Below are 56,904 nucleotides of genomic sequence, written 5' to 3' on the forward strand. Positions count from 1 at the left end.
GCTTAGTTGATGCAGTAGATCTATCGCAGGAATCAATTCATTGGGCAACCGAACGGGCAAAAGAAAAAAATGTAAATTTAAATTTTATTTATAACAATATCTTTGACTTACAAATTGAAGAGGGTACATACGATATTGTGTATGATTCAGGATGCTTTCATCATATTGCTCCACACAGAAGAATGAGTTATATAAATTTGGTGAAAAAGGCTTTAAAACCAGGTGGTTATTTTGCAATCACTTGTTTTGTTCAAGGTGGAGAATTAGGTGGAGCAGACATAACAGATTGGGAAGTATACAAACTGCAAAGTCTTAAAGGTGGATTAGGTTTTACAGATAAAAAACTTAGAGCCATCTTTAAAGACTTTTCTGAAGTAGAAATACGTAGAATGAAAGAGATAAAACAATCGAATAAAGTATTTGGTGTCTCTGGACTTTGGACAGCCTTATTCACGAAAAATTCCACTGAATAGTAAAAAATGTTTTCTAAAGAATTTATATCCGTTATTTAAAAATTCGCATTTTACAATGTCCACAAAAGAGTGTTATGGGGTATAATTAATATAATCTTTCAGATGAGGTGAAGAAGATGACCTTCCGTATGGTTCGAAGTAACTAGTTTTCGGGCTGGAAAAAACGCGTACCAGCCATCAAGGGAGAAGTCTGTCCTTTTTCGGAAATGAAAACTATACGTCGCGGTAGTTACCGTTATAATCAAACGAGGGTACGGGATTGTTTGATTAACAAGTCTCAGAACCTTAGTTTTTACACTCTTTTGGAAGGTGGATATACAATATGAATGAATTAGATTACAAAAGCCGATTTCCATAGTTTAGGAGAACGGCTTTTTTCGTGGGGTACCTGGTGCTATCTAATTAAGAGATTCGGAATCCAAAAAGCAAAATAATTTCGTTTTGTGGGCATTTTAAAATCTGAGGTTGATGGGCATTGGCGTTACCCCGTAACGAGCGGGAAAATCCTCTTAATGTTTCTATAAAGTAGAGAAGAAGGAGATTGACTATGATTACAAAGGTAATGGAAAAAAGTGAATGGGAAGTAGCAAAAGCAAAAGGAAACATAATGGAACCTTCACTGATGCAAGAAGGGTTTATTCATTGTTCTTTTTTAGAACAATCTCTTCAAGTGGCAGAAAAGCATTTTAGTACTGAAATGGAGTTAGTATTACTTGTAATTAATCCGTCGTTAGTTGAGGCGGAGATAAAATATGAATTGGCTTCTAATGGTCAAAACTATCCACATATATACGGAACCGTAAATGCTAATGCTGTTGTGAAAGTAGTAGAACTTCAGAAAGAAAATGGCGGCTATGTTTTACCAGTAGAGTTGGAACAAAAATAGTAGAATGCATTTGTTAACCTCATAAAAGGATTTTTGATTCGTATTATCGAAATACTGAAAGGGATAAAAACGAAATCGAGAAGAGGCGTACAAATGGAGGAAGTAATCAAGAAAATAAAGGAGATAAAATCAGGTCAAGTAGGTATAGTTGCTTATTCGGCAGAAAGCCAAAATATTGTCGCTTTATATAATGATGATATATTGGTTCCACTAGCGTCTGCCGCAAAGGTTGCAATTGGATTTGCTGTAGCTAAAATGGTTGAAGAGAATCAAGTTCGCTGGAGTGATGAAATCGAAAATATCGAATTTAATCCGAAAGAAGATAGTAAAGAAATATACCCACATTTACAAAGAAGAACCGTATTAACACTCAAAGATGCTGTAGAAGTAATGATTGCATGTCATGACAATTGTATTGCACAATCTGTTGTCAACTTTTGCGGTGGATGGGAAGAAGTAAATAGGAGAATTCAATGTTCTTTTTCAAAGATTTATATTACGAAAGACCCAAGGGATATGAAAAATGTTGGGAAATTAAAACAAGTTCTTAAACTTTTAATTCGTATATTCCAAGGATATGAATTGAATCCGGTGCTATGGGAACCAATTATAAATGGAATGGTGAGACAACAAGGACAATATGAAGGAATACCAGGGTACCACTTAGCCCATATGACAGGTGGGTTACCTACAGCTGTTATAAATATCGGTATACTAGGAACGTTTTATGAAAAACCATTGCTTTATGTGATTGGCGGAATGAAGTTACCAAATCGTTATGAAAATCAAGAAGCTGATATGAAAATAAAAGAAACATTGCAATGTTTGTATAAAGAGCATACAGAATGCTATATATAGTGATGAGAAAGGAGAATAGACTTGAAAATTATACAACAAAATAACTCAAAAGATAGCGAATATATTAAAAATAAAGTAATCCAATACAATATGTCTGTACTATCAGATGAAGTAAAAAGCCCATTAGAACATGTAAGTTTTCTATTAAAAGACGATGTTGGCAAAATATTTGGGGGCATAACAGGCACAATATATTTCTATCACCTTCATATTGATTTTTTATGGGTGGATGAGTCAGTACGTCATGAAGGATATGGTAGTCAACTATTAAATGAAATCGAAGAAATTGCCAAAGAGAAAAACTGTAGACTTATATTACTTGATTCATTTAGTTTTCAAGCACCTGAATTTTACAAGAAACATGGTTACAGAGAGTTTGGCGTAGTGGAAGATCATCCTAAAGGGTATAGTCAGCATTTTTTAGAGAAACGTTTATAAGGATAATATAATAATGTTATGTAAATTAATTTTCGGGATATATAATCATGCATTGTAACCAGTTAAGCAATTAAGAGGAGAAAAAGAAATGGAATCAACACGTACATACTGTCTTTCAAAAAAGCAACTGAAACTAACTCTTCTTTGCGGACAAGAGTGATGGAAAGTACATAATATAGTCAATATGATGAAGACCAATAGGAGACAGACCATGAAAGAGAACGAATTGTATGTTTATCACATTGTTACTAGGAAAAAAATGATTCTTGGGCAGATAATTAACTTTGACAAGAACAAAAACAATACCTTATATCGCTTCTTTTTTGAGAGAGAACAATTGAATTCTAAAGGCGAAGACTGTATTCAGATTGTACAAGATCATTATACAAATGAAGGCTTGAACATGAATAAAGAAAATGCCGAGGTAGCTATAAAGTATGTAGACCAAACAATCAGAGCTATTAGAGAAGTAATAGTAGAAATGGTTAGACTACAAGAATATCCTGAATATCCTGAATATCCTTCAAGATTGTCTTGCTTATACGCTGCGAAAAGCTATGAAGATGCTTTGAAATGGAAAGAATTATTTGATTCTTATAATCGGAAAGTTTTGCAGATTGTTAAACTTCGAGTTATTGGGAATTCTTTTGAGGGGGATGGAAACCTTTTACCAAAGGAAGATGGTGTTCCTTTCTCTCGAAAAATTGAACAAGCTAAAGAATATTGGAAGGGTAATGTAAAAAACGAGCTTCCAGAGCTTTTGATTAACGGAAAAATTGAAGTGGTAGAAATTATTGATGATTTCTCAGCTTAAATTCTAGGAAAGTTGTATATATCGGCTTTCCTAGAAAAATTATATAAAATCCACTCTATTCGTTAACAGAGGCAATAAATAAAATGATAGATTGGTCGTATAATTTAGTTCTGCAAGCTTTCTCAAAAAAGAAGTGGAAAGAGATTTTGGAAGAGGGATAAACGATGTCTTATCCATTCGATTGCATTACCAATTTTATTTTTGTTGAAACTGAAGTTTCTCCAGCAGATGTAATTTTAATTCCTGGTGCTAATCATCCTCAACTCATGGAAAAAGCTGCTTCGTTGTATAAACAGGGCTTAGCACCATATATACTTCCATCTGGCGGATATAAACCACACGTCGGAACTACTGAATGGGATTTTTTAAGAAATATTGGCATTGCAAATGGAGTGCCTGAAGAAGCGATTTTAAAAGAAGATCAAGCACAACATACTTTGGAAAATGCACGTTTATCGTTGGAAGTTTTACAAAATACAGGTATAGACCCTAAAAAAGTTATCATTGTCTGTAAAGCGGGGCACTCGCGCCGGGCATTATTATGCTATCAAGCCGCGTTTCCAAAAGAAACTGAGTTCTTCGTCTCATCTGTAATCGACAGGTATGGAATAACTAAGGAAAATTGGTTTACGACTGAGATTGGAATCAGTCGTATCATGGCTGAAGTTGAGAAAATCGGTAAATACTTTGGTCCTCATATTCCTAATTGGGTGAAATAGCACGTGAATTTTATCCGTTTTACTATAAACAAGAGAATGAAAGGAAGAGAAACATTATGTCAAAGCTACTACATGAATTATCTAAACTGGATAGTGAAGTCCTACGTCCTGAAGTATTAGACCATTTAAAAGTTACTTCAGGTAAAATGGTTGCTTGTGATCCTCTTATTTTTAATAAAAATCACTTCGAACAAACAATTCAGCCAGGCACATATCCAATTGTTGCTTGGTTGAACGAGGAAGATGGTGTAATTGCTTGTGCTGAATTGAAAGTATCAGAAGCAAAAGTGACAGAATGGAAGATGGCAATAAAGCCAGGACAGAATGTAAGTGAACTAAAGGAAGGATATATTTTTGGGTATCCAGTTGATACGGGACTAGGGTGTTTTGCAGATGTGGAAGCAATTGATAAGTTAGAAGAAATAGAAAATAGATTACAACAAGAGCTAGGAGAAGAATTCATTAGTTTGTATGATGATTTGATAGACGACGTACTAACAGAACATGATGATGAGTGGGGAAATTGTGTAGTATGTGAGGAAACAGGAAGTAATATTATTATGTTCCGATCAGGTTATGGTGATGGTTTTTATCCTTCCTATTGGGGATTTGATGAGAATGGGAAAATTGTTTCGCTTGTTACTGATTTTCAAGTGTTATATGAGGAATAAATGAATGATGATATAAGAACCAATGATGTGACTAGTGAAGTGGAGAGTGCATGGAAATCAGAAAGGCACATTTAGATGATGTACATGATTTAACTTCATTTAACTTCATTAATGGGACACCTTGGCTATCCAACAACTATAGAAAAAATGAAAGTAAGACTTCAAAATATTTTTTCTCACCCAGATTACTATACGTTGGTAGCAGAAGAGAATGAGCGTGTTATTGGAATGATTGGCTTATGTACAGGCATACTTTACACTGAAGATGGAATATACGCTCGCATTATTGCATTAGTAGTAGATGAAGAGTTTCGAAATCAAGGAATAGGAAAAAGTTTAATAGAAGCAGCAGAGAAATGGGCGATGGAACAAGGGATAGATTCGATTTGCTTAAATAGTGGGAATCGTGAGGAAAGACACCATGCGCACCAATTTTATAAATGTATGGGATATGTTGAAAAAAGTACAGGGTTTGTAAAACGTTTTGTGTAATAAGAAAGGACTTCATAATGAGTTATAAACGAAATAGGTTGCTGTATGCAATCTTGACAATAATAGTAGTTATTTTAGGATTGGCATCAAGGAAATTTGCTTATGCTTTACCTAATCTATTAAATGCATATTTAGGGGATGCACTGTGGGCTCTCATGATTTTTATTGGATTTGGATTCCTTTTTCATAAAATGAAGACTAAAAAGATCGCGTTTTTAAGTTTACTATTTTGTTATGGTATTGAAATCAGTCAATTATATCATGCGGATTGGATAGATAATATTCGTGCAACGACTTTAGGGGGACTTGTATTAGGGTATGGTTTTTTGTGGAGTGATATATTAGCTTATACAATTGGAGTTGGAATGGGTATGCTTTGTGAATTAATGTTTCGAAAAGTATAAAAGGCTTCGGATTTCATAAAGGGGTATATGTACAATGGAACACATATTAGATATTACAAATTTTTGGTTTCAAGACGAGCAAGTAACAGCAGAAGCAATCCAACCGAAAGTAACGAAGATTATAAGGAATAAGCAAAATTATATATTAAAAGAAAAAGGTTCGATAAAGCAGTTGTTGGCTGAAACAAATGTATTAAATCAACTTGCACAAAAAGGAATTAGAATACAAAGGCTTTTGAAGACGAGAGGCAACGAAAGCTATATTTTACAAGATGATAAATATTATTGTATGAATGAGTATGTAGAGGGAAATGTTGTAGAAGTAAAACGCGTTGAAAATCTTAAAGTGTTAAGTAATACTATTGGAAGTGAAGTTGCTAAGTTACATCAGGCACTTTGTTCCACAAATCATGTAGACGAATTTGTAGAACGTAATTTGTACAATGTAATTTATGATTGGGCCACACCTATTTTGAAAAGCAGTGAGCAAGTTCATCCTGAGCTCATTCAAACTATGAACCAGCTGAAAAAAGACTTTAAAGACTCCATTACGCTGTTACCAAGGCAACTCATTCATCGAGATATGCATTTATCTAACTTAATCTTTAAGGAAGATGAGTTTCAAGGATTTATAGATTTTGAACTTGTAGAAATAAATGTGAGAGTGTTTGATTTGTGCTACTGTTTCACTAGTATTTTAAGTGAAGTATTTTGTGATGAACAATTAAGAAGTGACTGGTTATATATTGTTCGAAATATTTTTGAGGGATACCATAAACAGAATCCTTTATCAGAAGCAGAAATTCAGGCGATTTGGTATGTAATGCTAGGTATTCAAGTCATCTTCATTACTTATTTTGTTCAATCAGCAGAATTATTAAAGTCAAATGAAGAAATGTTCTTTTGGATTTTAACAAATAAAGAGGCGATTGAAGAAACAATAAAGGGAGTAGAGATAGTTTAAGAGACGACAATGTATAGATGAAAGAATTGATAGAGTATATTATAAATGAATCGTTTTAAAATCCCCTTTATATAGTGCAGAAAGGGGATTTTACTTTATTATTTACTAACTTCTTTAATCGATAAATCCTTTGTCATAAGAATATGCGGAATACCGTCTTCCATAAATACGTCTGAAGAAGTATGATAGCCTAGTTTGTTATAAAACCCTTCTGCATGTGTTTGCCCATGTAATTTAACTTTGGATATTTCTTTTTCTCTAGCAATCTCTTCTAATGTTTGAATAATTACTTTGCCTAAACCATGTTTTCGATAAGGTTGTAATATGCAGATTCTTTCTAGTTTACCAATGTTATCGACGAATCTTATGCGTCCAGTCCCTACAGGTATTTCATTAAAATAAACTAAAATATGATGACATACATCATTTAATTTATCGAATGTATCAAATTCATCTTCCAGAGGAACACCTTGTTCTTTGACAAACACTTCTTTTCGAATTTGAAAGGCAGTTTCTAAGTCAGTTATTTTTTTTATTTGTTTTGATTTCAACTTATTCAGTCCTTTCTTATATGATGGGAATATAAAGATACTGTTTTATATCGAGAAGCCCATTTTTGGTTTTTTTCCTGTCTTTGGACCTGACTCAATATCGATAATAATACACCACTTGAAACTCTTTTTCGAATTGTATGCACTTGCTTCATCTAATTTTGAATGACGTTGTAAGCCTAGTTTTAATTTTATTGCTATGAAAATTACATATTTGGACATATTAGCGATTGAATTAATTTTATCATATATGAATTCGGAGAATGAGCAGAGGGCGGTAAGAAACCGCATTAGGACAAAAGACCAATGGAATTCATATAGACGATCAACGGTGTATTAGTGTCGTGGTCTTTATAAAACAAGCATAGAGGACATAATGTCTCATATGTTGCATATATTGCAATGAAAACAGTACAAGAACATTTTGTTCCTTGGTTAGCTTCACCAACTGATATGTTAGCAGAAGATTGGGAGGTTGTTGAATAATGGATAATACGGTAACTCAACAGGATATTGATAATATTTTAGAGAAAACTCAATGGACAGTAGAAGAATTTCATGGCAAATGTACAGTCGTAGTTGCGAAATTGCCAAATGGATTTATTTTAACTGAATCCAGCGCATGTGTTGCCCCTGCTGATTATGATATGGATATTGGTATGGAATGCTGTAAAGAACGAATTGTAAATAAGATTTGGGAATTAGAAGAATATAGATTGCAATGTGAATTAGCTAAATTAGTTAAGTAAGTCGCTATTAGTGAAGTGATCTCAAAAAGTTAGACAGGTTACTTCATTAGTCAAAACTAAAGGGCATGGGCTTCGTATTGTACCGGGCTCATGCCCTTTAGTTTTGTCATAATACTTTTATTCCTTTTTCAGTTGCAATAATCGCTTTATTTACCATATTAATAAATAAACCAGTTTCAATTACACCAGTTACTATTTTTACCTGCTGATGAGTTTCGATTGGGTTCGTTATTTGGTTTGGAAAAACACAATCTAAGATCATATTGCCATTGTCTGTTATAAATGGTTGATTATTTTGGGTACGTAAAATCGTCTGGCAACCAAAGGATTGAATTCGTTTTGCAGTTTGCTCCCAAGCGAACGGTACGATTTCAATAGGAAGAGGAAAGGTACCTAAATCTTTTACAAGTTTTGATTCATCAGCGATTATAATGAGTTTTTGGGAAGAAGTGGCGACTATTTTTTCACGTAGAAGAGCGCCGCCGCCCCCCTTAATTAAATGTAGATTGGGGTTAATCTCGTCTGCACCATCAATCGTGAGATCAAGGTAATCAACGTCACTTAAAGGAATTAAAGGGATAGAAAGCTGCACTGCTAATTTCTGAGTTTCTATTGATGTTGGTACAGCTTGAATCGTTAAACCTTCGCTGATTAGCTGCCCTAATTTTTGTATTGTCCAATATACAGTAGAACCAGTACCAAGGCCGATTTTCATCCCGTCTTTTACAAAATCAGCAGCATATTCACCAGCTAAGCGTTTTAAATCCGTCATTCTGTTGCCTTTTCATTCTACAGGCCGTGGCCCAGCATCTAATCCGGAATTTTCAACTGTTAATATGGGACGAACGGTGAGATCAGTATGTACATGCATTTGACATGATAATCGCAAATGATCTTCAATGCCTTTTTCAGTAATAGCATTCTTCTCAACATGTGTAGGTTCACAAAAATCTCCAGCTATGATTTCGACACGGCAAGTGGTACAACGTGCTTTTCCACCGCAGCGGTGAAGAATATGGATACCATTATCTACAAGTGCTAGTGCTAATTTCGTTCCTTCTTTGACATCAAATGTTCCGCTGCCTACAACGGTTAATTTTGGCATATTGTTGCCTCCTCATGTAAAATTCTACATAACATATTTATGACCCCACATTTACAAACATAAACATTAAATTTTTTTATGTGCCCCGTAACTTTTTGATTTGTTCAATCGTTAATTAAGTAAGCGCTGAAAAGGAGTGGTTATTTTGTGCACAAAAGTAACTCGAATTTCAAGAAATCATATCGATATGAATCATTCAAATATAAACTTTATCATTGAAAATTATGTAGAGTTAAAAAGGTACTGTACGTTTTTAACAAAAAACAAATGGGATGGGGAAGACCTTGCCCAAGAAACAGTTTGTAAAGTACTTCAAAAATATGTAGGTGCAGAACATAAAGAGGTTTGTATTACGCTTCTATATAAAATTGCTCGAAATCAATGGCTAGATCAAATGAAAGCAAAATCAGCTAAGAAGAAATTAGAGCAGGAGATTACATTTGAAGAACCACATGAAAAAATTGCTGATTTGCATGAGATGGCGGAGAAAGTCTTGTCTTTATTAAATGTACAGCAATCCGTTATCTTCTTGTTAAAAGATGTTTTTCAATACAGCTTATCAGATATTGCGGAAATATGTTCAATCTCAGAAGGCGCAGTGAAGGCTTCGTTGTTTCGTAGTAGAAATAGATTGAAAACGGTAAGTGAAGAAGAGGAGATTGAATTAGCCGGGCAGGATGATGACGTTGAAGTAATTGTAACAGCTATTCGTGAACAAAAACCACAATTGTTAACAAAACTTCTTCCGACAATACAGTTTGAACACGTACCATCTAAGGAGCCTGTACTATTATTCAATACAAAAACACCTTCTTCTTACGGTTATATGCTATGTGCAGCTTAAAAAGTAGATGGAGGGATTATGATGAATGCAATTCCGTATGTTGTAGAACAAACAAAATTAGGAGAACGCTCCTATGATATATATTCAAGGTTGTTAAAAGACCGTATTGTCATGATTGGATCAGAAATTAATGATCAAGTAGCAAGCAGTGTAGTGGCACAGTTATTATTTTTAGAAGCAGAAGATGCGGAGAAGGATATTTTTCTTTATATCAATAGTCCAGGAGGCTCAACTACAGCGGGATTTGCGATATTAGATACAATGAATTTGATTAAACCTGATGTTCAAACGCTTTGTATGGGATTCGCAGCTTCATTTGGAGCGCTATTATTACTCGCTGGAGCGAAAGGGAAAAGATTTGCGCTTCCAAATAGTGAAATTATGATTCATCAGCCGCTTGGCGGAGTGAAAGGGCAAGCGACAGAGATCGAAATAACTGCAAAACGAATATTAAAGTTAAAACATGATATTAATAAAATTATATCAGATCGAACAGGTCAACCAGTTGAAAAGGTAGCTCTTGATACAGAAAGAGACTACTTTATGACTGCGGAAGAAGCTAAAATATATGGTATTGTCGATGCTGTTATTGAAAAAAAATAACTTAAAATAGGCCAGAGAACATTAGGCTCCCTGGCCTATTTTTGCGTAATAAATTAATCGTTTATCCACTCATTTACTAACGCCTGATTCTTTTTAATCCATTTTCGAGCCGCCTCTTCGGGATCCTTTGTTTTATTTAACATAACCATCAATGTACCAAGTTGTTCATCATTCATTTTCCATCTATCGAAATATTTCACAATCTCTGGATAATCTTTTTCAAAACCTTTTCGTACAGAGTAATAAATGTCGTCTTTTTCACCATATACTTTCTTAGGGTCTTTTAAATATTTTAAATCAAATTCTGAAAAGCTCCAGTGTGGATTCCAAAGCGTTACAGCGATGGGTTTCTTTTGTGTATATGCTTTTTTTAGCTCACTCATCATCGCTGCTTCTGAAGATTGGACAAGTTTTAGCTTTATATCATATTCTTTCATTGCTTTATCTGTTAAATTCATAAGGCTACTGCCAGGCTCAATTCCGACAATCTTATTATCCAATTCATCCTTATGGGTATTTAAATCCTCGATACTGTTAATGTCTTTCATATAAGAAGGAACGACTAATCCAAGTCCAGTTCCCTCATACCATTTCGATTTTAAGACAATGTCATTTTTATATCGGTCATTTAAGGGCTTATCGGTTACGGGAAGCCATACTTCTAAGTTTGCATCAACATCGCCGCGAGCGACGCCAGTCCAAATGGCTGCTTTTTCTAAATACATGAGTTCAACTTTATATCCTTTTTCTTCTAATAAAACTTTCCACATATTTGCAGCCGCAATATTTTCCTTCCAACTTGTTACACCAAGTTTAATTTTTCCTTTTGTATTTGCATTTGTGGCATTACAAGAGGTAATAATCATACTGATAAATAACAAAATGCTTATAAGCCATATTTTCTGTTTCATCGAGTCCTCCCGTTTCGTAAATAGAGATTTTTCATTCCGTTTTGTATCACGTTGTTTGTAGGAATAAATCTATAAGTGAACCTTCTTATTATGAACGGAAACAAGAATTTTAAAAAAAGCCTCTTTATGTAATATTTCTGTTTAAAATCGTTACACTATGTGAATAGATAGGCAGAAAAGGAGTCATTATATGGAAAATACAAAAGTACGTGTTGAAAACGTAACAAAAGTATTTGGAAAAAACCCTCAAAGAGCAGTCGCCTTATTAAAGGAGGGAAAAAGTAAATCAGAAATATTAAAAGAAACGGGAATGAACGTTGGGGTGAAAAAAGCAACATTTGAAGTGTATACAGGAGAAATTTTTGTCATTATGGGACTATCTGGGAGCGGGAAATCAACTCTTGTTCGAATGCTCAATCAGCTTATAAAGCCAACAGCAGGCCACATATACATAGATGGGGAAGATATCGCAACAATGGGGAAAGAGGCACTTAGGAAAGTACGAAGAACAAAGATGAGTATGGTCTTCCAAAAATTTGCGTTATTTCCTCATCGTACCGTGATACAAAATGTTGCCTATGGATTAGAAATACAAGGAGTACCAGTAGAAGAAAGAGAAGCGAAAGCTTTGGAGTCACTTAAATTAGTTGGATTGAATCATCATAAAGATAGCTTCCCAGGACAATTAAGCGGTGGTATGCAGCAGCGCGTTGGAATTGCAAGAGCTCTTACGAATGATCCAGATGTTTTACTTATGGATGAGTCATTTAGCGCATTAGACCCACTTATCCGTAAAGAAATGCAAGATGAACTGTTAGAGCTACAAGATAAGATGGAAAAAACGATTATTTTTATTACACATGATTTAGATGAAGCACTTCGAATTGGGGATCGTATCGCATTAATGAAAGACGGAGAAATTGTGCAAATTGGAACGCCAGAAGAAATCATGATAAGCCCAGCTAATGAATTCGTAGAGAAATTCGTTGCGGATGTGAATTTAGGAAAAGTGATTACGGCTGAATCTATTTTAAAAAGACCAGAAACATTATTGATTGACCGCGGCCCTCGAGTGGCCCTGCAAATTATGAGAAATGCAGGGGTATCTACCGTATATGTTGTAAATAAAAAACACGAGTTTTTAGGGATATTAACAGCGGATGATGCGAGTAAAGCTGTTCAAAAGCAGTGGCCAATTGCTGACTTGTTACTAAAAGATATTCCGCACGTATATTTAGATACATTACTAGAGGAAACGTATGCGAAAATGGCGGAAATGAAGCTTCCATTACCAGTCATTGATGAAAAGAAAAGGTTAAGAGGCATCATAAAACGAGAAAGTGTCATTCAAGCCCTTGCAGGAAATATTGAGGAAGAGGTGAATGACGATGAATAGTATTCCGCGTATTCCTTTAGGTGAATGGGTCGATGCATTTGTTACGAGTTTATATGCGCATTTTGAAGGATTGTTTAGAGGATTTTCATACATCATTGGTGGTTTCGTTGATTTACTTACAAATTTCTTAACATTAATTCCAGCATTTTTAATGATTATAATCGTATGTTTTCTCGTTTGGTATACAACAAGGAAAATATCTTTAGTGGTATTTGCGTTAATCGGCTTATTATTTATTCTAAACATTAACTACTGGGGACAAACGATGCAAACATTAGCGCTTGTTCTTACATCAGTCATTATTTCCATCATTGTTGGAATCCCAATCGGCATTTTAGCATCTCAAAATGAGCGATTTTCAAAAATATTGAGGCCAACATTAGATTTTATGCAAACAATGCCAGCATTTGTATACTTAATTCCAGCGATTACATTCTTTGGAGTAGGTGTTGTTCCTGGTATTATCGCATCTGTTATTTTTGCGATGCCACCAACGATTCGTTTTACTGATTTAGGGATTAGGCAAGTACCAGAAGATTTAATTGAAGCTGCAAATGCATTTGGTTCAACTTCATCGCAAAAGTTATTTAAAGTTCAGTTACCTCTTGCAACGGGAACTATAATGGCTGGTGTAAACCAAAGTATCATGCTCTCTTTATCGATGGTTGTTACAGCTTCGCTTGTAGGTGCACCAGGACTTGGGGTAGATGTATATCGTTCTGTAACACAGGTTAACATTGGAATGGGGTTTGAGGCTGGACTAGCTATTGTAGTCATTGCGATTGTATTAGATCGGATTACGCAAGGATTTCATAAGAAAAGAAGAGTGTAAATAGAAATGAAACACGCATCGTAAGTGAGGCTACTTATTATGATGCGTGTTTTTTATTTGAATGAAATAAGGTTACATACGCACAATTACTGAACCTCCAGCTGGTGCACACACTTGATTTTGTTGTTGTTCCATCGCTTTTATTAATTGATTATTTTCTTCAATCAATGAGATCAATTTTGCTAATTGATGTTCCAGGTTCGCTATACGTTGCATCATGTAATGAAAATCATTAGGGATTGGTGGTGTAGTTCGTACGGCGTTGTTTGAATAAGAGGTTGGTGGGTAATTCATGTGAGAATTCCAATGTGGATGTATATGATTTGTTCCTCCTTCAAGAAAAGATTTCTTTTTCTATAATAAATGCCCATCTCTGTTTAAAGGTGACTCGATGAAAAAGAATTACAAAGGTTTATACTGTTAAATTGAAATAACAGGAATATATAATGAGTTTATTTCTGAATAGTCTGAACGGAAGGGTGTTTTATGGTATTATAATGGTAAATCCAAGGGATAGAGGGATGCATATGTCGACACAAAGTCACTTTGAAGCACACTGTTTTATATGTCAGAAACATAAAGGGGAGATTAAGGTGCTAGGCGGGGCAATCTATGAAGATGAACTCGTATATGTGGGGCATGTTCATTGGGAAGAAGAGGAAACGTATCTCGGATATGTAATGATTGATATAAAAAGACATGCACCAGGATTAGCTGAATTAACAGAAGAAGAAGCGAAAGCTTTTGGTTTAATTACGAGTAGAGTAAGCCGTGCATTAAAAGAATGCGAGGGTGCAGAACATATTTATGCTTTCGTTTCCGGTAATGGAGTCAATCATATGCACATGCATATAATTCCTCGTTATCCAAATACACCGAAGGAATTTTGGTCACCAACTAAGATCCCCAATTGGAAAGGTGCACCTTATGGACAAGCAGAACAAATCCAAAAACTATGCGAAAGAATACGAACGTATATGGTGAATGAGTATGCATACAACAAATAATACACAATATTCATGGGTTGGTAGTGATGAAATGTGTTTAGGCGAAATTTCAGTTAAACAGTATGGTAATATAGTGCTTGGCAGATATGGTGGAAATACGAGTGCAGGCGCAAAGAAGAATGAAGATGGCGCTTTCGTTTGGTCAAATGGAGATTGGGAATTTGCGATGATATTAGATGGACACAATAGTGCAGAAAGTGTCGCCTTAGTAGTAAATACAATCCAAAATGACTATGAAAATATAAAAGTTTTATTAGAAGAACCAATTGAAATAGCATTCCGTTCTGTTGAAAATCATATCCTTACACTTTTTCAATCTAATTCGTTTCAACAGGCGTGTCAGCAAGTAAAGGGTGAAACAGCATGCTTAATTTGTGTGCGAAAAGAAAATTATATTTGGTGGTTTTCTATAGGAGATTGCCTCGTTTATGTATTTCATGAAGAGTTACATAAGCTAGGACAGTATATGCTGAACCAACGTCATTTTTATGAATGGATTGGGAATGTGAATACATTTTCTTTACCTGTTCCATGTTATTCTTCAGGTGCTCGAGAGCTACGTACAGGAAGAAATAGAATCGTAATGGTAACAGATGGCGTACTAGAATACGGAGAACGTCGTTATGAAAATCCAATTCATTTATATAAAGATATATATGAAAATAAAGTGAAACTAACAGAATGTATTCAAAATGTACTAGAGCATGTTCATCACCAACTTGGTCGAGATAGTGCAACGATAATTAGTTGGGATTATGATAATCGTGTATATGCTACTTATCCAAGCGATCAGCCGGAGAAAATACGATCTTCAAATTAGTAAAATAGGGGGTAGGAAATGAAAAGGCCCTTATTGCGCGCGGAAGCTATTATCATAGATGAGGAGCATTCTAAAATTCTTGTTCAATGTAATGAAGAAGAGACATTTTATCGTTTTCCAGGTGGATCGATTGAGTATGGAGAATCGGCATATGAAGCGGATTATACGGGAGTTACTTGAGGAATATGATTTACAAGTTCGAGTAGCAGAATTAGCGATTGTAAATGAACACATATTTGAAGTTGATGGAGAATCACACCATCAATGTACGTTGTTTCATTAGTGTAAACCTGTAAAGTCTATAAGTGAAGTGTTATTTCATAAAGAACATAAGAATATTATTCTTATATGGAAAAGTATACAAGAGTTAAAAGATAAACCGACTTATCCTGAGGGGATTGTTTCTTTGATAGAACAAAAGGGCGATAATATTGCGCATTTACTTACTCAAAAAGTATATTCCTAATTAATATGTGTAACATTGGATTTTTAAGGATGGGGGGATGAACAATTTTCACAATAGTGATTGTGTTGATTCTATGGATTTTCGTGCTATATCTTTTAGAAAAGCTTGTGAGAAAGAAATTAAATATACCAAAACAAAGTGGCTGGCTTTGTTTGTATTTATACTTCAGAGTATATAAAGGGTGTATATATATTATTTGTATTTTTAGGTACGCAACAGCTTTTTCGGGCGTATATGGAATGGAAATATGATAAAAAATCAAAAAAATATGTAATTTCTCTATTGGGAGTATTTTGTTTAATGATTACATTTAATGTAATGATATATTTATTCCAACCTGTTGGTTAAAAGAGCTAGATAATAAGAGTCGTTATCCCAATTTCAATGTGTATAACGACTCTTATTTATCAGTAGTCTTTTTACATTACATCTTCTTAAAACTCCTCAAAACAAGAAACTCCCATACTCTCCACGGAAGAATTTTTTTAGCAACGATCATCAATTTTACACCTTTCCCAATTGGGTATCGTAATGTTGCGTTTTTTGCTTCAGCAATCGCTACAATCTTTCTTGCAACATCTACTGGATTGCCAAATGTATCACTGCCATTATTAATATGATTTTGTATTTTATCCATATACGCTTTATAAGGAGAGGTTGATTCTGAATAATTTTCGGCAAGTTCTTTCCCAACTTCCCATATGTTTGTGTTATAGGAACCGGGTTCGATTAATGAAACGTCTATTCCATATGGTTTTACCTCTAGGCGAAGGGATTCACTCCAACCTTCTAATGCGTATTTTGAAGAAACATAGGGGGATAAACCTGGGAATCCAACTTGGCCACTAATACTACTTACATTAATAATTTTCCCACTTTTTTGTTTTCGCATATAAGGTAATACAATTTGAGTTATGGATATTGCTCCAAATACATTCGTCTCAAATTGTCTACGATATTCTTCTACCGGAATTTCCTCTATAAATCCACCACTCGCATAGCCTGCGTTATTGACGAGAATGTCTACTTGGTTTAATTCTTTTAAAAACAATTGGAATGCATGTATAGATTTTTGATCTGTTACATCTAATTGATGAATTTTGATATTTTGTTGTAAGTGTAATGCAGCAGCTTGAGATAATAATTCCGTTTGTTTATTAAGATTACGCATTGTAGCGATGACGAAATAGTCCTTTTTCGCAAGCTCGAGGGCAGTTAAAAATCCAAATCCACTGGATGCACCTGTAATAATCACGATTTTACTCATTTTCCGCTCACTTTCTTTTTTCTTACATCATAACGATGTACATGTAGAAAATCTATTATTCTCGTAAATCAAATAGCATACTAACTAGCATTCTATATTAATGCAAATTATATCTTTTAAACAAGTATTTTTGAAAAAGAGAAAAAAACTATCATTTCAAGAGTTTTAAATTGGCGCGGTACTTGCGATATAAAAGGTGAACAAGAAAATAGGAGGGCTGGACATGTTAAAAACAACTGAAAGTAAAGGGAATGAAATGACAAAAGAACAAGCCCGTTGGGGAATTTCCATTTACCGCAAATGGAAAAGCACTTATTTTAGGAGAACAAATTGGGAAAGTGAAAGTAATAGTTGAGCCGAAGTATCAAGAAATCATTGGAATTTCGATTGTCGGGCCTCGTGCGACAGAACTCTGATTGGACAAGGAACTGTTATGCTTCATACAGAAGTAACAGCTGATATAATGCGAGATTTTATCGCAGCGTATCCGACATTATCGGAAGCGATTCATGAAGCAGTGTTACAGGCCGATAGGGCATGCTGTGCATGCGTGAATAGTATGGTTGAAAAAGAACGAGTTTTATATAAAACTTGTTCTTTTTTATTGTACGACCGAATTCTAAAACAATTTGACATTGATATGTAAGGATCCTTTATTTGTAAGTAAAAAAACGGTTTGGACTGAAAAATCAGAGTTGTCAGTCACTTGTTGAGTGTTATATAATAAGAACGTATATTCTGTCGGTTGGACGCAAAGCTCTCCGTTAAATATATTACCTCTATAAAAAGTTCTTAACTTATTATGTTAAAAACTTTAGTGGTTGTAAATCAGCCTTTAAAGCATATTTTAAGTTGAATGAAGAAATGAAATAGAAAACCTTTATTTAAAATAAGGAGGATTTCTTATGATATGCCACATTAAAGATACACAAATATATTATAAAATAATTGGCGAGGGAAAACCTGTAATTATCTTACATGGATGTTCTGTCGATCATAGGCTCATGATGGGATGTATGGAGTCAGTGTTTCATAAACATGCAGGTTATAAGCGCATTTATATTGATTTACCAGGTATGGGAAAATCGACTGCCCCTAATTGGATAAATAGTTCTGATATTTTATTAGATGTCTTGACTTTATTTATCGAAAAAATTATTCCTGATGAAAATTTTCTACTTGTAGGAGAATCATATGGCGGATATTTGTCTAAAGCAATACTTTCAAAAATGCCTCAGCGAATTGATGGTTTATTGCTGATATGCCCTGTTATAATTGCGAATCATAAAGCAAGAACAGTCCCAAAATATAATAGGATTATAAGTGATGATGAATTTTTAAATAAACTTTCATCGGATGAAAGAAACGAGTTTTGTGAGTTAGCAGTGATAGCAAATGAATATACTTACAATCGATATAAAAAAGAAATCAAATCAGGTCTTACAGTAGCCAATACAGAGTTTGTGGAAACGCTTCAAAGAAATTATACGTTATCATTCAATACAAATGGACAAAAATACGAAAAACCAGTTCTTTTACTCGCTGGCAGGCAAGATATAGTTGTAGGATATCAAGATTTATTGGAGACTATTGAAGAGTATCCACGAGCAACATTTGCTGTTTTAGATATGGCCGGTCACAACTTACAAATTGAACAACCTGAGTTATTCCAGAGTCTAGTAGAAGAATGGATGATACGAACAGAGAATATCAGTTTTAATGATTCATATGAAAAGCAACAGAAGATTCGTTAAATCAAAAGGGGCATCTTTATAATGATGTTTTGAAACGATTTAATTGAAACGAATGTGGAGGTTATTTGGTTAAAATTGCAGTAAATTACTAAGATCTTTACCTGTCTTATTCTTCTAAATCAACTTAATATCAAAGGAGTATATTATGATTATTAACAAACAAGAATTTTATGTAAATGGGATTAATTATACTGTTAGATCTGCAATGGATAAAGATGCAAATGATTTGTCTAAATTAAGATTACAAATTGATGGAGAAACTGAAAATCTGGACAGAGAAGAAGGGGAGGGATTCATAGATACAACGAGATTTGAAGAAATCATCAAAACGGACACTGAAAGTCCAAGAAACTTATTTTTAGTCGCGGTAGTGAACGATCGGATTGTTGGGTTTTCAAGATGTGAGGGAGTGTATTTAAAGAGATTCTCTCATAAAGTAGAATTTGGAGTATGCGTATTAAAAGAGTTTTGGGGATATAGGATTGGGAAAAATCTTTTAAAAGAGTCTATATCTTGGGCTGACGCTAATAGCATTAAAAAAATGACTTTGAATGTTTTAGAAACAAATGATAAAGCGATTAAATTGTATGAAAAACTTGGTTTTGAAATTGAAGGTATATTAAAAAATGACAAAAGACTTGCGGATGGTAAATACTATAACACTATTATTATGGGGAGATTTAATGGATAATAATTAACCTTTCGTGAAAAAATACAGCGGAATGGGATGATTGAGGCACTTCAAAAAACAAAGGGAAATGTATCACTTGCGGCAAAACTGTTAGATGTCCCGCGTAGTACTTTTTATAAACGGATGCAGCGATTTCAGCTATAAAAGAAGCAGGCTTCTATCAATCTGCTTCTTTTATATGTAAGTGCACGTTCTGTCGGAATATGCGCTTACCGGGGAAATAGTAGATCAAAAAATTTCTATAAAGAAGGGAAATCTTTTAAACTGGTCAACGCGATAAAGTCTACTACTTTACAATTTAAGGGCAGTTTTCTTTAAGAAATTTGGAAATCATATGGTATTCATTCCATACCCTCCTTCTACCGATGTCGATTAAGTGCCAAGTATCTTTCGTAAGATTTCTATTATCTTGTAATGGAAGAACATCAATAGTCATGTCATTTGTAGCAAACGCAGTTGCTATAAGCAAAAATCTTTTCATAAAAAAAGTTTTCCCTGCTAATAAAATATTTTTATGTACGCTTGTGTTACATAGGTGAAGCATTGCGTTTTTGATAACATCGTTAGCTGTATTCGCTTCTCCTGTTATTGGAATAACTAGTTCTTGAGGAATTCCTGATTTAACTAGGATTTCTTTATGAAAGGTAAATTCATTTGCATTTAAAAATGGATTATGTACACTGGGAATCATAATTGTTTTAAAGCCTTCCTCATGAAATAATGTGATGATTTGTTCATTTAATTCTGTGTAATGACCGGGATGATAGAGAACAACATCTGGATTTCGAAATTCATATTGTCTTTCTATAAAGGTCATTTTACTTAGGAGAGTAGTAAATTGATCGTTCATAACATATATACCTCTTTCAAAAGAATGGATTATTTTTGTGTTATTCGGTATATATGAAGCTTTTTCCTTTTTCTTTATAACAGGAATGTTGCTAGTTTCAATTAAGTAGAAATAATAGAGAATCTGTCAAAATCTGCGCTTACCAGGGAAATAGTAGAATGCTTAGAACAACATTTCCTAAGGAAGATGTAAGTATTTCATATAAGGGGAGTTGTAAGTGAAGTACATAGAAGCCGGAATCGGAAATAAATGGTTGGTTCGAACAGAAATAGAACGAGAAGATGGAACAGAGTTTGAGCAAAAGGGAGTTGTGAAACCTATTTATTTTGAATCATGCTATTTACGAGTTTGGTTTAGAAAAACTTGTTTGATTTTTGATTCAAAAGAAGGGTTTAAAAAGATGAGAAAAAATCGAAATGAGTATAAGTTTATTTTGGGGATTGTGAGTAAAGTACAATAATATAAGCATACAGAAAATCTGTAAGGAGAATGGCATATGGCGATTTCTACATACTACAAACAAATCCGTGAAAAAGTAGGGTCTGATCTTATTTTCATGCCGAGCGTAGCGGCAATTATTAAAAATGAGCAAGGGGAAATCTTATTTCAATATCCCGGTGGGGAATTTTGGAGTTTACCTGCAGGAGCAATTGAACCTGGTGAAACTCCAGAAGAAGCAGTTGTTTGTGAGGTGTGGGAAGAAACCGGTTTACGAGTACAAGTGAAAGAAATAAAAGGGATTTTTGGAGGGAAAGACTTCCGTCATACATATTCAAATGGAGATCAAGTGGAATATATCGTTGTTGTGTTTGAATGTGAGGGAGTTGGAGGAGAGTTGAGAGCGATAGATGAGGAATCGTTAAAACTTCAATACTTTTCATCACAGGAAAGACCAAAGCTAGCATTGCCATATCCAGAAGAAATATTCCTATAAACGATTAAATAGCACACTTTCTTCATAGAGACGAGAGTGTGCTATTCATTTTTATATAAGCCCGCTGTATACAGCTCTGTTAATGTACAAACAACCTCCTCTAGATTTACATCGATCTCATTTCGGACAATCTCCCACTGAAACGCTTCATTCATATAAAACCAACTGCGTGCCACAATTGCTTTATTTAATTCTTTTCTAGCTAATCTATTATTTTGAGAATAGGTAATATCTTGTATAATTCGGCTAATAAAACGTTCTCGAATGTCATTCCACTTTTGTCGAACTTCTTTTGACACACCGATAGCCTCTTCAACGACTTGTAATATATTTCTTTCTTCTTCAGCTAATTGTAAAAAAGCTCGCACTTGATTTTCAATCATACTGTGAGCTTCTTTTTTTGTTTTAGGAAAAAAGGAACGTTCAGCGATTTTGTAAAAACGATTCATAACATCTTCCATAAGGACTATGAGGAGCTCATCTTTATTTTTAAAATAAACATATGCCGTACCATAACCAGTTTCAGCATGTTTAATAATTTGAGAGATTGTTGTTTTGTGAAATCCGTTTTCTAAAAAAACATTGCGGGCAGATTTTAATAATTTATTTCTCGTTTCTATAGATCGCTGTTGTCTTGTTGAAAGAAGATCTTTTCCCAAACTGGACACTCCTTTATACTGAAATATCTGAAAATATAATTTTATTCTAGTTGAATCGAATACAAAAAGTCAACTGACATAATATCATTGACGTTATGTCAGTCTTGATGTTATATTTCGATTAGTTAGAATAAAAAGAAAATTAAGAGAAGGTGAAAGAATGTATCGAGAGCCATTTGAACCATCTTACGACTATGCAATGGAATGTGATAAATACGATGAACTTGCTGATTTTCAAAAAGAATTTTATAAGAAAGCAGATACAATATATTTAGATGGTAATTCATTAGGATTACTTTCAAAAAGAGCAGAAAAATCTTTACTTACTATGCTAGATTCATGGAAAGAGTATGGTATTGACGGGTGGACAGAAGGAGAATATCCTTGGTTTTTTCTCTCTGAACAATTAGGTGAATTAACTGCTCCTCTTGTTGGTGCTTTACCTGAAGAGGTAATTGTAACCGGTTCCACGACGACGAATATTCATCAAGTGATTGCGACATTTTATGAACCGAAAGGAATTCGTACAAAGATTCTTGCGGATGAATTAACGTTCCCATCAGATATTTATGCTTTGCAAAGTCAAATCCGTTTAAAAGGACTAGATCCAGATGAACATCTTGTACGAGTGAAGAGCAGGGATAGTAGAACGCTGCAAGAGGAAGATATTATTGATGCGATGACTGATGATATTGCGTTAATTTTATTGCCTGCAGTGCTATATCGAAGTGGACAAATTCTTGATATGAAGCGATTAACAGCTGAAGCGCACAAGCGTGGTATCTATATTGGTTTTGATTTATGCCATTCCATCGGTTCAATTCCGCATGACTTTAAAGGGTGGGGTGTTGATTTCGCAGTATGGTGTAATTATAAATATTTAAATGCAGGACCTGGTGGGGTTGCTGGATTATATGTAAACAAAAAACATTTCAATCGTCTTCCAGGGCTTTCTGGTTGGTTTAGTTCAAGAAAAGATAAGCAATTTGATATGGAACATACATTAACAGCAGCTGAGCATGCCGGGGCATATCAAATTGGCACACCTCATGTGTTAAGTACAGCGCCACTTATTGGTTCACTTGAGATTTTCAAAGAAGCTGGCATTGAAAGATTGCGAGGAAAATCATTACACATTACTCGTTATATGCTAAATTTAATCAACCATGAACTGAAGGGGATGGGATTTACAATTGGAAATCCATTAGAGGATGATAAACGCGGAGGGCATATATATTTAGAGCATCCAGAAGCTGCACGTATATGTAAAGCTTTAAAAGCAAATGGAGTTATTCCTGATTTTCGTGCACCAAATGGGGTTCGCCTTGCGCCAGTTGCTTTATATAACACGTACGCAGAAGTGTGGAAATCTGTGCAAATCTTGAAGAAAATCATGAAAGATGAAGAATATAAAAAGTTTGAAAATAAGCGAGAGGTTGTGGCATAAGCGATGAAGGAATCTGATTGGATTGATATTTCACAACCATTAAATAATGATATTGCGACATGGCCAGGAGATACGCCATTTTCATACGAAGTATCATGGGCAAAAGAACAAAGTGGATCTGTTAATGTTGGAAAATTAACGATGAGTATTCATACGGGTACGCATATTGATGCGCCATTTCATTTTGATAATAACGGAAAAAGGGTACTAGATTTAGATGTTAATGTCTATGTTGGTAAAGCTCGAATTATAGATGTATCAGGTATCGAAAGTATTGGCGCAAAAGAATTAGAAAAATTCCCTTTAGATGGGGTAGAGAGGTTATTACTTCGGACTTCTTCGCATGGGAATGCACAGGAATTCCCGCAAGTAATTCCGTATTTACGTGCTGATATTGCACCATTTCTTTCGGAAAAAGGCATTCGATTAATTGGAGTGGATGTACCTTCTGTAGATCCGCTAGATGATAAAGAATTAGCGGCGCATCACCAATTATTTAAATATGGTATTCATATTTTAGAAAATGTTGTATTAGACCATGTACAAGACGGAGATTATGAACTGATTGCCCTGCCACTTGCATTGACAGATGCGGATGGGAGTCCCGTTCGAGCTGTAATAAGACCACTATAAGAGCAAGCAGATGATGCATAGAAGGGGTGTTCATTTTTATGAAAGAAAATGAAAAAGTAATTATGGAAAAGGGAATTCATACGGATTTTAAAGAAAATATGACATACGGAGAGTACTTACAATTAGATAGTTTGCTAGGAAGTCAAAAAAGGTTATCTGATCATCATGATGAAATGTTGTTTATTGTCATTCATCAAGCGAGTGAACTTTGGATGAAGTTGATTTTACATGAGCTTAGTGCAGCGATTGAATCTATTCAAAATGATAGGCTGGCTCCAGCTTTTAAAATGCTTGCGCGCGTTTCAAAAATTCAATCGCAAATTATTCAATCTTGGGATATTCTTGCAACGCTCACACCATCTGAATATATTGAATTTCGTGATTCACTCGGCCAAGCATCAGGATTCCAGTCTTATCAATATCGTATGATTGAGTATGCGCTTGGTTATAAAACACCTCATGCATTAAAAATTTATGAAAAAGATCCAGAGTTACATGCTCGTTTGCATAAAGCGCTTCATTCACCAAGTCTTTACGATGTTGCAATTCAGGCACTTGTAAAAGAAGGATTCCCAATCAATCCAAATGTTTTAAATCGTGATATTACACAACCTTATGAAGAAGATGCGACAGTTGAAGCTGCATGGTTAGAGGTGTATGCTGATGTGAAGAAATATTGGGATTTATATCAACTGGCAGAAAAATTAATCGATATTGAAGATTGGCTCCAGCAGTGGCGCTTCCGTCATATGAAAACAGTAGAGCGAATTATTGGACATAAAATGGGAACAGGTGGATCATCTGGTGTTTCTTATTTAAAACGTGTTCTTGATCAACGCTTTTTCCCAGAACTTTGGAATGTGCGGACGAAGTTATAAAGTAAAGATTATATAATTGTTAGTACATCACTTATTGAAGCGTGGTGTACTTTTTTCTTTGTAATTATGTGTAAAAAAGATATCTAATAACACGGTAATTCACATTATAAATCGCATACCTAATAACAAACAAAAACGCCCCATATATCATTCTGAGCGTTGATTTATTATTTCGCTTATTCAGTTAAAGGACCCGTTGGTTTAGTAAACTATTTTCATTTCAGGCAATATTGTTTTTAACTCCATTAAGTCATTTATTACCAAATCAGCCTGAGCAAGTTCATCTTCTTGTGCAAAATCAAAATTACATCCAATTGCAATTAAACCATTATCTTTAGCTGCATTTATATCAGATAGACGGTCTCCAACTACCGCTGCCTTTTTTATGTCATATTTTTTTATAATTGTTTTAACTAAATCTCCTTTATCGAGTGTTCGTATTTGTTGAATACTAAATGTTTCAGTAACCCAATTATCCAAATTATAATAACTCACAATTGCTTGTAAATATTCCGTTAAACCATTACTCGCTATGTAAATTGAACAATTATTTTCTTTTAAATAACGGAAAACTTCCTTTACATTAGGATATAAAGCACCTTTCCCACTTCTTATGTTTTCAACTAATCTTTCCAGAAAATAAGCATCCGTTTGTTCTCTTACTTCATTGGAATGATTAGGTAACAAAGCTTCCCAAACTTTTGGTAAAGGTACACCCATAATTTCACGGTATTTATCAATGGGGGTTACTGTATCCCATAAATTTAGTGACCGTAAATGGTTAAAAGTATCATTAAGTGATAATTCTAGAATTTTTTCTGTTTGAAATAGAGTTCCATCCATATCAAAAATCAGTGATTGTAACATTACTTTCTCTCCCTTTTTACCATTGCTGAATAACTTCTAAAGTTTAACATAAAGACAGAATAACTTAACCAATCCCTATTCAACTAATCTGACTCATCAGTTTAAGTACAAATTCTCACAATCTTTATATACATTTTAACATAAATTTACAATGACCTTTCTCTTTTTTTCAAAAGAGTTTAGAAATAACATAGCATTTAACAATAAAATTAACACCATAATTCAAACAATGACAATGACTATTGTCACGCTGTTATTTGGTATGCTATTTTGTACTTATTTTCCTTGGAAATATTGTTACATCAATGAAAAAGCATACCAATTCGTATGTTAATTGATATGCTAATTCGTATGTTATTAAGTGTTTTTCCACGAAAACGAAACTACTTAGTATGAGTGACCATGTCTTATATCTATAGTATATGTTTGCCACACGTGAAATTGGATATTTTTTTAGAAAGTACATAGAAATAGAAATATTTATTTGATTTGAGTAGAATAGTAAAAACAGACAAGAACAGTATACATTTGGAGGAATACATATTGGATTTTTACAAGTTGGAAAATCAATTTATGAAAAAGAAAGTGAATGCATTTCTCGTATATCAACAAGGTGAGTTAACAACAAAATATTATAAAACAAAAGAATGCGCACACAATTTATATAAAATTAATTCTATCACGAAAAGTATCGTATCAATTTTAATCGGTATAGCAATAGATAAAGGCTACATAAATGATATACATACGCCTATAGCAAAATGGATTCCCAATGTACCGAAAGAAAAGAAGGAATTAACCATTTATCACTTGTTAACAATGACAACTGGTGAAGAGTGGAAGGAGTTTGGAAATGGAGTTGTATTTCCAAATGATTTCGTGGAATCAGATAATTGGATAAATTATATTTTGCAGAAGCCGTTAATGGAAGAGATAGGGGCAAAAATGAATTATAATTCAGGCTCTTCACATCTGTTAAGTTATATACTACAAGTTGCTACTGGAAAGACAACGGAGCAGTTTGCAAAGGAATATTTATTTAATCCTTTACAAATTACCGAATATGAGTGGCAACAAGATCCTCAAGGTATTTATGTTGGTGGATTCGGCATGAAAATGAAAGCAGAGGATTTGCTAAAAATAGGATTATTATGTCTACAAAATGGATTCTGGAGTGGAGAAAAGATTGTATCCTCAAGTTGGATTGAACAATCGAGTAAGGCTGTTTTTTTAACATATGAACATGTTGGAGCATATGGTTATCACTGGTGGGTATTAGACAATAGCAGATTTCACATACCGTATTGTATATATTTTGCTATGGGATATGGAGGGCAATACATTATCATCATTCCGAAATTAGAACTTGTAGCCATTATAAGTAGTCAAATGCCTAAGCGTGGGTTAGTACCATTAAAATTATTTATAGAGCATGTACAAGAGTTTTCATAAACTCTTGTTTTTTATGTGGATGTAAAGTTAAATGGTAATAAAAAGGACTGTTTTCGTATTGTAGGAGGTTACTTATATACGATGAAGAAAGGGGGAAATCCATGAACAACGAGAAGATAATAGTTGGATATAGGTTCTTTTTAAGTGTTTTAGCGTTTAGTGCAATTATCACTCAATTTGTTACAAGAGCACAGATTAAACCATTTAATCCAATTAACTTTTTTAGCTTCTTTACCATTGAAAGTAATATTTTGGTCGCGATCATTCTTGCTTTAAGTTGTTTTGCGACAGCAACATTCGGACGTTCGGAACAATTCGGGGTTCTTCGAGGAGCAGCAACAGTATACATATTTACAACGGGATTAATCTATTTTTTATTACTGAGAGGATTAGAGGAATCGCTTCAAACACCAATACCATGGGTTAACACGGTCCTCCATTATATCATGCCAATTGCGATGATTTTAGATTGGGTTTTAAATCCTCCAACGAAAGAATTGAAATGGAAACATGCAGTAAACTGGCTATTATTTCCGTTATTATACGTTATTTATAGTTTAATACGTGGATCTTTTATTGATTGGTATCCATATCCATTTTTAGATCCTAGGATTAATGGTTATAGTGGTGTCATTTTATATAGTGTGGGTATTGCACTAGCAATTGGATTGATATGTGTACTTGTTAAGATACTTGGTAATATTAGTGCTAAAAGAACGCACTCTAAGTTTTGAGTGAAAGAATAAATAAAAATATGAAAGTTGTAATGATGTAACTAAAAAGAAATGGTTCATTTGCTGGTTGAGATTTACATCGTTAGAAGGATAAAATTCTACTCATTATGAGTAGAATTTTATTTTTGTTTATTAGTTTGTAATATTTTTGTATTATAAAATTACAATGAAAAGGAGATGAAATATGACAAAAATAAAAATTATGTGTAGTCTACTCGTTCTATTGCTACTATTAACATCTTGTGACATATCAGATAAAGAAATTGAGAAAAAAGCACAGGCTTATGTAAAGTCTCAGTATGGTATTTCTGTTAAACTAAATCAAGTTGAAACACATGGGGACGGAAAGAATTTATTTGGTCCAGAAACGAGAACTGCTTATGTAAAACAAGTAGAAAAACCAAATCTGGAATTTCAACTTAAGGTTGATGGCCAAATTTCTCCTAAAGTAACTAATGATAATTATAAACTAAAAAAAGAAGCAAATAACTTACTAGAGAAATATAAAAAACATAATGCTAAGTTGTTAAATAACAATATATTTTCATTTGATCAAATGGAAACGGGTAATGTCGTTTTTGATAAAAAAATTGTTGAGGAAGCAACTAAGAAAAATTCGAATCATTATTTTACAGCGGTGTTTAAAAGTAACGTTTTTTTAGATTTAAACAACCCTTCACATATGGAAGAATTAGCGCAAATTGCGAGGAATATCCAAAGCTTTAATAGAACAATTGAACAGAGTAAGTGTAGAATTGAAGACATGAACATTATTTTGCCAGATGCTGATGAGAAATTGATACAGAATCTTATAGTAGATTATGTATTAACAGCTGAAGGAGCGAAAAAAGCTCTTGAGAAAAGAGATGCTTATGTGAAAATTTTACAGATTGTAAAGTGAAAGTTAAATAGTAATAAAAAAGAGGGAATCGAGATGATTTCCTCTTTTTTAATCCCGCTATTCGCTGACAATAAGATTCTAATGTCAAGAATCAAAGAAACAACAGAAGATAAGTGGGGAAATAAAAGCCTGTAAAAGCTTGGTTAGTTGAACATTATCTACTGCTCTTTTGAAATGTAATCTTCAAAAACTTCTCCGTTCTTGTATCAAACTCTACATCAACAAAAACACCATATTCCTTTCCATCTTCACGCAGCCATAATTTGAATTTTTCTGTTGTTATATTCACTGCCTTCGGTTTTCTTCCAATATGAAGGTAATCAATAATTTGCGCTTTTGGATAGTTTTCTTTCGTTTTTTCTACCGCAAGTTTACCCCATTTTGCATATGGTGGTTGTGCGTGAACAACTGATGGATGAGTATATGTATTGCAATATGCTGTAACAAATACAATTCCTAATACAAAACATGCAAAAATACGCTTCATAATAAACTCCTTTTAGCCGTTTTTCTTATTGTGTACATGCAGTCTAAATCATATAAGTTTGGATTTTTTTGTCTTCTTTACATAAAAGCGTTTTATTTACAAAACATAACCATGAAATCATCACTGCAAATAAGGAGGGAAATATATGCGTCATACAGTTATTTTTAAAATACTGATTTTGTTTGTATTAATCGGTATATCTGTAATTGTAAGTAGCGGGCAGACAAGAAATGTCCAAGCCTTTTCTAATCAGGTGATTCAAAGAGGTGCCTCTGGAGAAGATGTCATTGAACTACAGTCTCGATTGAAATATAACGGATTTTATACGGGAAAAGTAGATGGTGTATTTGGTTGGGGTACATATTGGGCACTAAGGAATTTTCAACAAAAGTTCGGTTTACCTGTAGATGGCTTAGCGGGGGATAAGACGAAGCAGATGCTTGTAAAAGCAACAAAGTATGAGAAATCAACTGCTAATAAAGGGAACACGGGTGGACAAAGTAATAAGCCAGCCCAAAATAAAGGTACAAATGTGCCAAATGGTTATTCACAAAATGATATTCAATTAATGGCGAACGCAGTTTATGGTGAATCCCGTGGTGAACCATATTTAGGGCAAGTTGCAGTTGCGGCAGTCATTTTGAATCGTGTGACAAGTGCATCATTCCCGAATACAGTATCTGGAGTGATTTTTGAACCACGTGCATTTACAGCAGTTGCTGATGGACAAATTTATTTAACGCCAAATGAAACGGCGAAAAAAGCTGTATTAGATGCTATTAATGGTTGGGATCCTACTGGAAATGCACTGTATTATTTCAATCCAGACACTGCAACGAGTAAATGGATTTGGAGTCGACCACAAATTAAAAAAATCGGCAAACATATTTTCTGTAAATAGAGCGGAGGTGAAGAAATGTTAAGAGGTATCGTAATTGTATTGTTAACAATCGGCGTAGTTGGAACAGGGTATTGGGGTTATAAAGAACACCAAGAAAAAAATGCGGTGTTAATTCGAGCAGAAAACAGCTATCAGCGTGCGTTTCATGATTTAGCGTATGAGGTTGATTTATTACACGATAAAATCGGAACAACACTGGCAATGAATTCACGTACATCTTTATCACCGGCATTAGCGGATGTGTGGCGTTTAACATCGGAAGCTCGTTCTGATGTAGGACAACTACCTTTAACATTAATGCCGTTTAATAAAACCGAGGAATTTTTAGCAAATATTGGTGATTTTAGTTATCGCACTGCCATTCGTGATTTAGAGAAAGAACCTTTAAACGATCAAGAATATAAAGCGCTTCAAACTCTATATTCAAATGCTGGCAACATTCAAGATGAGCTTCGAAAAGTACAGCATCTCGTTTTGAAAAATAATTTACGTTGGATGGATGTAGAACTTGCGCTTGCGTCAAATAAAGATCCAGCGGATAACACGATTATTGACGGGCTTAAGACGGTTGAGAAAAATGTAACATCCTATTCTTCAAATAATTTCGGTCCAACTTTCACAAGCATGCAAAAGGCGAAAAAAGGCGGCTTTGAAGCAAAAGGTAAAGCGATTTCAAAAGATGAAGCGGCAAAAATAGCAAAATCATTTTTAAATTTAAAAGGCAATGAAAAAGTAGAAGTTGAGAAAAGCGGAAAAGGTGCTAAAGAATCATTTTATAGTGTGAAAATTCAAGATCCTGAAACAAAGAATGAATTTTATATGGATATTACCGAAAAAGGTGGATATCCAATATGGGTAATGAATAACCGTGAAATTAAGGAACAAAAAATTAGCTTAAATGACGCAGGAAGTAAAGGATTAACTTTCTTAAAGGACCATAAGTTTACCAATATGGAGCTCTTTGATAGTTCACAATACGATAATATTGGTGTGTTTACGTACGTTGTGAATGAGAATAATGTGCGTATTTATCCAGAAGCAATTCAAATGAAAATTGCTTTAGATGATGGATCAATTGTTGGTTTTTCAGCAAAAGAATATTTAGCATCACATCAAAAACGCACCATTCCAACTGCAAAATTAACGGCTGCTGATGCAAGAAAGAAAATCAATCCAGATGTAAAAGTAATGGAAGAACGCAAGGCGGTTGTTGTAAATGATGTGCATAAAGAAGTATTGTGCTATGAATTTGTCGGGACATTAGGAAAAGATACGTACCAAATTTTTATTAATGCAAATGACGGAACTGAAGAAAAAGTGAAAAAGATGCAGGCTGTCGAAAAGATTTATGATTAAACATCAATGATAAAGTGGTGAAAATGATGAAAATCCTTATATATATGCTTATGATTTGTTTTGCTATCACAGGGTGTAGTGTAGGAAAAAAAGAGAATGCTCATGAAAAACCAGAACAAAAAAATGTATCTATGCGAAATGTTAGCTATACAAAAGATAAAACAAAACCGAATGAAAAAGTGGCAGATCATTTAGCTTCTTTAGCTTCTAGTATACCAGGTGTAAAAGATGCGACCGCAGTCGTTATTGGAAAATATGCTGTTGTTGGCATTGATGTAAAGGCAAAACTGGATCGAACTCGTGTAGAATCAATCAAGTATTCTGTCGCTGAAAGCTTAAAACATGATCCAAATGGTGCAAATGCAGTTGTTGTAGCGGATGTTGATACGTATGAACGATTAAAGCGAATGGGGAATCAAATTAAGCACGGAAAAGCTGGCGAAGGAATTCTTGATGAACTTGCTGCAATTGTTGGACGTGTTATGCCACAAGTACCAAATGATATGATTGAAAATAAAGAAACGAATCCGATTAAAGAAAACGACAAACAGTTACCAAAAGATGAAGAGAATGAATTAAGAAAAGAACAAGAAGATCAATCAAATAATCATCTTAAAAGATAACAAAAACATCTCGTGCTATATGGCGCGAGATGTTTTTGTTAATTATTAATATTCAGTTTATCAAAAAGGGAATATATGGTTTAATAATAATTAGGAAGTTACGACAGATCCACCGTGTATAAAACTATATAAAACCATCTGAAAATGATGAATAAAAAACATAACAAAGAAGGAGGTTTATCCTGGTTTCTCTGCGATATATTACATTTAGATATGCTTGGGTATCGTTTTTAAACCAGAGATAGTTGTAATGATGAAAAATAAATGCGCACTCATAGTTTGTGGTCTTAGTCTGTGTGTGATTTTTGGTATGACAGCGTGTGATAAAAAGAAAGAAATAAAGAAACAAACAACAACTTCTTCAACTGTCACAGAAAAAAAGAAGAGAGAAACAATTGATATGAATATTTTCTCACAAATAAATGAAGGAATGACATATAACGAAGTAAAAGAATTAATAGGATTTGAAGGGGATTTACTTATAAATCAAGGTAATGAAAATTCATCAAACTATAAACAAACTTTTGCCTGGAAAGGAAATCCACCACAATCCTTTGCTGAGATTACCTTTTCAGATGGAAAAGTACGTTCTAAGTCACAGCAAGGTTTAAGTTAGTAATTAGAAGAAAAGGGGAAATAAAAATGAATTTGCAAACAGAAGATATTCAGCTTATTCCATATGATGAAAAATATAAAGAAATTATAGACGCATTTATTTTACCTAGTGAACAAATTCAATTTACAGCAAAACCAAGTGACTTGCTTGAAAAAGCTAAAAAAGACACAACTCGAAATGTTGTTGTTATTTTAGCGAATCATACACCAGTAGGAATTTTCGCATTACAATCAGGAACGAGGGTAGCAGAATACACAGATAATCCCAATGATTTACTTTTAGTTGCCTTTTCTATCAATTACGAGAAACAAGGAAAAGGGTATGCCAAAAAAGGATTAGCATTATTACATGACTTTGTAGCATCCTATTTTTCAGATAAAAATGAAATTGTACTAGCTGTAAATGAAAAAAATATTCCTGCTCAAAAGCTGTATTTAAAAGTAGGATTTGAAGATAGAGGTCAAAGAAGAATGGGCCCAATTGGAAGGCAGCTTGTTTTATATTTACCATCTTGATAATTCACCAAGTATACGTGCGACCGAATGTAGATGGTCTCCAAAAGGAAAAGAGGCGCTGCGTAGTGTGGTAATATCAATGATAGCTATTTTGCGTAATAACTGTTATGAAATTGATTATAAACATTACCGGCTTATTGATGAACTGGACCAACATTAGAACAAGTTTGTAAAAAATATGAAGAAGAAAGAGAAGGCATTCCTATGTAAGGGAATGACTTCTCCTATTATGTATACCTTTATTGATATCGCTTCGAAACAACGAATTCTATAAGTAGAATAACAATGAATGAAGAACAAAGCGCTATAAATAAAGGGAGATTTTGAATATTATCAAGCGAATATAAGGTAGAAAATCCTTCTGACCAAATCAATAAAATAAACATAATAACGACTAATACAAAATATCCAATTTTGAAACTTTTATATGTAATTTGTTGTCCCATTTCATCTTGACTTTCTTATGACACGCCGTTTGGATCTCCCCATGTCATATGATTTATTAAATAACTAATTATTAAAGAAGCTCCAAAAATAGTCCCTCCGAGAATGGCTCCTTCGGTCGTATATTTGTATGCGCCATGTATGAGTATTCCAAGTAATGATAGTATAATAACTACGAAAATAAACTTATTCTGATTCATCGTATTCACCTCTTTATAAGTGTAAAAAACTCTTTACACTTAATAGTATAAAAATGACAGGGAGTAATGTCAAATACATTTTACATAAATAGATAAATTTATGAAAATTAATTATTTATTTCTCAGTTTAGAAATAAACATTAAAAAACAGAAAGGAAAAAGATTTCTATTTGGTTTGAATGTTAAAGTTATTATTTGCATATATTTGGAAGGGATGTCAGATTAAATTGGGGGGTAAATATGTCCATACTTTTAAAAGCGGGTGCAGACGCTGGAAATAACGGTTTAAAGTTAATGGTGAAAGGCCAAAATCCGATTTATATTCCAAGTATATATTCACTGTATATTGGGGAACCGACAGGCTTATTAGACGAAGAGGATGTACCGATATCTGAAGTGGAAAATCATATAGATGTGACGATTAATTCATCTTCACTCATGTTGAATAATGTACGTTACATTGTTGGGCAAAAGGTTATCAATGATCAGTTAAAAGGGACAGAAGTAGAGAAGAAGTCTGATAAATCTACAGATGAATTAATGGTTCTAACGATTTTATCAGGTTTAGCAATTAGTGCCATGCGTCATAGTCCGAAATTAGATCATATTAATATTCGTTACGATTTATCAGTTGCTCTTCCAATGCAAACTATTACGCAAGAAATCGCAGCAGAAAACGCTAAACGTTATATGGGAAATCATAAAATTATTTTTCATTATCCAAATGGAAGAGATGTAACGATAAATATATCCATTGAGTACTGTAAATGTTTACCAGAAGGGGCGTCTGGGACCTGGGGGATTGTGTACGATGAGGAAGGTAATATTTTAAAACATAAAGTTGCAAGTGAAAAAGATGCTATTACAGAGATTGATTTTGTGGATAAAACATTATTATCTTTTGATATTGGTGCGGGTACAACTGAGGAAGTTGTTTCATTTGGAGTGAATTTTAGACCGCAATTAAGTAAAGGATTGTCCTATGGAGTTAAAGAAACTTTATTGCAGATTATTACAAGATGGAATCGGAAGAATCCGACAAAAACAATAGATAGTATTACAGAGTTTAATCAAATTTATTTAAATGAGAAACACCCAAGGCATGCAATGCTAGTAGAAGAGTCACAACAGGCATTTCTAGGATTAGCTGCACGAGTTGCAACGGATATTATTAATAAAATTGATGATATGAAAGATGATCCGTATGTATTTATCTATGGTGGGGGCGCTGTCATCATTAAAAACAGTTTGAAACTTATTTTAAAACAAAAAGGTCGTTTAAAAAATGTAATATTTGTAGATAACCCTCTATTTACAAATGCACGTGGATTATTAGTTTACACATGTTCACCACGGTATAGAGAACATAAACAAAAAGAATTGGGATTTACGAATTTAACAATTAGTTAGTTGGTGTGAGTATGGGGCGCAAGCGGTATAAGCGTGGTGATCGGGTAAAAATCCATTTAAATAAATCTGTATCTTCTGAAATGATCGCATGGATTAATAAGCAATCTGATGTAACAAAATTTTTTTTATACGGTGCCCAGCAATTGTTTAAACAAGTAGGCGATATTGATGTATCTAAAACTTTACCTAGCAGCCATGTTTTTTCCATGTATATTGAACCTACTTCTATGTTTAAATTTGAAGTAAATCCTCTTAGAAAAGTGTCAATGGAAAAGAAAGGACCTGCCGAATGTGTAGAAAATAAATCTTGGGAATTTATTGATCAAATAGATTGTCCCTTCTTTTAAAACATATAAAAGTATATCTAAAGCCTACCACTGTAAATATGATTAAGTGGTAGGCTTTTTTTGCCCATTAATCATGCGAAATTCAAGCCGAAAGTACGGAATATTTTGAAGGTAAATGGATGTTTATTAAAATAAAAAAATAAGGAGGGAGAATTTTGAAAGCGATTCTTCATAACAAAGGTCATGATACTTTTTTTCCTTGTCTAATATACTCTATTCGATTCATTTCTTTACCTGCGATTTCTTATGATTAAACTGATAAGTTGGACACCCTTTAACCTGTGTTTTTATTCGGAATACGCCACCAGCATATGGATAAACTTCTAATTGATCTTGGTTCATTCTTGTCCTGGCAGTAGTAATATATAATTCTGTTAAGTCAGGTCCTCCAAATGTACAGGAAGTTACATTGAGTGCCGGAACAGGAACTGTTAGAATTTTTTCGCCAGTCATTGGATTCCATCTTGTGATTTTAGCACCGCCCCAATGTGCAATCCACAAACTGCCTTCCTCATCAATTGTCATTCCATCAGGTAATCCTTCACTATTAGGAATAATAATGATATCTATTGGGTTACTAATTGTTCCAGTGTGTATATCATAATCAAAACGAGTGACTTTTTTAGTAGGTGTGTCAATGAAATAAAGATACCGCTGGTCGGGTGACCAGGCTAAACCATTGGATGTATTTACATGTTCTAATTGCTTTTTTACACTAAAATCAGTATCCAAGAAATATAAAGAACCAGCTGCGCTGACTCCATATAAATCGGTAGTGCCAGCCCAAAAGCGACCAGCGGGATCGCACTTTCCATCGTTAAAGCGATTTTCTGGCAGGTGAGACTCCGGGTTATGAATAAGTTTTAATTCCTCTGTTTCAAGATTAAGAGAATGGAAACCACGCTCCATTGCTAATATAACTCCGCCAGATGCATCTTGAACGACACATCCAATTTGTTGGTCTAATGAAATTTTACGATTTATATTTGTAATAGGGTTATAAATGCATACCTTTTTCCCTAAAATATCAACCCAGTATAATATTTGCTTTTCTTCATCCCAACAAGGGCCTTCTCCTAAGTTTGCTTTAGCATCGATAACTAATTCTAATTTTCCTAACAATGTATTTTCTCCTTTCTATAAAGATAACCTATATATATTCGATGAAAATGGTAGCAAACCCTTTAATTTGGAGAAATTTGACAACGATAACATTATAAATTATTATATGGAAAATAACTTATAACAAAAATGGCAATGAAGAGAAGAGTAGTTAAGAATGATTGCATACAGAGAACTCCGGTAGCTGAGAAGGAGGGGTAAAAATCTTAATGAAAAAAGACTTGGAGCTGTGCATAGAACTAACTTGTTTAGGGATAATGCGACGGGTTCTCCCGTTATAGAGATAGGGTATAAGCAAATGATTGCCGTACCTGAAGAGATTAATATGGTGACATATTAATAAACTGAGGTGGTACCACGAAGTGAACAACTCTCGTCCTCAAGATGGATAATCTTGGGGGTGGGAGTTTTTTTGTTTTGAAAAGGAAGTGGAAGAGTAAATAAAAAATTAATAAGAGGTGAATTATATGCACTGGGCATATCAAATCGCGCATGAACTTATTCAAAAACATCCAAATAAAGAGACGTTTGTATGTGCATCCGGAATTAGTCCTTCGGGGTCTGTTCATATAGGTAATTTTCGAGAAATAATAACGACCTATTTTGTTGTAAGAGCACTTCAAGATTTAGGAAAAAAGACACGATTTATATTTTCATGGGATGACTACGACCGATTTGGAAAGGTTCCGAAAAACGTTGATTCATCATTTGAGAAATATATTGGTATGCCATATTGTGATATTCCAGATCCATATGGTTGCCATAAATCGTATGCAGAGCATTTTGAAAAAGAATTTGAAAAATCATTAGAAACTTTTGGTATTGATGTGGAGTTTATTTATCAACATGAAGAATATAGAACTGGGAGATATAATCAACATATACTTCAAGCATTAAAAAGAAGAAAAGAAATCTACGACGTATTAATGAAATTCAAAACGAGTGAATCATCTGAAGATGAGCGGGAGATTTTTTATCCCATTACGCTATATTGTGAGCAATGCGGGAAAGATTCAACAAAAACAACAAATTTTGATGAAACATCGGAAACAATCCGATATGAGTGTGAATGTGGGAGTCATAATGTATTATCAGTAATGCAAACGAGTCACATGAAATTAAATTGGAAAATTGATTGGCCGATGAGATGGATGATAGAAGATGTGATTTTTGAACCGGGTGGGAGAGATCATTCGGCCGAAACAGGTAGTTATAATGTTTCAAAGGAGATAGCTAGTGAAATTTTCAATTATGAGGCACCGAATTATGTTGCCTATGATTTCATTGGAATAAAAGGTAATAATCAAAAAATGTCAAGTTCTGCTGGGAATATCATTACTCCAAGTGAATTATTAAATGTGTATTTGCCAGAAGTCATTCTATTTATGTTTTCAAAATATAAACCAAATGCAGCATTTCATATTGGTATGGATGAGGATGTGATTCGGAATTATACTGAGTATGAAAGATATAAAGAAGGTTATCAAAATAATAAGTTAAATAATGAAGAGTTGCGTGATGTAATTAGGCTTTCCGGCGTTAGTGATGAAAATGCCAGCTTACCAAAATTTAATCAAGTAGCAGGCGTCTTGCCATTAGTGAACTTTGATACTCATATTTTACAAGAGATATTAGCGAAAGTGGATGCAGATTATAGCTTGATTGACATTATGAAAATAAGTAATCGTGTGGAATACTGGATTCGAAATTTACAACCGCAAAAAATGATTGAAGTAAATAAAGAAAAGAATTGGGAGTTTTACGAAACATTGGAAGAGGTACAGAAAAGGTGGATTTTAGAAGTTTGTGAAATAGTTCCTACAAATGCGGATAGTCCAAAGATAATGGAACAGATATATGAAATTTGTCATAATGAAAGTAAAAAGATAATGAAAGAGAATCAAAAATTACTTTTTAGAATCATTTATAGACTTGTTATCAATCAGCCAAGTGGTCCACGGATACCGTTACTTATATCTGTAATAGGTGCCGAGAAAATAGTGTCCTTATTGGATTTTTGTAACTAAGTAGAGTAGAATACTAACTCAAACACAAATTATATTATCAAGCTGTGTTTGAGGTGATTAATAGTATAACTAAGAATTCAAGGACTTGTATATGCGCGTCCTTGAATTCTTAAGGTTGTAACTAATAGAATGTGGTGAATTTTATAAAGTTATTATCGCGTATACATTTTCGGGCATTCATCCCCGATTGGTTCATAAAAACAATGGCTTTTAAATTGCCCTGCAAATGGTTGATTATACCATTCCGGTGGACAAGCACCAGTCGGCCGGAAATACCAAAGGGACCATCTTGCTGGCCAGCGCCATTCACCTTGTAACACACGTCTTGCAATTTCTTTTTCTGAGTCACGAGCACGTTGATAAAAATATCCGTATTGTACAGCTTCAAATCCACCTGGAGTTTGATATACCGCATCACTTACGGTACGTAATTGTTTAAAGTCTAAGCAGTCACAAAAAACGCGGTTTACTACAACGCAGCCGACAAGCTGTTCGCCTTGTCTACCTTCACCTTCAGCCTCAGCACGGATTAAGCGTGCTAATAAATCGACATCGCTTTCATTATAAGGAATAAGAGCCATATTAGTTCCTCCCTTGTAGAGGTGGTATAGTAAAGGTTATGTAGGAAAATGAGTGTGGTGCTTTTACAAATGTGTTTTAAGAATAGTTGGCTTATAAAAGTGTTTGATTATTTTCTGTCTGTGTTGAATAAGAAAAGCATTGTTTCTTTCGCTGTGTTAACTTTAGTAAAAAATGTTGTCTTAACAAGGAGGGGATATGCAAGTGTAAAGTTTTTATTATTAGTCTGATTATAAATCACCATAGCATACTCCAAGTTCTAAGGTTTTATTTTATTAATTTCCCTATACAAACTACCCCGTTGGATCGATTCCCATTCATTGTTGTATATTCCACTTTCTCATATGCCAGCTGTTTAAAATCCTTCATCCAGCACTTTACTTGTTCTTCATTATGATGGCGTAAAATGGCTCCGTCAGGTAATTCAAATACACCGTATATATCATATTTTTGATAAAATTGATCGTATCGCTTTAAATTACGATTGTCCTGATTTAATAGAAAGTCATTAATATAAATTATTCCATTAGGTTTTAAGACTCTCTTAATTTCATGTAAAATGGCTCTTTGTTCTTCGTCACTATGAATACAAGTTAGTACTGCGAATAAAAGTACAGAGTCAAAATAATTATCAGGAAATGCTAGGTTTTTATTTTCAATGACACTAAAATGAATCCCCATATCGTCTAATTTTGCTCTTTTAATCATTTCTTCTGAGAAGTCAACGCCATAAAGATTGGTAAACTGTGTTTTTCTTAACTCACGCAATGTTCTTCCATATCCACATCCATAGTCTAAGATAGTCGCTTCTTGTTTTACATGTGTTTGAAACAAATCAAATCGAAAGGGAGTTGTAAATTGTTTTTCATGTGCAACCTCGTTCCAATATTGTTTTTGCTGTTTCATTAGTTAACTCATTCCTTTCTTATAGTTTACATTTGATTATAGAATTTGCATTAAGGAAAAAATAGACTTCCAAAATACTGAATTTTTTGATATAAGAAATTTGAATAAAAAAGAAATAATATTTAAATTAACTTATAACAAACTTTTATTTTAACAGGGAGGAAAGGTGTAGAAGAAGCATCCCTTTTACTATACCGCATCTTACATCATATCCATCCTTTTTCATCAGCGATACGAATGGCTTGAAATCTTGATTCAGCTTCAAGCTTTTGAATGGAAGATGATAAATAATTTCTAACAGTTCCGTTTGTTAAATACAATGTTTTACCAATTTCTCCCGTTGTCATCCCGTTTTTAACCATACGGAGTATCTCTACTTCACGGGCAGTTAGTGGATTATCTTCTTTTAAAAACAGCGTAGCAGTTAGGTCTGCACTTACTACACGTTCACCAATCATTACTTTATGAATCGCTTCAATAAGAAATTCAATTGGTTCGTCCTTTAGTAAATATGCGTCTACTTTTGCGTCCATCGCTTTTTGCAAGTATCCTGGACGAGCAAAAGTTGTAACTATCATTATTTTACAGGAATGTCCCATTGTTCTTAATTTTTCTGCGATTTCAAGTCCAGTGATGTCGGGGATTTCGATATCGAGAAGACACACATCGGGTTGTTGTTTTGTAATAATGTTCCAAGCATCTATCCCATTTGAAACTTCTGCAATCACTTCAATGTCATCTTCTAGTTTTAATAGAGAAACGAGGGCTCCGCGAAGCATTTTTTGATCCTCAGCAATTACAATACGAATCATTTTACTGCCGCCTTTCTTGTATCGTTTTACAAGGTTAATTTGTTTCTACTAAGTTTGTTGAAATAGGTATCTTTAAAATAATCGTTGTGCCGTTGTTTCTTAATGTATGTATATCTACTGTGCCATGTATCATCTTCATTCGTTCCCGAATTGATTGAACTCCGACTCCAAGTGGCTCATGTTGAAAGCCAATTCCATCATCGTTTATTTTTATTTGAAACCATTTTGTATCCATTTCTTGAACGATTGTACAATGGTTTGCTTGGCTATGCCTTAGAATATTTGTAATGGCCTCTCTTATAGAGAGAGCAACCATTGTTTCCGCAACATTTGTTAGCAAAGGTGCGTTTCTGTTTGCATTAGTCGTAAATTGGATACCGGCTGTATGTAATAGCTCACGTAGATGATTTAATTCACTTTCAATCGATATATATTTCATATCAGTAACTAGTTCACGTACTTGTTTTAATGCGAAACGTGATGTGTCTAAAATATCATTTAATTCTTGTTTTGCTTGTGGTGGATCCTTTTCTATCAATCGTATTGTCAGTTCACTTTTCAGTTTAATCATTGTTAATGTTTGCCCGAGTGTATCATGAAGGTCTCTTGCAATGCGGTGTCTTTCTTCTTCTTGAATATATCTTTCAATTTGAGAGTTTGCGGCGCTTAGCTCCTTTTGTAAAGATTTTGCTTTTTCCCGGATATGGATGACAAATGGTTGTACAAGTTGAAGAATAAAGGCAAGAAGCAAAGAAGTTTTTAATATGTAAAAAGGGTGACCAAAGGTATACCAACTAACAAGAAAAAACATCATTGCGATGCCTACTGTACCGATACCGATATACAATTTAGATTGGGCTCTTCCTAATAAATTCCCGATGACAAAACCATAAAAAAGTAGCCATGATTCGATGAATATTGCAAGTAGTGCAAATAATATGCAGCTACATAAACTGGAGAGGAGAAGGCGCCAATCTCTATACCACAATTCGAAGTAAAAAAATAACAAAACGAGCAGTAAAAGAACAATTTTTAAGAATAAGTTAATAATTGTTTCTGCTTGAATTACATTGTAAATTAAAACGACAATAAAAATAATATCTAAGTATAAGTACTTTTCGATTTGATCGTGTGGATAAATTTTTTTAAACATTTACTATCCTCCTATAAAGAGGGAATAAGGACTTGTAATAAGTCCTATTTCAGGGTAAAGTACACTGAATTTTAAAAGGAGCGATTCTTAGTGGAAATGATGAAATCCCACTAAGAATCATTTTTACTTAATTAAACCAGCTGTGTATCTGCGTGCGGCCTCCATTGGACCAAATTTAAATCTAGCTAGCCAAAATGTTGCGAAGTAAATTTCAAAGAAGCAGATGCAAATCCAAATAAAGACAATCGATAATGAGTTCACTTTTCCGCCAAGGTCGAAGCCCCAACCGTAAAAGAGAATGGAAGAAAGAATATTTTGAAGAACATAGCAGCTAAGAGACATTTTCCCTACATTTTCAAGGCGCCGCCATAACCAAGAGTGTTCAAAACTTTCTATCATTTTAGCAATCAATGCAATATACAAAATAGAAAGGAAAGGTGCAAATAAATAACGAGCTGGTAAATCAAAGATACCGCCCGGAATAAAGATTAACAGATTGAGAGGGACACCAATCATAATGCCGATTTCTAGCATTTTTGTACGAATTCTTTTCCCGTTTTCATCAGGGGAGAAGGCGCCAGCACGCATAAGACGTATCCCTAATAGGAAAAGGAAAATATTCATTGGAATAACAAAAATTACTTCCAGTCGATTCGCGATAAAGTTTGTTAGTCGATAATGGATTTGTTCAAACCAAGTTCCATCACTATAAAGAGTTACAATTTCATTAGCGTTACCTAGTGAAATGTTACCTCCTATGAATTTTAAATACATAAATATAGCAAGAATGACAAGCATAGCAGCTCCGTGAAAGATACCTATCATTTTCATAGCTCGATTAATCCATTTGTCACCACGTTTAATAATGAAAGCAACAATAATTGCGGTTATTCCATAGCTCATTAAAATATCATATTCCATAACCAAGGTGAAATGAATGAAACCTTCTAATAAAAGTATAAAAGAAGTCCATAGGTAAACGCCAGGCCATGTATTTCCTTTGCGTAAAGATTGTTGATATTTAAGTTCAAGTCCTACACCAAACATAATTGTTAATAAACCGAGAAGTTTTCCGTTCACTAAAAATAAAACGAACAGCCGAATAAAATCATTAACTGACATCCACCAAATTGCATGATCGAACGTAAAGATATAAGAAATATCACCTAAATATGCAAAAATCCAAATGTTTGTACCAAGTGTTCCTAACACAGCAAAGCCCCTTAATATATCAAGCAAACGAATTCTTTTGTTGTTATTTCTCATTATTTTCCTCTTTTCTTATGATTTTGTCATTATTGTATCCTTAAAAAGGAATATTTTGTATGCACAGGTGTCAGTTAAAACAAATGACACCTGTCATATAGGCGAAGAAATGCAGTGTTTAAATAGTCATGCAATGAGTTTTTAAAAATAAGTAAGAAAAAATATGGTAGTATATGCTTATGTAGAGAGTATAAGAAAGGAATGAAAACATGGTTAAAATTATGATTGTGGAAGATGATCCTAAAATCGCGGAATTATTATCTTCTTATATCGAGAAATACGGGTATCAAGCAATTGTTATTGTTGACTTTCAACGTGTATTAGATATGTTTTTACAAGAGAAACCAGACTTAGTGCTACTAGATATTAATTTACCAAGTTTCGATGGATATTATTGGTGCAGGCAAATTCGCGCTATTTCTACGTGTCCTATTTTATTTATTTCAGCTCGTGAAGGAACAATGGATCAAGTGATGGCATTAGAAAATGGTGGGGATGATTATATTCCAAAGCCGTTTCATTATGAAGTTGTAATGGCGAAAATTCGTAGTCAACTAAGGCGTGCATATGGAGACTATGCACCCAAAATAGAAGAACGAATGATTGAACAACAAGGGCTTACTTTGTTTCCAGAGCGTTTAGTATTACAATTACGTAATCAAGAAATTGATGTAACAAGAAATGAAGCGATTTTGTTAGAAATGTTAATGAAAAATTATCCGCGCGTTGTAAGTAGAGAAGTGCTATTGAACAAACTTTGGGATAGTGAATCATATGTTGATGATAATACACTAAGTGTGAATACAACACGTGTTAGGAAAAAGTTGCAAGCATTAGGTATTCAAGGTGCAATTGAAACCATTCGTAGTGTCGGTTATCGATTACATATAACATGGGAAATCGGTGGAGAAAAATGATAAAACTATTTATACGTGAGCATATTCCGCTGCTATGCTTTACAATTTTTCAATTCATTGCTATTTTTCTTGTTTATTGGTTTGATGGCTATCGTCATATGACAACTGCACTTTATGCAATGTTTTTAGGATTATGTTTTTTGATTGCATATTTACTATATCGCTATTTTACCCATAAGTCTTTTTATGAAAGGTTAGCAAATCCGCTGCGATCTTTAGATGAATCCGTGCAAAAATCAGATTTTGCAGTCTTGTCTACTGCATTACATGAGTTATTAGAAGTACAATACCGTCATTATCAGAATCAGTTACAAGTGCAGGAACGTAAAAATGAGGAGCATTTAACTTTTATGAATCAATGGATTCATCAAATGAAAACACCTTTATCTGTTATTGAATTACTTACACAAGATGAAGTTGATCCTCGATTTGAAAGTATCAATGAAGAAGCGGATAAATTAAAAAAAGGATTAGAAATGGCTTTATATGTGGCACGTCTGGAAACTTTCACACAAGATTTTTATGTAGAAAGAGTCCAATTGTATAAGTTAGTAAACGAAGCAATACATGAACATAAGCGTTTTTTTATCCGTAATTTTGTATATCCCGAAGTAAAAATTGAAAAAGACATCATTGTAGAGAGTGATGCGAAGTGGCTTCAATTCTTAGTTGGTCAGATTCTCTCTAATGCAATTAAATATTCAACGGGTAGTAGAGAAAAAATTATACTGAAAGCATATAATGTAGACAAGCGGATCATCTTAGAAGTGAGTGATTTTGGAGTAGGCATACCGAAGCAAGATATACCACGAGTATTTCAACCTTTCTTCACAGGAGAGAATGGTAGAGATTTTAAAGAATCTACAGGGATGGGACTATATCTTGTACATGAAATTGCAAAACATTTAGGTCACAAAGTAGAAATCTATTCTGAAGTAAAAAAAGGTACGACTGTACGGATTATTTTTTATACTTTATAAAAGCTGATGAAAAATTCTATTTCATCAGCTTTTTTAGAAATCTTACAAAGTTGTAAGATAAATGAAAGACGAATCAATATGAGATGTAAGATAACTCCTTTACACTTCAAATTAGTTAGTATAAATGAAGGGAGAATAAAGTATGGAAATATTGCAGGCGAAAGGGATTAGTAAGGTATATAAGGGTAAAGTTCCTTATAAAGCTCTTGCTGATATTGATTTATCTATTCAAGAGGGTGAATTTGTTGGGATTATGGGACCGTCTGGTAGTGGGAAAACTACATTGTTAAATATGGTATCCACGATTGATTCACCAACATCAGGAAACATTTTAATAAATGGTACGAACCCTTTTCAATTGTCATCTGAAGAATTAGCGTTATTTCGTCGACAACGGTTAGGATTTGTTTTTCAATCTTTTAATCTTCTCAGTACGCTTACTGTAAAAGAAAACATTGTGTTGCCGATGACGTTAGATGGAGTGGCTGTAAAGGAAATGAATAAGCGGGTGGAAGAAGTTGCAGAAAAGTTAGGCATTCTCGATATTTTGCATAAAAGAACATATGAAATTTCAGGTGGTCAAGCACAGCGAACCGCAATTGCTCGTGCAATCATTCATAAGCCACAATTGTTATTAGCGGATGAACCTACGGGAAACTTAGATTCTAAGTCTTCGAATGATGTGATGGATATGTTAGAAGAACTGAATAAGAAAGAACGTGCAACGATGATGCTTGTTACTCATGATCCATATGCAGCAAGTTACTGTAGTCGCGTTATCTTCATTAAAGACGGTGAATTGTATAATGAAATTTACTGCGGTGAAAGTAGGCAAGCTTTTTACCAAAAGATTATCGATGTTCTCTCGTTGTTAGGAGGGAAAAGGCATGACTTTTCGTCAATTCGCGTTTAATAATGTTTTTCGTAATAAACGGACATATGCCGCTCATTTTTTAAGCAGTACATTTTCTATTATGATTTTTTTTACATACGCGCTTTTATTATTTCATCCTAATTTAACAGGGGAGTTAAAATCGACAAGTGAAACGATAAGTGAACTCGGAACAATCGGGTTTAGGATCTCACAAGGCTTGATTTTTGTTTTTTCATTTTTCTTTATCTTATATTCAGTAAGCTCATTTTTAAAAACACGTAAAAAAGAGTTTGGTATTTTAATGATACAAGGAATGTCTATTAGGCAGTTAAAAAAGTTAGTATTAATTGAAAATATGTTAATTGGTATTTCTTCGATTTTTATAGGTATTATCATTGGTCTTATCTTTTCTAAATTAGTGTTACTCATTAGCTCAAGTATTTTAATGATTAACAATGGATTGCCGTTTTATATTCCAATTCAAGCGATTGTATTAACGATTATTACATTCCTGCTTTTATTTTTAATTGTATCACTTGTTACTTTTAAGATGATAAAAGTGACTGAACTTGTGGAACTGATTCAAACAGAAGAAAAACCAAAGCCTGAACCAAAGGCCTCTCTTTTATTATCATTTTTATCTCTACTTAGTATAGGTGGGGGATATAGTACAGTATTTCGTTTTATCATTAGTAAAAATCCGGTTCTATTAGTATTAGGTGTATTACTTGTAATCATTGGAACATATTTTTTATACACACAATGTAGTGTTTTTTTATTGCGTATAGCGAAAAAGAGAGAATCTTTATTTTTGAAAAGAACAAATATATTAACATTTTCAGAATTAATTTACCGTATGAAAGATAATGCAATGATGTTTTTTATAGTGTCTATTATTTCGGCAGTCGCGTTCACCGCAATTGGAACTACCGCTGCACTTGGAAATAAAGAACTGTCAAGAATGACAAATCCTTATACATTTACGTATATGAGTTTTGAAGGGAATAAAATGGTAAATGAACACCTTTCAACAATTAAGAAGCATCTTAATGATGCCAATATCCCTTATCGATTGGCATCCGCTTCTACTAAATATACAGAAAGTAATATTTCTATTATGAAATTAAGTGAATACAATGATCTTGCGAAAGCTCTTGGCTACCAAACGGAAAAGCTTGGTAGAGAAGATGAGATTTTGTTAGTCCCAGGATGGATAGCACAAAAACAAGAGTTTAAAGATGGGGAATTTAAAAAAGAAATTGAAGTGATTCATGCGGATTGGATGAAAACATTTCATGTGAAAAAAGCTGTACAGAATTTGGTTTTACCACATGAAGTAGGAAATACTTTAATTGCAGTACAAGACCAAGTATATGATAAAGTTCCATTCATTGCTCGAGAGGATATCACGATGTCTAAAGAGCGTATTTACGGATTTGTTGTAGATGATTGGATGAGAACAAAGGAAATTTCACATCAATTAAATAACATACTGGGTAGAGAGAGTGGAGAGCGTAGTTTTTATTTCGAAGCTTTAACATTGCAGTGGTTACAAGCGAAACAAACAAACGGATTGTTACTTATGGCAAGTGTTTTAGTGGGAATTGTCTTTTTTACATTTGCAGCGAGCTTTATTTATTTCCGTTTATATACAGATTTAAATCGAGATCAGCAACAATATAAAATGATCTCGAAAATGGGATTAAGTAGACGCGAGTTAAAAAGGATCGTAACAAGGCAGCTGTTAATCATGTTCTTTTTACCAATTATCGTTGCGGTAATTCATACTGCAGTTGCATATACCGCATTACAACAATTAGTGGATTTTTCTATTTTAAACAGTTCAATCGTTATCTTAATATCATTTGTATGTATACAAATTTTGTATTTCTTTATAACTCGTTGGCGTTACCTACAAAAACTTTATAGGACTATGGATCAGTAAAATATGATTATTAAGGTTTGATTGTATCAAAGGTAAATGGAAGATAACCATAATGAGTATACCTGAAAATTAATTTAGACAATGAAAGGAGTCATAATGAGAAAAACAATATCTTTTTTTATATTAATTGTCCTGATTGTCACAAGCCTAAGTGCCTGTTCTTCCTCTGAAGAAAATAAACGGCCTGCGAACGGGATGATAATGATTGGGGACGAACAATTTACTTTACCTATTTTTGAACGTTACAAAGAAAATATAGAAGAAAAAGAAGTATTTGAAGTGAAAACGGGGGTTTTTGGTGAAAATAAAGTGCTTATTATAGATGAATCTACAGCGCGAGCTATGATAAAAGATCGAATTTTGCGGAAGAATGATATGAATAATCGCTACGGTTATACTTCTATAAAAAAATTACCGGAAATCCCAAAAGGGGCTTCGCTATTATTTACGCATGAAGAGGAAAAACATATTACAAGTATCGATTTAAACAGTAAAGAAATTCCTGTTTCATATGACAGCGATGCTTGGATTGGAAATTCCCGTGATTATGAGTCTCAATGGTACCTTATTGTTGCGAAAAATGATGTATATAAAGAGATAAAAGCGAATGAAACAAAATTACAGCTCATTCACTTTAAAAAATCATTAGGATATGAAAAACCTAAGATGTCAACAGACAATACAATAGTAATCGAATATTTAAAAATGAAGAGGCAAGTTAAAGATTTTAATAAATTAATATCAGTAAAATTTGTTACCTTTGAGGATGAGAGTTAAAAAGAATAGGGAATTGTCAACAAAACTTTATCAACCGTGTAATGTTTCGTAATTGATAGACAATTTAGATAAGATAGTTTACAGTATCTTTAAGTTAATAAATGTGATAGAGAATGGGAGATCCACACTATATAGCCATTGCAAATTGCGTTGGTATATCTTTGTGGATCTTTTTTCTATTACATAAAAAGGAGGTAGAATTGAAAGCGTTTTTATTAGGGAGAGGAAAAAGAAAAGGGGATGTAAAATGAAAAGATTATTTTGGGGATTATTGGTTTTATGTATTATTGTTTCAAGCGTAGTACTTCCAGTACCAACACATGCGGAAGAAGGAAAGAAAAATAACAATCCTATTATTTTGGTACATGGCTTTACAGGTTGGGGAAGAGATGAATTATTGGGCGTAAAGTATTGGGGGGGTGTACATGATATTCAAGAGAATTTAAAGAGAGATGGATACAGTGTACATACCGCTGCTGTTGGACCGTTATCAAGCAACTGGGATCGTGCTTGTGAGTTATATGCTGAAATTAATGGGGGAACAGTAGATTATGGAGCGGCTCATGCTGAGAAACATGGACATGATCGATATGGGAGAACATATACAGGGTTTATCCGAAATTGGAGTGAGACAAATAAGGTTCATTTAGTAGGACATAGTATGGGTGGTCAAACGATACGTACACTTGTTCAAATATTAAAAGAAGGAAATCAAGAAGAGAGGGATTATGCAAAACAGCATGTAGATGTGAAGGTGTCTCCGTTGTTCCAGGGCGGAAAATCATATGTTCATAGTGTAACGACATTGGCAACACCTCACAACGGGACAACCCTTGCAGATGGAAGTTTACTTCTACCAGCTGTAAAGCAATTACTCGTCGCAACTGCTGGAATCGGAGAAAATAACACTCTATCACTATACGACTTTAAATTGGATCAATGGGGAATTAAAAAGAAAGCAGGGGAGTCATTTTATCAATATTCAAACCGTGTCTTAAATAGTTCCATTTTGAAGGATACGAAAGATATAAGTCAATGGGATTTAAGTACAGATGGAGCGAAGGAATTAAATGACTGGGTAAAAGCGCAACCAGATGTATATTATTTCTCTTACAGCGGACATGCAACACAAGCCGCACCTATAACGGGAATCCATTTTCCGCACATTACCATGAATAAGACACTAATGGGAAATGCAATTTTCTTAGGGGCATATGCAAGATACGAACAGAATCGTCTATTCATCGATTCATCTTGGTGGCAAAATGATGGTGTAGTGAATACAAGTTCAATGGTGGGACCATCAACTGATACGATTATAAATAATAATGACACACCAGAGCTTGGAAAATGGAACCATATTGAGACAAAACAAAACTGGGATCACCTTGATATGGTTGGACTAAGTGTTTCGGACTCATTAGGGTTTTCTGATATTAATGCTTTTTACCGAACAATCGCTGAAAAGTTATCCAATTTACCAAAATAAAGTAAAACTGTAATCATTGGGGGTCTTACTGTCCACGAATAGCGGGGAGGACTGAATTCCTATTTATATCGAAATATAAAAACTCTCTCAGATTATTCTGAGGGAGTTTTTACTTCGTGAATTGTATTGTACTTTCGAAGTATAATGGAGTTAACATTAAAATAGCATGGTAGTCCGAGGTGATGATATGAGAGTTAACGTGGTGATATCTGGATATGGAACTGTTGGAAAAGAGTTTGTAAGATTGGTATTTGAGAAAGCTTCATATATAAAAGAGATGTACGGCATCGAACTTGCTTTTACTGGAATTATTGGGAGTACAGTCAATCTTTATAATGACAAAGGTTTACATATTAAAGAATTATTAACTTATGGTACTGGTTCTCATGTATTAGAGAAGTATACCAAACACTATCCACTTGATAAAAGTGAAAAGTTTCCTTTTGGTACTGTATTAATTGAATCGACACCAACTAATCTTCAAACTGGTGAACCAGGAAGAACATACATTGAAACAGCGATTGAAAACCATATGGATGTAGTAGCTATTTCGAAAGGAGCACTTGTTAACGCATGGAAAGAAATAAAAGAAAAAGTAAAACTCGCAAACGTACGTATTTGTTATAGCGGCGCAACTGCTGCTGCACTTCCTACATTAGATATTGGACAATTCAGTTTAGCAGGATGTCAAATTGAAAGTATAGAAGGTATTTTAAATGGAACAACAAATTATATTCTTACAAAAATGTATGAAGAAGATGTAACATTCCAGGAAGCATTGCATCAAGCGCAGCACAAAGGGATAGCTGAAACAAACCCCTCATTAGATGTAAGTGGAATGGATAGTGCATGTAAACTTTTATTATTGACAAATAGTTTGCTGCAAGCAGAATGTTCATTGAATTGTATATCTATAAAAGGTATAGAGGATGTTACAAAACAAGATATAGAGAAAGCAAAAGAACAAGGTAAATCTCTAAAACTAATTGCAACAGCATATAAAGATCATTCAGGAAATCTTAAACTTGAAGTATGCCCGCGTGAAATAGAGAAAGGGCATCCATTGGCTCATGTAAATGGAACAGAAAAAGGAATCACTTTTCATACTGATACGATGGGGAAAGTTACTTCAACCGGAGGGGCTTCAAGCCCAAGAGGAGCAGCAGCAGCGGCTTTGAAAGATTTAATTAATTTGTATCGAAAAGATGTATGATGAAAAAATATAGTCTTCAATTAAAATGAAAAAGATAATAATTAACTTGACAAATAAATATTTTTATGTTATAATAAAAATTTTAACATTTGACAGTAAACCCTTAGGGTGATACATTTTAGTAAGAGAAATAACTTCACTAATTTATGTATCGAGGGGGACGTGTAGTATGAAAATAGAAAACGGTCTAGCGGTTTTGAAATTGAAAATTCAAGGATTTGAATTAAATCCAACATTACTTTGGGATGAAAAAGAAGCTCTATTAGTCGATACTGGTATGCCAGGTCAATTAGAAGGGATTCGCGATGCAATGATTGGTATTGGTGTGCCTTTTGAACAATTACAAGCAGTTATTTTAACTCATCAAGATATAGACCATATTGGAAGTCTTCCTGAAATACAGCAGAAGGCAGATCATTCTATTGAAGTGTACGCCCATGGATTAGACAAACCTTATATTGAAGGACAGTTACCTCTTATTAAAGGAGATCCAAATAAAATGAGTGAAGAAAAATGGGTGGCACTTCCAGATGTTGTGCAAGCTTTATATAAAAATCCTCCAACAGCAAAAGTAAGTCAAACATTAGAAGATGGACAAAGACTTCCATTTCTCGGAGGCATTGAAGTGATTCATACACCAGGACATACTCCGGGGCATATTAGTTTATATAGTGAAAAATATAAGACATTAATTGCAGGTGACGCGATGGTATGTGTTGAAGGAAAACTAAAAGGGCCAGTTCCACATACGACACCAGATATGGAAACAGCTACAGAATCACTTAGAAGATTTTTAGAGTTTGATATTGAGAGGATAATTTGTTATCACGGTGGTGTTTGTGATTCAAATGTTAAAGAGCAAATTGAACAGTTAGTAGGAATGGATAAATAGTGTTTTGTAAAAATTATATTTTATGAAGTTTGAACTATCAAATAATATGTGACAGCTATATGAATTATGTTTTGATAAATATCAAACTAAATAGTTAATATCTATCCGCTAGGGGAGCCTTTTATAGGCTGAGATCAAAGAATTTTTTCGAGACCCTTAGGACCTGATGTGGGTAATACCAGCGTAGGGAAGTGGAAGTGACAGAAGATAATATTTTTAAAATATTGATGATGTCCAGCCTGCTTTCTTTACGTGTGTGTAAAGAAAACTTTTTTATTTTGCGCACCTAATTGAAGTAGATCCCAGTAGTCTAGTCGTTAACGAGCGATTCGTTAAGAAACTTGTTTCATTTTTTACTACCAAAACGTTTATTGGAGGGCCTATAATGTCATTTTCACAGTTATTACGTAAAGAAGTTAATCCGATTTGGGAAACAAGTTTTAATCATCCATTTGTGACAAAACTAGGAGATGGAACATTAGATTTAGCTAGTTTCCGTTATTACGTTTTGCAAGATTCATATTATTTAAGTCATTTTGCAAGAGTACAATCGTTAGGAGCAGCAAAAGCTATTGAATTAGAAACAACGGCTCGTATGGCACACCATGCACAAAATACATATCAAGCTGAATTATCACTGCATGAGAATTTTGCGAAAAAACTAGGAATTACGGAAAAAGAAAAAGAATCGTTCATTCCTGCACCCACAGCTTATGCGTATACATCACATATGTATCGCGCTGCATATGAGGGGCATATCGGGGATGTGATTGCAGCGATTTTACCTTGTTATTGGCTTTATTATGAAATTGGTGAGCGACTTAAGGAATGTAAACCTGAAGAACCAATTTACCAAGAATGGATTTCCGCATACGGCTCTGACTGGTTCCGTACTTTAGTAGAAGAGCAAATCGCTAGATTAGATGCCATTGCAGAAACAGTAACAGCAGCTGATCGAAAGCGGATGAAACAGCATTTTGTAATTAGCAGTCAATATGAATATTCATTTTGGGAGATGGCTTACACATTAGAAAAGTGGCCAGTGGAAGAAAAAGTAGAGGATGTAAGTTTATCTCGCATTAACGGGCAGTAAGCCACCCACCTCAAGACTCAGAGGGAAACGAGGAAGCTAGGTGGGGGGGATCAACTGCCCGTAAAAGCCCGATTGGTGAGGGCTGATTAAAGTTGCACTTTATAAGGGAAAGATATGGCTCTCATCATACATGAAAATGAAGAGTATAGAAAATGACTAACTTAGTTTAGTCATTTTTTTGTACAAAAATAATAATCTCTACATTTTAGAAAAATTAACTTCAGTCATTAGTTACTTAACTATTATAAAAAATTCACACAATAAAAAGAGGGAGAAGGCATTTTTTATTGAAGTTTGTTTATAATCGCTTTTTAACTTGTTAGGGGGGATCGTAAAGTAGATTATTAATCTCTTTGATAATTTTTATTTTCCTTATAGTACTTGGCATGTTGTATTAAAAAATTTTAATTTTGAAAGGAGAATCAATAAATATGAGCACGAAAAAACGAATAGGGAATAAGTTATTACTTGTTAGTGCAATTTGTGCGATAACTATCCCTTCTGTTTCATATGCGGAGGAAGTAATTTCACCTGAAAATTTCGCGAGGTCTTCAAGTTTGTATGAGGGACGGAATACGGATGTATTGAAAACAAGTTTATATCCCGATACATATAATAATCCATTCAACCACCAATTTATTTCGACATTAAAGGAAACAAACACAAATATAAAAAAAATAGACAATACTGATGATGAAAATCCTGTTATATCTACTACCCTTACATTTATCCGTTATATGCATACTGAGAATTATAAATCTGCATTTGATTTAACTTCTCGATCATTACAGAAAATAATATCCGAAAAATGGCTGAAGAGCTATTGGAAGGGACTCCCGGTGCAATTACAAGCAGGTTCTTTTATGGGAATTGGAGAGGTAACACAAAAAGAGACAAATTCCGTTCATACAAATGTAGAGATTAAATTAGTTTTTGAACAATTTACTGTACCTTTACTAATTAAACTAGATCCATCTGGAAAAATAGATGATTTTCAACTTAGCATGTCGTCTAGTCCTGTTGCAGAGCGGCCATCATATAGTAAGCCTGAATCATTTGTTGATAAAGAAGTAGTAGTTGGAAGTGGTGCGTTTCCATTACCAGGAACATTGTCTGTTCCAAAGGGAAAGGGTCCTTTCCCAGCGGTTATTCTTGTTCAAGGATCTGGAGCAACCGATCAGGATGAAACAGCGTTTGCTTTAAAACCATTTCGCGATTTAGCTGAAGGTCTTGCCTCGAAAGGAATTGCTGTCCTTCGCTATAATAAACGAACCTATGAACATGGATTGAAAACACAATTTAGTCCTTTTTATACAGTTGATAAAGAGACAACAGATGATGCACTTCTTGCGACTCGTTTTCTTCAAAATGAACCTATGATAGACAAGAATCAAATTTATATTCTTGGTCATAGTCAAGGTGGAATGATGCTTCCGAAAATGATCGAAAAAGACCAAGATCAAAATATTGCTGGGGCAATTGTGATGGGAGGACCAGCCCGTACGATCCAAGATGTTGGTTTAGATCAATTTGAGTATCTTTTTTCTATTGGAGCAATGAAATCTGAAGAATATAAATTTTACAAATCGCAATTCGAATTATTAAATGATCCCAATTTCTCTAGTCAGAATCCTCCAAAAGATTTTTATTTAGGATCACCAGTATTTTGGGATTCTATCCGTAAAATTAAAGCAGCAGAAATGTCAAAAGAACAAAAGACACCGCTTCTTATTATTCAAGGAGAAAGAGACTATCAAGTTCAATCGAAAATCGAAATTCCTCTTTGGAAAGAACAATTAAAAGAGAGAGATAACGTAGAATATCGACTTTATCCAAAGTTAAATCACTTCTTTACAGAAGGAGATGGGGAATTAAGTAAACCGGATGAATATTATAGTCCTGCCAATATCCCTGAGTATGTTATAAATGATATTACTACTTGGGTTCAAGGAAGATCGAAATAAAAATAGGGACATTATCATTTAATAACGATTTGTTACATTTAAGATAAAATCATTTTTCATTGTGAAACACATATAATCATAGTATGATGTAAGCAACTATAAAGAACGGAGGGATTTACCTAATGGCATTTTTCAGATTCCGATTTCATACTTTGAGCCGCTAATTGAAGGCTCTGCCTGTGTGCAGGGTAATCGGGATTGGTCTGCCTATTTTTAAGGTAACCCCTATTTGGGTGATACGCAAAAAGAGAGCGGAGCAAAACTGCGCTCTTTTTGGTGTCTTTACAAATATAATAAATAATGTCATATGATTCATAATCACTTCTATTTTTCTGATGAGGTGTTTTAAGTGATAAGGTGTGACTCATAAAATATTTCATTTTATCCAAAGACCATTCATAAGACTGAGAAGATCATTATTTTAAAAGGGGATTTTTTCAGTTTATTTGTGATAAATTATTCCGTTTACTCAAAGTACAGGTAATCAGCTTATGTTTTTTGTGCTTATATGAAGAATTTTAAAGGAGTGTTTATCTATGACAAATGCAAATAAACAGAAAAGTATAGAAGAAATTTTAAAAATCGCTGAAAAGAATGGTTTACAATTGAATAAAGAAAGCTCTGAATTAAATGAATCAGGAATGGACTTTCAAGTTGTATTTGCTACTGATGAGAATGGAATTTCATGGGTTCTTCGGAAACCGAGAAGACCAGATGTAATTGAAAGAGGAGCGCTAGAAGGAAACATATTGGAGGTTGTTCAAAAATATTTACCTGTATCGGTACCAAATTGGAAAATCAATACACCAGAATTGATTGCTTATCCACTAGTAAAAGGTACTCCTGCTGCTGTTATTGATTTAGAAATACAAAATTATGTATGGCACATTCAAAATAATCCACCGTCTATGGCATTTATTCGATCT

Annotated in this window: 63 protein-coding genes, 6 pseudogenes, 1 riboswitch and 1 other annotated feature (1 of these 71 only partly in view); of the genes and pseudogenes, 52 read left to right on the plus strand and 17 right to left on the minus strand. The window is 33.9% G+C overall.

All coding sequences use genetic code 11. The features are described 5' to 3' along the window. From JDS96_RS13800 to JDS96_RS13850, 11 genes and pseudogenes are all read left to right on the plus strand, one after another. Positions 1-473 (plus strand): class I SAM-dependent methyltransferase (locus JDS96_RS13800; protein WP_199667150.1); only part of this gene is annotated, 473 nt, incomplete at its 5' end. 547 nt (positions 474-1,020) lie between these two features. Further along, on the plus strand, positions 1,021-1,359 hold the full coding sequence (locus tag JDS96_RS13805) for a DUF952 domain-containing protein (RefSeq protein WP_006095027.1): 339 nt from the start codon (positions 1,021-1,023) through the stop codon (positions 1,357-1,359). 93 nt (positions 1,360-1,452) lie between these two features. Then, positions 1,453-2,217, plus strand: a complete 765-nt coding sequence (locus tag JDS96_RS13810) for a serine hydrolase (RefSeq protein WP_199667151.1) — start codon at positions 1,453-1,455, stop codon at positions 2,215-2,217. Positions 2,218-2,238: 21 nt separating this feature from the next. Next, positions 2,239-2,655 carry a GNAT family N-acetyltransferase gene (locus JDS96_RS13815; RefSeq protein ID WP_018780610.1) on the plus strand — a complete coding sequence of 139 codons (417 nt, stop codon included), beginning with the start codon at positions 2,239-2,241 and terminating at the stop codon, positions 2,653-2,655. A gap of 211 nt (positions 2,656-2,866) precedes the next feature. After that, entirely contained in the window at positions 2,867-3,469 is a 603-nt protein-coding gene (locus tag JDS96_RS13820; protein WP_199667152.1) for a DUF2441 domain-containing protein, read from the plus strand. Positions 3,470-3,537: 68 nt separating this feature from the next. Beyond that, positions 3,538-3,630: pseudogene (locus tag JDS96_RS13825) on the plus strand (MmcQ/YjbR family DNA-binding protein); the annotation flags it as partial. A gap of 3 nt (positions 3,631-3,633) precedes the next feature. Next, positions 3,634-4,188: a YdcF family protein gene (locus JDS96_RS13830; RefSeq protein ID WP_199667153.1), complete on the plus strand. Its 555-nt coding sequence runs from the start codon at positions 3,634-3,636 to the stop codon at positions 4,186-4,188. 56 nt (positions 4,189-4,244) lie between these two features. After that, a complete protein-coding gene (locus JDS96_RS13835) occupies positions 4,245-4,859 on the plus strand; it encodes a DUF4241 domain-containing protein (protein ID WP_199667154.1) in 615 nt (204 codons plus the stop codon). 147 nt (positions 4,860-5,006) lie between these two features. Continuing rightward, a complete protein-coding gene (locus JDS96_RS13840; protein ID WP_242479909.1) occupies positions 5,007-5,351 on the plus strand; it encodes a GNAT family N-acetyltransferase in 345 nt (114 codons plus the stop codon). A gap of 17 nt (positions 5,352-5,368) precedes the next feature. After that, a complete protein-coding gene (locus tag JDS96_RS13845; RefSeq protein WP_199667155.1) occupies positions 5,369-5,755 on the plus strand; it encodes a ribosomal maturation YjgA family protein in 387 nt (128 codons plus the stop codon). 34 nt (positions 5,756-5,789) lie between these two features. Next, the gene (locus tag JDS96_RS13850; protein WP_199667156.1) at positions 5,790-6,719 is read left to right on the plus strand and encodes a phosphotransferase enzyme family protein; all 930 of its coding nucleotides are present in this window, start codon (positions 5,790-5,792) and stop codon (positions 6,717-6,719) included. A 98-nt stretch (positions 6,720-6,817) separates the two neighbouring features. On the opposite strand, the gene JDS96_RS13855 is transcribed toward JDS96_RS13850, so the two are convergent. After that, positions 6,818-7,270, minus strand: coding sequence for a GNAT family N-acetyltransferase (locus tag JDS96_RS13855; RefSeq protein WP_199667157.1), 453 nt, complete (start codon positions 7,268-7,270; stop codon positions 6,818-6,820). Between the two features lie 375 nt (positions 7,271-7,645). Here JDS96_RS13855 and JDS96_RS13860 point away from each other — a divergent pair. Together JDS96_RS13860 and JDS96_RS13865 are read left to right on the plus strand one after the other, a co-directional pair. Beyond that, positions 7,646-7,756 (plus strand): annotated as a pseudogene (locus JDS96_RS13860) (Thoeris anti-defense Tad2 family protein); the annotation flags it as partial. Beyond that, positions 7,756-8,019 (plus strand): Gp49 family protein, encoded by a 264-nt coding sequence (locus tag JDS96_RS13865; RefSeq protein WP_199667158.1) that lies wholly within the window; start codon positions 7,756-7,758, stop codon positions 8,017-8,019. The pseudogene JDS96_RS13860 and the gene JDS96_RS13865, both read left to right, overlap by 1 nt. 106 nt (positions 8,020-8,125) lie before the next feature. Here JDS96_RS13865 and rpiA read toward each other — a convergent pair whose 3' ends face one another. Both rpiA and JDS96_RS13875 read right to left on the minus strand, forming a co-directional pair. Further along, entirely contained in the window at positions 8,126-8,791 is a 666-nt protein-coding gene (rpiA, locus tag JDS96_RS13870; protein WP_003204613.1) for a ribose 5-phosphate isomerase A, read from the minus strand. Between the two features lie 12 nt (positions 8,792-8,803). Next, a complete protein-coding gene (locus JDS96_RS13875; protein ID WP_098134776.1) occupies positions 8,804-9,124 on the minus strand; it encodes a 2Fe-2S iron-sulfur cluster-binding protein in 321 nt (106 codons plus the stop codon). A 145-nt stretch (positions 9,125-9,269) separates the two neighbouring features. Here JDS96_RS13875 and JDS96_RS13880 point away from each other — a divergent pair, with 145 nt between their 5' ends. Both JDS96_RS13880 and clpP read left to right on the plus strand, forming a co-directional pair. Then, positions 9,270-9,968: an RNA polymerase subunit sigma-70 gene (locus tag JDS96_RS13880; protein ID WP_199667159.1), complete on the plus strand. Its 699-nt coding sequence runs from the start codon at positions 9,270-9,272 to the stop codon at positions 9,966-9,968. Between the two features lie 21 nt (positions 9,969-9,989). Next, a complete protein-coding gene (gene clpP, locus JDS96_RS13885) occupies positions 9,990-10,571 on the plus strand; it encodes an ATP-dependent Clp endopeptidase proteolytic subunit ClpP (RefSeq protein ID WP_199667160.1) in 582 nt (193 codons plus the stop codon). A 53-nt stretch (positions 10,572-10,624) separates the two neighbouring features. Here the strand turns inward: clpP and JDS96_RS13890 are convergent, their stop codons facing one another. Further along, positions 10,625-11,482, minus strand: a complete 858-nt coding sequence (locus JDS96_RS13890; RefSeq protein ID WP_199667161.1) for a glycine betaine ABC transporter substrate-binding protein — start codon at positions 11,480-11,482, stop codon at positions 10,625-10,627. A gap of 190 nt (positions 11,483-11,672) precedes the next feature. On the opposite strand from JDS96_RS13890, the gene JDS96_RS13895 reads away from it, so the two are divergent. After that, on the plus strand, positions 11,673-12,878 hold the full coding sequence (locus JDS96_RS13895; RefSeq protein WP_003207288.1) for a quaternary amine ABC transporter ATP-binding protein: 1,206 nt from the start codon (positions 11,673-11,675) through the stop codon (positions 12,876-12,878). Then, positions 12,871-13,710: an ABC transporter permease gene (locus JDS96_RS13900; protein ID WP_199667201.1), complete on the plus strand. Its 840-nt coding sequence runs from the start codon at positions 12,871-12,873 to the stop codon at positions 13,708-13,710. Before JDS96_RS13895 ends, JDS96_RS13900 begins: the two co-directional genes overlap by 8 nt. 72 nt (positions 13,711-13,782) lie before the next feature. Here the strand turns inward: JDS96_RS13900 and JDS96_RS13905 are convergent, their stop codons facing one another. Beyond that, positions 13,783-14,028: a hypothetical protein gene (locus JDS96_RS13905; protein ID WP_098114772.1), complete on the minus strand. Its 246-nt coding sequence runs from the start codon at positions 14,026-14,028 to the stop codon at positions 13,783-13,785. A gap of 209 nt (positions 14,029-14,237) precedes the next feature. Between JDS96_RS13905 and JDS96_RS13910 the strand changes: the two genes are divergently transcribed. From JDS96_RS13910 to JDS96_RS32095, 4 genes and pseudogenes are all read left to right on the plus strand, one after another. Further along, a complete protein-coding gene (locus tag JDS96_RS13910) occupies positions 14,238-14,717 on the plus strand; it encodes an HIT family protein (protein ID WP_199667162.1) in 480 nt (159 codons plus the stop codon). Continuing rightward, positions 14,695-15,537, plus strand: a complete 843-nt coding sequence (locus tag JDS96_RS13915) for a PP2C family serine/threonine-protein phosphatase (RefSeq protein ID WP_199667163.1) — start codon at positions 14,695-14,697, stop codon at positions 15,535-15,537. Before JDS96_RS13910 ends, JDS96_RS13915 begins: the two co-directional genes overlap by 23 nt. A gap of 18 nt (positions 15,538-15,555) precedes the next feature. Further along, positions 15,556-16,003 (plus strand): annotated as a pseudogene (locus JDS96_RS13920) (NUDIX domain-containing protein). A gap of 138 nt (positions 16,004-16,141) precedes the next feature. Further along, positions 16,142-16,351 carry a DUF4181 domain-containing protein gene (locus JDS96_RS32095; protein WP_307838186.1) on the plus strand — a complete coding sequence of 70 codons (210 nt, stop codon included), beginning with the start codon at positions 16,142-16,144 and terminating at the stop codon, positions 16,349-16,351. A gap of 76 nt (positions 16,352-16,427) precedes the next feature. Here the strand turns inward: JDS96_RS32095 and JDS96_RS13930 are convergent, their stop codons facing one another. Further along, positions 16,428-17,270, minus strand: a complete 843-nt coding sequence (locus JDS96_RS13930) for an oxidoreductase (protein WP_018780595.1) — start codon at positions 17,268-17,270, stop codon at positions 16,428-16,430. A gap of 275 nt (positions 17,271-17,545) precedes the next feature. Between JDS96_RS13930 and acoL the strand changes: the two are divergent. From acoL to JDS96_RS13950, 4 genes and pseudogenes are all read left to right on the plus strand, one after another. Then, positions 17,546-17,824: pseudogene (gene acoL / locus JDS96_RS13935) on the plus strand (dihydrolipoyl dehydrogenase); the annotation flags it as partial. A gap of 351 nt (positions 17,825-18,175) precedes the next feature. Further along, on the plus strand, positions 18,176-19,024 hold the full coding sequence (locus JDS96_RS13940) for an alpha/beta fold hydrolase (protein WP_199667164.1): 849 nt from the start codon (positions 18,176-18,178) through the stop codon (positions 19,022-19,024). 145 nt (positions 19,025-19,169) lie between these two features. Then, the gene (locus JDS96_RS13945; protein ID WP_199667165.1) at positions 19,170-19,715 is read left to right on the plus strand and encodes a GNAT family N-acetyltransferase; all 546 of its coding nucleotides are present in this window, start codon (positions 19,170-19,172) and stop codon (positions 19,713-19,715) included. Between the two features lie 3 nt (positions 19,716-19,718). Continuing rightward, positions 19,719-19,859 (plus strand): annotated as a pseudogene (locus tag JDS96_RS13950) (helix-turn-helix domain-containing protein); the annotation flags it as partial. Between the two features lie 154 nt (positions 19,860-20,013). On the opposite strand, the gene JDS96_RS13955 reads toward JDS96_RS13950, so the two are convergent. Next, positions 20,014-20,565, minus strand: coding sequence for a hypothetical protein (locus JDS96_RS13955; protein WP_199667166.1), 552 nt, complete (start codon positions 20,563-20,565; stop codon positions 20,014-20,016). Positions 20,566-20,782: 217 nt separating this feature from the next. On the opposite strand from JDS96_RS13955, the gene JDS96_RS13960 reads away from it, so the two are divergent. Together JDS96_RS13960 and JDS96_RS13965 are read left to right on the plus strand one after the other, a co-directional pair. Next, positions 20,783-21,025, plus strand: coding sequence for a DUF3977 family protein (locus JDS96_RS13960; RefSeq protein ID WP_003207301.1), 243 nt, complete (start codon positions 20,783-20,785; stop codon positions 21,023-21,025). A 36-nt stretch (positions 21,026-21,061) separates the two neighbouring features. Then, positions 21,062-21,499: an NUDIX domain-containing protein gene (locus JDS96_RS13965; RefSeq protein WP_199667167.1), complete on the plus strand. Its 438-nt coding sequence runs from the start codon at positions 21,062-21,064 to the stop codon at positions 21,497-21,499. Between the two features lie 41 nt (positions 21,500-21,540). Here the strand turns inward: JDS96_RS13965 and JDS96_RS13970 are convergent, their stop codons facing one another. Then, positions 21,541-22,158: a TetR/AcrR family transcriptional regulator gene (locus JDS96_RS13970; RefSeq protein ID WP_018780591.1), complete on the minus strand. Its 618-nt coding sequence runs from the start codon at positions 22,156-22,158 to the stop codon at positions 21,541-21,543. A 160-nt stretch (positions 22,159-22,318) separates the two neighbouring features. Here JDS96_RS13970 and kynU point away from each other — a divergent pair, with 160 nt between their 5' ends. The 3 genes from kynU to kynA are packed head-to-tail and all read left to right on the plus strand — an operon-like array spanning position 22,319 to position 25,116. Next, on the plus strand, positions 22,319-23,605 hold the full coding sequence (kynU, locus tag JDS96_RS13975) for a kynureninase (protein ID WP_199667168.1): 1,287 nt from the start codon (positions 22,319-22,321) through the stop codon (positions 23,603-23,605). A 3-nt stretch (positions 23,606-23,608) separates the two neighbouring features. Further along, positions 23,609-24,238: an arylformamidase gene (gene kynB / locus JDS96_RS13980; RefSeq protein ID WP_006095014.1), complete on the plus strand. Its 630-nt coding sequence runs from the start codon at positions 23,609-23,611 to the stop codon at positions 24,236-24,238. A gap of 38 nt (positions 24,239-24,276) precedes the next feature. Next, positions 24,277-25,116, plus strand: a complete 840-nt coding sequence (gene kynA / locus JDS96_RS13985; RefSeq protein ID WP_018766018.1) for a tryptophan 2,3-dioxygenase — start codon at positions 24,277-24,279, stop codon at positions 25,114-25,116. A 201-nt stretch (positions 25,117-25,317) separates the two neighbouring features. Here kynA and JDS96_RS13990 read toward each other — a convergent pair whose 3' ends face one another. Further along, a complete protein-coding gene (locus JDS96_RS13990) occupies positions 25,318-25,983 on the minus strand; it encodes an HAD family hydrolase (protein ID WP_018780588.1) in 666 nt (221 codons plus the stop codon). Between the two features lie 543 nt (positions 25,984-26,526). Here JDS96_RS13990 and JDS96_RS13995 point away from each other — a divergent pair. From JDS96_RS13995 to JDS96_RS14005, 3 genes are all read left to right on the plus strand, one after another. Next, positions 26,527-27,435: a serine hydrolase domain-containing protein gene (locus JDS96_RS13995; protein ID WP_199667169.1), complete on the plus strand. Its 909-nt coding sequence runs from the start codon at positions 26,527-26,529 to the stop codon at positions 27,433-27,435. 101 nt (positions 27,436-27,536) lie between these two features. Further along, positions 27,537-28,169 (plus strand): Pr6Pr family membrane protein, encoded by a 633-nt coding sequence (locus JDS96_RS14000; RefSeq protein WP_199667170.1) that lies wholly within the window; start codon positions 27,537-27,539, stop codon positions 28,167-28,169. Positions 28,170-28,353: 184 nt separating this feature from the next. Next, positions 28,354-29,070, plus strand: coding sequence for a hypothetical protein (locus tag JDS96_RS14005; RefSeq protein ID WP_199667171.1), 717 nt, complete (start codon positions 28,354-28,356; stop codon positions 29,068-29,070). 154 nt (positions 29,071-29,224) lie between these two features. On the opposite strand, the gene JDS96_RS14010 is transcribed toward JDS96_RS14005, so the two are convergent. Next, a complete protein-coding gene (locus JDS96_RS14010; protein ID WP_199667172.1) occupies positions 29,225-29,557 on the minus strand; it encodes a YqzG/YhdC family protein in 333 nt (110 codons plus the stop codon). Positions 29,558-29,702: 145 nt separating this feature from the next. Here JDS96_RS14010 and sleB point away from each other — a divergent pair, with 145 nt between their 5' ends. From sleB to JDS96_RS14035, 5 genes are all read left to right on the plus strand, one after another. Then, on the plus strand, positions 29,703-30,458 hold the full coding sequence (gene sleB, locus JDS96_RS14015) for a spore cortex-lytic enzyme (protein WP_199667173.1): 756 nt from the start codon (positions 29,703-29,705) through the stop codon (positions 30,456-30,458). 15 nt (positions 30,459-30,473) lie between these two features. After that, on the plus strand, positions 30,474-31,814 hold the full coding sequence (ypeB, locus tag JDS96_RS14020; protein ID WP_003207312.1) for a germination protein YpeB: 1,341 nt from the start codon (positions 30,474-30,476) through the stop codon (positions 31,812-31,814). A 26-nt stretch (positions 31,815-31,840) separates the two neighbouring features. Next, positions 31,841-32,437 carry a YhcN/YlaJ family sporulation lipoprotein gene (locus JDS96_RS14025; RefSeq protein ID WP_018780585.1) on the plus strand — a complete coding sequence of 199 codons (597 nt, stop codon included), beginning with the start codon at positions 31,841-31,843 and terminating at the stop codon, positions 32,435-32,437. Between the two features lie 253 nt (positions 32,438-32,690). Then, positions 32,691-33,053: a hypothetical protein gene (locus JDS96_RS14030; protein WP_199667202.1), complete on the plus strand. Its 363-nt coding sequence runs from the start codon at positions 32,691-32,693 to the stop codon at positions 33,051-33,053. A gap of 26 nt (positions 33,054-33,079) precedes the next feature. After that, complete coding sequence (locus tag JDS96_RS14035; RefSeq protein WP_199667174.1) at positions 33,080-33,568, plus strand: GNAT family N-acetyltransferase; 489 nt, start codon at positions 33,080-33,082, stop codon at positions 33,566-33,568. A gap of 239 nt (positions 33,569-33,807) precedes the next feature. Here the strand turns inward: JDS96_RS14035 and JDS96_RS14040 are convergent. After that, positions 33,808-34,212: pseudogene (locus tag JDS96_RS14040) on the minus strand (hypothetical protein). A gap of 240 nt (positions 34,213-34,452) precedes the next feature. Between JDS96_RS14040 and JDS96_RS14045 the strand changes: the two are divergent. Continuing rightward, complete coding sequence (locus JDS96_RS14045) at positions 34,453-35,622, plus strand: ParM/StbA family protein (RefSeq protein ID WP_199667175.1); 1,170 nt, start codon at positions 34,453-34,455, stop codon at positions 35,620-35,622. 11 nt (positions 35,623-35,633) lie between these two features. Continuing rightward, the gene (locus JDS96_RS14050; RefSeq protein WP_003207317.1) at positions 35,634-35,969 is read left to right on the plus strand and encodes a hypothetical protein; all 336 of its coding nucleotides are present in this window, start codon (positions 35,634-35,636) and stop codon (positions 35,967-35,969) included. A 222-nt stretch (positions 35,970-36,191) separates the two neighbouring features. On the opposite strand, the gene JDS96_RS14055 is transcribed toward JDS96_RS14050, so the two are convergent. After that, entirely contained in the window at positions 36,192-37,091 is a 900-nt protein-coding gene (locus JDS96_RS14055; RefSeq protein WP_199667176.1) for an SMP-30/gluconolactonase/LRE family protein, read from the minus strand. Positions 37,092-37,217: 126 nt separating this feature from the next. Further along, positions 37,218-37,475: a binding site (T-box leader), on the plus strand. Between the two features lie 83 nt (positions 37,476-37,558). Here JDS96_RS14055 and lysS point away from each other — a divergent pair. Continuing rightward, a complete protein-coding gene (gene lysS, locus JDS96_RS14060) occupies positions 37,559-39,118 on the plus strand; it encodes a lysine--tRNA ligase (protein ID WP_199667177.1) in 1,560 nt (519 codons plus the stop codon). 152 nt (positions 39,119-39,270) lie between these two features. Here the strand turns inward: lysS and JDS96_RS14065 are convergent, their stop codons facing one another. From JDS96_RS14065 to JDS96_RS14085, 5 genes are all read right to left on the minus strand, one after another. Beyond that, positions 39,271-39,699, minus strand: coding sequence for a cell wall hydrolase (locus JDS96_RS14065; protein ID WP_003204532.1), 429 nt, complete (start codon positions 39,697-39,699; stop codon positions 39,271-39,273). A gap of 265 nt (positions 39,700-39,964) precedes the next feature. Then, positions 39,965-40,603: a class I SAM-dependent methyltransferase gene (locus JDS96_RS14070; RefSeq protein WP_199667178.1), complete on the minus strand. Its 639-nt coding sequence runs from the start codon at positions 40,601-40,603 to the stop codon at positions 39,965-39,967. Positions 40,604-40,809: 206 nt separating this feature from the next. Further along, the gene (locus tag JDS96_RS14075; RefSeq protein WP_199667179.1) at positions 40,810-41,415 is read right to left on the minus strand and encodes a response regulator transcription factor; all 606 of its coding nucleotides are present in this window, start codon (positions 41,413-41,415) and stop codon (positions 40,810-40,812) included. Between the two features lie 34 nt (positions 41,416-41,449). Next, positions 41,450-42,568, minus strand: a complete 1,119-nt coding sequence (locus JDS96_RS14080; protein ID WP_199667180.1) for a sensor histidine kinase — start codon at positions 42,566-42,568, stop codon at positions 41,450-41,452. A 123-nt stretch (positions 42,569-42,691) separates the two neighbouring features. Continuing rightward, the gene (locus JDS96_RS14085; RefSeq protein WP_199667181.1) at positions 42,692-43,834 is read right to left on the minus strand and encodes a DUF418 domain-containing protein; all 1,143 of its coding nucleotides are present in this window, start codon (positions 43,832-43,834) and stop codon (positions 42,692-42,694) included. Positions 43,835-44,043: 209 nt separating this feature from the next. On the opposite strand from JDS96_RS14085, the gene JDS96_RS14090 reads away from it, so the two are divergent. The 11 genes from JDS96_RS14090 to JDS96_RS14140 form a co-directional block, all read left to right on the plus strand. Continuing rightward, complete coding sequence (locus JDS96_RS14090) at positions 44,044-44,751, plus strand: response regulator transcription factor (RefSeq protein ID WP_003204521.1); 708 nt, start codon at positions 44,044-44,046, stop codon at positions 44,749-44,751. Then, the gene (locus JDS96_RS14095) at positions 44,748-45,731 is read left to right on the plus strand and encodes a sensor histidine kinase (protein WP_199667182.1); all 984 of its coding nucleotides are present in this window, start codon (positions 44,748-44,750) and stop codon (positions 45,729-45,731) included. The genes JDS96_RS14090 and JDS96_RS14095 overlap by 4 nt, the downstream gene beginning before the upstream one ends. Before the next feature lie 142 nt (positions 45,732-45,873). Next, positions 45,874-46,644, plus strand: coding sequence for an ABC transporter ATP-binding protein (locus JDS96_RS14100; RefSeq protein WP_199667183.1), 771 nt, complete (start codon positions 45,874-45,876; stop codon positions 46,642-46,644). Next, positions 46,619-48,550, plus strand: coding sequence for an ABC transporter permease (locus JDS96_RS14105; protein ID WP_199667184.1), 1,932 nt, complete (start codon positions 46,619-46,621; stop codon positions 48,548-48,550). Before JDS96_RS14100 ends, JDS96_RS14105 begins: the two co-directional genes overlap by 26 nt. Positions 48,551-48,646: 96 nt before the next feature. Further along, positions 48,647-49,327, plus strand: a complete 681-nt coding sequence (locus tag JDS96_RS14110; protein WP_199667185.1) for a lipoprotein BA_5634 family protein — start codon at positions 48,647-48,649, stop codon at positions 49,325-49,327. A gap of 247 nt (positions 49,328-49,574) precedes the next feature. After that, a complete protein-coding gene (locus JDS96_RS14115) occupies positions 49,575-50,816 on the plus strand; it encodes an esterase/lipase family protein (protein ID WP_199667186.1) in 1,242 nt (413 codons plus the stop codon). 187 nt (positions 50,817-51,003) lie between these two features. After that, on the plus strand, positions 51,004-52,029 hold the full coding sequence (locus tag JDS96_RS14120; protein WP_199667187.1) for a homoserine dehydrogenase: 1,026 nt from the start codon (positions 51,004-51,006) through the stop codon (positions 52,027-52,029). Between the two features lie 169 nt (positions 52,030-52,198). Beyond that, positions 52,199-52,921, plus strand: coding sequence for an MBL fold metallo-hydrolase (locus tag JDS96_RS14125; protein WP_199667188.1), 723 nt, complete (start codon positions 52,199-52,201; stop codon positions 52,919-52,921). A gap of 100 nt (positions 52,922-53,021) precedes the next feature. Next, a riboswitch (TPP riboswitch) is annotated at positions 53,022-53,128 on the plus strand. Positions 53,129-53,306: 178 nt separating this feature from the next. After that, positions 53,307-54,014, plus strand: a complete 708-nt coding sequence (gene tenA, locus JDS96_RS14130; protein WP_199667189.1) for a thiaminase II — start codon at positions 53,307-53,309, stop codon at positions 54,012-54,014. Positions 54,015-54,445: 431 nt separating this feature from the next. Next, positions 54,446-55,978: an alpha/beta hydrolase gene (locus JDS96_RS14135; RefSeq protein ID WP_199667190.1), complete on the plus strand. Its 1,533-nt coding sequence runs from the start codon at positions 54,446-54,448 to the stop codon at positions 55,976-55,978. Between the two features lie 536 nt (positions 55,979-56,514). After that, a protein-coding gene (locus JDS96_RS14140) for a macrolide 2'-phosphotransferase (RefSeq protein WP_199667191.1) crosses the window boundary here: on the plus strand, positions 56,515-56,904 show its 5' portion. 531 nt of this gene lie beyond the right edge of the window; the window shows 390 of its 921 coding nt (coding positions 1-390); it begins with the start codon at positions 56,515-56,517; the stop codon falls past the right edge of the window.

It is taken from the genome of Bacillus cereus group sp. N21, from assembly GCF_016483395.1.
Taxonomy (GTDB): Bacteria; Bacillota; Bacilli; order Bacillales; family Bacillaceae_G; genus Bacillus_A; species Bacillus_A pseudomycoides.

What these genes read in the sequence shown, in the direction of transcription:
- JDS96_RS13865 (WP_199667158.1), top strand. Translation starts at nt 7,756, where the DNA reads ATGGATAATACGGTAACTCAACAGGATATTGATAATATTTTAGAGAAA.
- kynU (WP_199667168.1), top strand. Translation starts at nt 22,319, where the DNA reads ATGTATCGAGAGCCATTTGAACCATCTTACGACTATGCAATGGAATGT.
- JDS96_RS14105 (WP_199667184.1), top strand. Translation starts at nt 46,619, where the DNA reads ATGACTTTTCGTCAATTCGCGTTTAATAATGTTTTTCGTAATAAACGG.
- JDS96_RS13845 (WP_199667155.1), top strand. Translation starts at nt 5,369, where the DNA reads ATGAGTTATAAACGAAATAGGTTGCTGTATGCAATCTTGACAATAATA.
- JDS96_RS14045 (WP_199667175.1), top strand. Translation starts at nt 34,453, where the DNA reads ATGTCCATACTTTTAAAAGCGGGTGCAGACGCTGGAAATAACGGTTTA.
- JDS96_RS13830 (WP_199667153.1), top strand. Translation starts at nt 3,634, where the DNA reads ATGTCTTATCCATTCGATTGCATTACCAATTTTATTTTTGTTGAAACT.
- JDS96_RS13930 (WP_018780595.1), bottom strand. Translation starts at nt 17,270, where the DNA reads ATGAGTAAAATCGTGATTATTACAGGTGCATCCAGTGGATTTGGATTT.
- JDS96_RS14120 (WP_199667187.1), top strand. Translation starts at nt 51,004, where the DNA reads ATGAGAGTTAACGTGGTGATATCTGGATATGGAACTGTTGGAAAAGAG.
- JDS96_RS13875 (WP_098134776.1), bottom strand. Translation starts at nt 9,124, where the DNA reads ATGCCAAAATTAACCGTTGTAGGCAGCGGAACATTTGATGTCAAAGAA.
- JDS96_RS13820 (WP_199667152.1), top strand. Translation starts at nt 2,867, where the DNA reads ATGAAAGAGAACGAATTGTATGTTTATCACATTGTTACTAGGAAAAAA.
- ypeB (WP_003207312.1), top strand. Translation starts at nt 30,474, where the DNA reads ATGTTAAGAGGTATCGTAATTGTATTGTTAACAATCGGCGTAGTTGGA.
- JDS96_RS14000 (WP_199667170.1), top strand. Translation starts at nt 27,537, where the DNA reads ATGAACAACGAGAAGATAATAGTTGGATATAGGTTCTTTTTAAGTGTT.
- JDS96_RS13990 (WP_018780588.1), bottom strand. Translation starts at nt 25,983, where the DNA reads ATGTTACAATCACTGATTTTTGATATGGATGGAACTCTATTTCAAACA.
- JDS96_RS14070 (WP_199667178.1), bottom strand. Translation starts at nt 40,603, where the DNA reads ATGAAACAGCAAAAACAATATTGGAACGAGGTTGCACATGAAAAACAA.
- JDS96_RS14100 (WP_199667183.1), top strand. Translation starts at nt 45,874, where the DNA reads ATGGAAATATTGCAGGCGAAAGGGATTAGTAAGGTATATAAGGGTAAA.
- JDS96_RS13895 (WP_003207288.1), top strand. Translation starts at nt 11,673, where the DNA reads ATGGAAAATACAAAAGTACGTGTTGAAAACGTAACAAAAGTATTTGGA.
- JDS96_RS14035 (WP_199667174.1), top strand. Translation starts at nt 33,080, where the DNA reads ATGAATTTGCAAACAGAAGATATTCAGCTTATTCCATATGATGAAAAA.
- JDS96_RS13940 (WP_199667164.1), top strand. Translation starts at nt 18,176, where the DNA reads ATGATATGCCACATTAAAGATACACAAATATATTATAAAATAATTGGC.
- JDS96_RS14030 (WP_199667202.1), top strand. Translation starts at nt 32,691, where the DNA reads ATGAAAAATAAATGCGCACTCATAGTTTGTGGTCTTAGTCTGTGTGTG.
- JDS96_RS13900 (WP_199667201.1), top strand. Translation starts at nt 12,871, where the DNA reads ATGAATAGTATTCCGCGTATTCCTTTAGGTGAATGGGTCGATGCATTT.
- JDS96_RS13910 (WP_199667162.1), top strand. Translation starts at nt 14,238, where the DNA reads ATGTCGACACAAAGTCACTTTGAAGCACACTGTTTTATATGTCAGAAA.
- sleB (WP_199667173.1), top strand. Translation starts at nt 29,703, where the DNA reads ATGCGTCATACAGTTATTTTTAAAATACTGATTTTGTTTGTATTAATC.
- JDS96_RS13810 (WP_199667151.1), top strand. Translation starts at nt 1,453, where the DNA reads ATGGAGGAAGTAATCAAGAAAATAAAGGAGATAAAATCAGGTCAAGTA.
- JDS96_RS13945 (WP_199667165.1), top strand. Translation starts at nt 19,170, where the DNA reads ATGATTATTAACAAACAAGAATTTTATGTAAATGGGATTAATTATACT.
- JDS96_RS13890 (WP_199667161.1), bottom strand. Translation starts at nt 11,482, where the DNA reads ATGAAACAGAAAATATGGCTTATAAGCATTTTGTTATTTATCAGTATG.
- JDS96_RS13965 (WP_199667167.1), top strand. Translation starts at nt 21,062, where the DNA reads ATGGCGATTTCTACATACTACAAACAAATCCGTGAAAAAGTAGGGTCT.
- JDS96_RS14080 (WP_199667180.1), bottom strand. Translation starts at nt 42,568, where the DNA reads ATGTTTAAAAAAATTTATCCACACGATCAAATCGAAAAGTACTTATAC.
- kynB (WP_006095014.1), top strand. Translation starts at nt 23,609, where the DNA reads ATGAAGGAATCTGATTGGATTGATATTTCACAACCATTAAATAATGAT.
- JDS96_RS13805 (WP_006095027.1), top strand. Translation starts at nt 1,021, where the DNA reads ATGATTACAAAGGTAATGGAAAAAAGTGAATGGGAAGTAGCAAAAGCA.
- JDS96_RS14025 (WP_018780585.1), top strand. Translation starts at nt 31,841, where the DNA reads ATGAAAATCCTTATATATATGCTTATGATTTGTTTTGCTATCACAGGG.
- JDS96_RS14115 (WP_199667186.1), top strand. Translation starts at nt 49,575, where the DNA reads ATGAAAAGATTATTTTGGGGATTATTGGTTTTATGTATTATTGTTTCA.
- lysS (WP_199667177.1), top strand. Translation starts at nt 37,559, where the DNA reads ATGCACTGGGCATATCAAATCGCGCATGAACTTATTCAAAAACATCCA.
- tenA (WP_199667189.1), top strand. Translation starts at nt 53,307, where the DNA reads ATGTCATTTTCACAGTTATTACGTAAAGAAGTTAATCCGATTTGGGAA.
- JDS96_RS14090 (WP_003204521.1), top strand. Translation starts at nt 44,044, where the DNA reads ATGGTTAAAATTATGATTGTGGAAGATGATCCTAAAATCGCGGAATTA.
- JDS96_RS14125 (WP_199667188.1), top strand. Translation starts at nt 52,199, where the DNA reads ATGAAAATAGAAAACGGTCTAGCGGTTTTGAAATTGAAAATTCAAGGA.
- JDS96_RS14075 (WP_199667179.1), bottom strand. Translation starts at nt 41,415, where the DNA reads ATGATTCGTATTGTAATTGCTGAGGATCAAAAAATGCTTCGCGGAGCC.
- JDS96_RS14095 (WP_199667182.1), top strand. Translation starts at nt 44,748, where the DNA reads ATGATAAAACTATTTATACGTGAGCATATTCCGCTGCTATGCTTTACA.
- JDS96_RS14065 (WP_003204532.1), bottom strand. Translation starts at nt 39,699, where the DNA reads ATGGCTCTTATTCCTTATAATGAAAGCGATGTCGATTTATTAGCACGC.
- JDS96_RS14135 (WP_199667190.1), top strand. Translation starts at nt 54,446, where the DNA reads ATGAGCACGAAAAAACGAATAGGGAATAAGTTATTACTTGTTAGTGCA.
- JDS96_RS14010 (WP_199667172.1), bottom strand. Translation starts at nt 29,557, where the DNA reads ATGAAGCGTATTTTTGCATGTTTTGTATTAGGAATTGTATTTGTTACA.
- JDS96_RS13835 (WP_199667154.1), top strand. Translation starts at nt 4,245, where the DNA reads ATGTCAAAGCTACTACATGAATTATCTAAACTGGATAGTGAAGTCCTA.
- JDS96_RS13955 (WP_199667166.1), bottom strand. Translation starts at nt 20,565, where the DNA reads ATGAACGATCAATTTACTACTCTCCTAAGTAAAATGACCTTTATAGAA.
- kynA (WP_018766018.1), top strand. Translation starts at nt 24,277, where the DNA reads ATGAAAGAAAATGAAAAAGTAATTATGGAAAAGGGAATTCATACGGAT.
- JDS96_RS13915 (WP_199667163.1), top strand. Translation starts at nt 14,695, where the DNA reads ATGAGTATGCATACAACAAATAATACACAATATTCATGGGTTGGTAGT.
- JDS96_RS13850 (WP_199667156.1), top strand. Translation starts at nt 5,790, where the DNA reads ATGGAACACATATTAGATATTACAAATTTTTGGTTTCAAGACGAGCAA.
- JDS96_RS14110 (WP_199667185.1), top strand. Translation starts at nt 48,647, where the DNA reads ATGAGAAAAACAATATCTTTTTTTATATTAATTGTCCTGATTGTCACA.
- JDS96_RS14085 (WP_199667181.1), bottom strand. Translation starts at nt 43,834, where the DNA reads ATGAGAAATAACAACAAAAGAATTCGTTTGCTTGATATATTAAGGGGC.
- clpP (WP_199667160.1), top strand. Translation starts at nt 9,990, where the DNA reads ATGAATGCAATTCCGTATGTTGTAGAACAAACAAAATTAGGAGAACGC.
- JDS96_RS14005 (WP_199667171.1), top strand. Translation starts at nt 28,354, where the DNA reads ATGACAAAAATAAAAATTATGTGTAGTCTACTCGTTCTATTGCTACTA.
- JDS96_RS13840 (WP_242479909.1), top strand. Translation starts at nt 5,007, where the DNA reads ATGAAAGTAAGACTTCAAAATATTTTTTCTCACCCAGATTACTATACG.
- rpiA (WP_003204613.1), bottom strand. Translation starts at nt 8,791, where the DNA reads ATGACGGATTTAAAACGCTTAGCTGGTGAATATGCTGCTGATTTTGTA.
- JDS96_RS14050 (WP_003207317.1), top strand. Translation starts at nt 35,634, where the DNA reads ATGGGGCGCAAGCGGTATAAGCGTGGTGATCGGGTAAAAATCCATTTA.